This is a genomic window from Sphingobacterium bovisgrunnientis, assembly GCF_009829085.1.
Lineage (GTDB): Bacteria > Bacteroidota > Bacteroidia > Sphingobacteriales > Sphingobacteriaceae > Sphingobacterium > Sphingobacterium bovisgrunnientis.
Genome location: NZ_WUQY01000002.1, coordinates 173,015 through 230,685, shown reverse-complemented (window position 1 = coordinate 230,685; position 57,671 = coordinate 173,015). Strand labels below are relative to the sequence as shown.

Sequence of the window (57,671 nt, the reverse complement as noted above, 5' to 3'; positions counted from 1 at the left end):
TTTAAATAGAATAATATTTAGATACTATCTAAAAGGATGGAACATATTAATTATGTTCCATTTTTTTTATAAAAATATATTCAATAATATATTAAAAAAGGCTTTGCAACTGAATGCAAAGCCTTTTCATATTCTTAAATTTTATAGATTATCTAACTGGAGTAAATACCCAGTTGTCGTCAAATTTCATTGAACCATTAGCACCAGTTGCTAAATATCCTTTACCACCAATTGAATAGGTTACAGCACCATCTCTAGCGTTTTGCGGAAGAGCTTGGTGTTTACTTTCCCATTTTCTCGCAGCTGGATCATATTTCCATACTGTGTTCAATGAAGCATTCTTCTTTCCACCTACTACATATCCAAAATTACCAATTACAAATGCAGAAGCACCTTGGCGTGTTAAATCATACGTGTTGTCAGTATCCCTTAGAGGCGCTTCATCGCTCCATTTCGTACCATCAAATGAATAGAAGTCTTCAGGATATTGGTTGTTATCAAAACCACCACCTACATATGCTTTATTTCCAATAACAAATGCAAAAGCGTTTACACGTTTTTGTTTGAACTCTGATCCTACAGGTTCCCATTTGTCAGCTGCTGCATCATACTTCCAAAAATCTTTTAATGTTTTTTGAGTTTTAGTGGCACCTAACCCAACGTAAGCTTGGTTTCCTAATGTAAATGCAACAGCACCATAGCGTGCTTCAGCATTAGCTGGCAATGAAGCAATTTGAGTCCAAGTATTTGTTGAAGGATTATATTTATAAAAATCTTTCAATACTTCTGTTCCATCATAACCCAATCCTACATAACCGTGTTGACCAATAGCAAAACCTACTGCACCATTACGAGCAGCACCTGGGAAATCTGCAATACGTTTCCACACATTGTTTTCGAAAGACCATGCATCTTTCGTTCTTTCATTTGTTGTTAAAATACCAGTAGCTAAAAATCCTTTATTATCAATCTGAAATGAAGCAGCATTACTTCTTGGGTCACCATCGAAAGCAGATGCTCTAACCCATTCAGTAGGACCGTTGTCAGTAGTGTTATCGTTGTCTTCGTCTTTTTTACAAGAATTAAATGCTGAAAGTGTAAAAGCACAGGCTAAAACAATACATAGCCAATTTTTCTTATTCATAAATTATTTGAATTTAGTATATACAATGTTTAATTTAATCTTTGGTTTTCCATTTTCCGTTGCGATTTTAGCCGTATTGACAGTGCTAAATATGCTTGGAGATACAGTTGTTATTAATAAGTCAGTATCAATATATTGATTTGAATTTATATTCTTCAAATAATCAATTAAGTTAAATACATATTTTCCATTTTCACCCACATCATTTCCTGCGATATATCCTGCCTGTTGAATTGTAGTGCTAAATGGTGTTGGAACAAAATTTATTGGTAAACCATTTTTGTTAGTCACCATTAACATTAAGCTCGAAGGAGCGTAATAGGCACCATAATTTAAAGATTCTGTCTCAACAAATAATTCTGCCTTATTAACGCTTATGTTTTCATTACTCATAAACTCTTTAAGCGATGGCATTTTTATTTTTGTTACTAGACCAGAGCCAGATTGTATGTAAGCTTTTTTGTCCGTGTGCTCAAATGTTAATTCTCTATTATTAGCATTTAAATTAGCGAATGGCGTTCCCGATCGATCGAATTCAATGTTATTGAATTGAAAATTAGGAGAGCTATTTACAATAACTTTTTTACCTGTTACTTTAAATCCATCAGAACCAATGTATGAATAATTGATTTGAATATTCAATGTATCATTAAATCCAATCATTGCAGTATTGTTCTCACCTGGAACTATAACAATACCTTTTAAATAGCTTTGAAAAGCTTCTAGGTTATTAACATTAAAGTCGTTGGTGTTGATTTTATCAAAGATATCTTTACCAAAAGTGTCATCAATTCTTACACTTAGTGTATCCATTGAACGAACGTATGGTCTGAATGTTGTTGTGCCCAGTGCATTTGATTCGTAATTGAATTTCTTGTCTCCAAAAATAGTAGGTCCAGTTACATAAATTGGTGCATTATAGCTATCAATTGAGGTTAGGATGTTTTGAGTGACAATTTCTTGCGTTACTTTATGAATAGAAATTTGTTGATTTTGCGTAGTATCACCATAATAATATTTTGAAGCATTTGGCTTCAAAACAACATTTACGGAATCAAACACTGCATTCTCTGGAATATTATCGGTGTATGAATCAAGTGATAGCTTTAAGTATGAAGATGATTTTACCGATCCCAAATCATTGATATTAACCTTACCCACTAACACCGCTCCAGTAGCAGAGGCAGGCATATAGTTTAGCTGATAAGCAGATGTACTAACAGTGAAAGAGTCAATGAAAGTTACAGCAATGTTTTCGTCTATTTCATCTAGAGAAATACTAATCTCTTTATTACAACTACCCAAAAGAAGTAATGCAGAAAAGATAGACAGAAAATTAAAATATTTAAATTGTAAAAATTGACTCATATATATTAGTTGACATGCAAATGTAAGTATTACCTACTGTTAAATGTGTTATAATATGTTAAATATCTACGCTATATAGATACGAGGTGCAAATCTAATAATTTAATTTTGTTTTACTGATTCGAAAAACCATAAAAAGCACCTTTATAACACGTTAATATAAGTTAGTTTGCTACATTGTCATAAAGCTAAAATAGACATAAGAAGCTAATTAAAGTTTATATATTTATTTTAAAATTTACACTATGAAAGCTCTAATTATAGTCGATCTTCAAAATGATTTCTTACCAGGTGGTGCATTAGAAGTTTCCAATGGAGACGAAATAATTTCTATAATAAATAGAATAATTCCTAATTACGAACTCGTTGTAGCTACACAAGATTGGCATCCTGCTAATCACAAAAGTTTTGCTGATATGCACGCGGGACACCAAATATTTGATGTCATCGATTGGAATGGATACCCTCAAACGCTGTGGCCAAATCATTGTGTACAAGGAACTGAAGGTGCTGAATTGTCGAAATTGTTAGATACAAATTCAATTCAAGCAATATTTAGAAAAGGGTTAGATAAAAAAGTAGATAGCTATAGCGGTTTTTTTGATAACCAACGCATCAGAAATACTGGTTTGCATGGGTATTTGCAGGATAAAAAAGTTTCGGAAGTGCATATCTGCGGACTGGCGGCAGATTTTTGTGTTTACTTCACCGCGATGGATGCTTTAGATTTAGGATATAAGACTGCTATTATTTCAAAAGGAACAAAGGCTATCGATAAGGATGCTTATATGAAAAAGAAGGAAACGTTTTTACAAAAAGGAGGACTATTTATTTAAATATATTAGTAGTACCAAACTTTCTTAAATTGTATGTAAAAGATAACAGAAAATACCGATTCAAAGTGTTTGACGACACATCAGAAATGTTATTTTCCGTAACACGTCTACTAATATTTTGTGCTTTATTGAGTAAATCAAAACCTTTCAAGGTTATTTCACCATTGTTGTTTTTAAATAGTTTTTTCCCAATTGAAGCGTTCCATATCATAGTTTCGATATTCGGGTAATCCAATATTCCACCATTGTTTAAGTACATGAGATTACTCGTGAAAACTATATTTTTGATTGGTTCTATCGAAATATTATTACTAAATCGGTGATTTAGAACATGATAACGTGCTGTCTGTGTCATGATATTGGATGTCTCACGCCCATCAATATGGTAGGATAATCCGATAATATATCTCTTTGAAAATTTAGAATTCAACCCAACACTTTGTCCATATCCAAATGTCTTGTTTTTGATCGGTAAATCATTGATTTCAGCCAATTCGTTGTTTAGATATAACCTTGTATTTAGATTGATGTTAATTTTTAATTTCTCGATAGGAGCGCCGTAACTATTATTAAGTCGAACAGCGTATGCGCCATCCGTATTGATAGGTCGGATATACTGGCCACCTGCGCCAAGTCGAACATCTTCAAAAAGAAAAATACTACTATCTGTTTGTAATATGCTATTTATAATTTTGTCTTGAGTATATTCAAAGTTCACATTGGTCGTCAATGATCTACCTGTTTTTCTATTTACATCTTTGTATTGTAATCGAACGTTATGCGCGTATTCTTGATTTAAATTTGGATTACCATTGGTGATACGCAATTCATTTTGGTTATTGATGAAATCTTGTATTTGATTAATGGAAGGCGTATTGGTTTGCGTATTGTAATTGAATTCCAACTCCTTCGTTCGTGAAAACTTATATTTTGCGGATAGATCTGGGAGAAAGCTGTAAAAATCTGCTACAGTCTTCAGGTTAATAGGAACTATTCTATCGTTTTTGCGGACGCCATGCTGATATTGAAAGCCAACCTGAAATCTAATGGAATCTTTCAGTGCATAAATGTAAGACATTCCAGCGCTGTGGTAATTGAAATCATTACGAAATTCATTGGATAGACGATCTCTCAATTCTCCCGATTGACCTGTTTCTGCCAGAAAATCATACGTTTCCCGATTGGAATAAGAAGCATTATTTCGAAAATTATATTGCGCTTGTAATCTGCTGTATTGAGATATACTTTCTGTAAATGATATTCTGCTATTAACTCCTGACCCATACCCATTTGTCGAACTGGTGTTATTGTTTGTGTCAAGTCTGTTCAAAAGTGCATTTCTGTAATATTCGGTTACGGCTAGATTTAATGCATGAGCATCATTGGAATTTTTATTTGCGCTGGCATTGACTGATACTGTTCTGCCTTGTTTCTTAAATTTCAGCATATAGGTGAAAGATGCACCGTAACTCAAATTATTATTATCACCATTAGAAGATCGAACGGATTTATTAATTGGGCTTTCGCTTACATTGATCGTGTTAAAATCTGTGGCGCTCTCGCGTTTGCTATATGAATATCGAATATTTGGCGTGAAGTCAAGCCTATTGGTCGAATCGATTTGCCATTTTAATCTTCCGTTTAGCACATGTTCTGTGTTGTTTGCGTCTGATAATTGGTTTTGTGTTCTGAATTGATTGGCTTGCCCTTCGGATAAATACTGAATATTGGATAAGGAATTCGTTACCGTTGTAGATGAATTGAAATTATAATCTGAGCTCAATTCCATGTTGGTTTTTGGATAGACATTGCTGAAGGTAATTGCACCAGCGTAAGTATCTGATAGCCCTCGGTCGGTGTTATTATTGCCTCTTCTGGCTCCACCTCGACCTTGTTCTCCAAAATTGGTTTCATTTATATTATTTGCTAATAAATTAATCGCATATTTCTTGTCTTTATTGAAGCTGTTTGTTGAAGAATTGATAGAAAATTTATTGCTATTGCCTTTACTTACTGCAGATTTCCCAAAGAAGCCCACTTTTTTGTCGGGTTTGGTTACTATATTTATGACTTTATTTCTCTTTCCATCGTCAAATCCTGAAAATCTCGCTTGCTCAGATTTTTCATCTATGAGTTGGATTTTAGCAATGATATCAGCAGGGAGGGTTTTAAGAGCAATCTTAGGATCTGAACTAAAAAATTCTTTTCCATCGATGATTATCCGTGTTACTTGTTCTCCATGTGCTGTGACATTACCGTCTTCATCAATCAAAACACCTGGAATTTGTGACACGACCTCGTCTGCATCAGCAAATTCGCGTGCTACAAATTTGTTGGCATCGTATTCCATGGTATCTCCCTTTAAAATAACAGCAGGCGATGCACTAATTACTACTTCATCGATACCAATATTATCTGTTTCCAAGTGAATACGTATAGTTTCGTTTTTCGAAGAAGTGATTTGCAGCGGAGTTATTTTCTGTTGAAATCCCAATGCTTGAATACTAATTTTGTAGTTACCTGTTTTTAAGTTGTTAAACAGAAAATTGCCTAATTTATCGGAAGAGGTTGATTGAATTATTGAGTTTTGATTAATTGGAATTAGTTGCACAGTAGCTCCCATTATTGCCGTCGAATCTGCGCCATTCACGATACGTCCACTAATCTTTTGCTGCGCATAAGATGAATATGCGAGTGCTAATAACAAAAATATAAGCAGTTGTTTGATAAAGAGTTTCACTGTAGAAATTAGGTATATGATACAATATTAGTTTAAAGTCGTTAAACTTCAAATATTGTATCAAAATAGATATATTTGCTTGATTGTTCGTGTTTATATGAAAAGTTCCCTGTTAAGTAGAAAAGAGAAGATTTTGGAGGCGGCTTTAGTGTTGTTTGCCAAAAATGGTTATGCTGATACATCAACAAAAGAAATCGCAGCAAATGCTGGTGTTTCCGAGGCGCTTATTTTTAAACATTTTGGGAATAAGGATACCTTATTGGCGCATCTTATTAAATCGGGCTACCGTCGCGTATTACAACATCATCGCGGGATGATGACGTATAAAAGTGCAAAGGACTTTTTGAAAAATATGATTTTCTTACCTAGCAAATTAGTATCCGATGAGCCTATGTTTTGGAAATTGCAAGAGCGTCTATCGCATATCCCATTTTCAAAATCACAACATGAACAATTTATGAAGCCTGTACATTCCATTATTATTCGGGCTTTTAAAGAATTGGGCTACGCCAATCCCGAAATTGAGGCGCAGTATTTGCTATTGGTAATCGATATGTTGTGGAAAAAGGAGGCTTGCGGTGAAATCGAAAATTCCTTAGACTTAGCCTTGCTCTTAGAGCAAAAATATCAATTGATATAATGCGTTTTTGTGCGTTTTGCTGTAACAATTTTGCACAAACATTGAATTCTCGAAATATTATTATATTTTCGTGCATATATACTTATAAATAAAACATTATGCTGAAACCTATTTTAGCTTTTTCGCTAGCTCTTTTGACTTCATATGGAGCAATGGCGCAGAAAAGACCTGATTTTGTGAAATTTATCAATAGCGATCACAAATGGGTCGATTCAGTATTTAATAGTCTAACTCCAAAAGAACGTATTGGTCAATTGTTTTTAGTTCGTGCACACACGAATTTGGGTCAAAAATTTATTGATTCAGTTGGCACTGTCGTTAAAAATGAGCAGGTTGGAGGATTAGTTGTTTTTCAGGGTGGTCCTGTTCGTCACATAGACATGATTAACAATTACCAGAAAGTATCTAAAGTTCCTTTATTGGTTACCATTGATGGGGAATGGGGATTAGGAATGCGTTTACCGGATTCAACACAATCTTTTCCGTATCAAATGACTTTAGGCGCATTGCAAGATAACTCATTAATATATGATATGGGTCGTGATGCAGCTAAAGATTTTTTGCGTGTAGGTATTCATTTCAATTTTGCGCCAACGGTAGATATCAATAACAATCCTAAAAATCCTGTGATTGGATTTCGTTCATTCGGTGATAACAAGGAAAACGTAACTGTAAAATCTGCAGCTTACATGAAAGGTATGATTGACGGTGGCGTATTGGCATCTATCAAACATTTTCCAGGTCATGGCGATACAGACGTAGACTCACATTACGATCTACCAAAGCTTGGTTTTACACGTCAGCGTTTAGATGAATTGGAAATCTATCCTTTCAAAGAGTTAATTAAGCAAGGAGCATCAGCGGTAATGGTTGGTCACATGGACATTCCAGCACTGGACAATACACCAAATTTACCTTCTTCTATTTCTAAGAAAGTTGTTACAGATTTATTGAGAAATGAGTTAGGGTTCAAAGGATTAACTGTAACTGATGCGATGAATATGAAAGGTGTTACGAAGTTTTTTCCGAATGGAGAAGCAGATATTTTAGCTATTGAAGCTGGACATGATTTGTTAGAACTTTCAGAAAATAGTGCGCGTGCAATTGCTTTAGTTGTGAAATCAATTCAAAGTGGTCGATTGAAACAAGCGGATATTGATGCACGTGTTAAAAGAATTTTAGCTGCTAAATTGTGGTTAGGATTAGATAAATACGCACCAGCTAGTAGAGGTAGAGTTTTTGAAGATTTAAATAGACCAGAGACAAAGTCATTGATTCAACGTATGGCTGATGCTTCGGTTACGGTATTGAAATCTAATCGCCGTATCCAATCTTTCGATTCTAAAAAAGAAACTGTAGTAGTAAGTGTAGGTATCAATGAGGCACAAGACTTTGAAAAAGGTTTGGCTTCCAGATTGACAAATGTAAAAAACATTTACATTACGGGTAAAGAAACGGAGTCACAATTAGCAGATTTAGTAAAGGAAGTAAGAGGCCACGAGCAAATTATTTTGGCTATCCATGATAATAGATCACGTCCAAGACCTACGCTGGATTTTTCGGATGACGTGAAAACTTTCATTGACAAAATCGCTGGACGTCGTACTATCACGGTAATGTTGACAAACCCGTATGCGTTGACTTCTGTGAAAGTTGACCGCAGTGCATCTATTGTTATGGGGTATCAAAATGAAGCTTTCATGCAAAGAGCTGCAGTGAAAGTGGTTTTAAAAGACATTAAATCAAAAGGTAAATTGCCAGTAACAATAGGCAAAAACTTTACTTATGGTAAAGGTCTGTAATTAGCCCGGGATCATAAATATAATAGCCAAGTTGAAATATCAGCTTGGCTTTTTTTTGTCATTTATAATCCTAACTTTGCTTGAAATTATAATACAAAAATTCAGTTGATTATGGCATCAGAGCAAATTTCTGTTTTCGACATGTTCAAAATAGGTATAGGTCCTTCTAGTTCACATACCTTGGGACCTTGGCGTGCTGCACAGCGTTTTGTAAATAAGTTGGAGGAAGTGGGTGCTCTTGATCAAGTCGTGCAAATTACTGTTTTGTTGTATGGTTCTCTTGCGAAGACTGGAGTAGGTCACGGTACTGATATTGCTATCTTACTGGGTTTGAGCGGAGATGATCCTGTTACTTTTGACGTCAATCAGGTCTTACCAAAGGTGGAGCATATTAAATCCAGCAATTCACTGGTTATTGGTGGTAAGAAAACTATTACATTTAATTATACGGAGCAATTACTTTTTTTATTTGACCAGAGCTTACCTTTTCATCCCAATGCCGTTACTTTTCAAGCCTTTCTGAATAATGGAAAAGCTATTTCAGAAACATATTATTCTATTGGTGGCGGTTTCGTTGTGCAAGAAAATGATTCAGCATCGGTGTTGAGTGAGGTAGAATTACCTTTTCCTATAGATACAGCGCAGCAATTGATTAGTGCATGTATGCGCACAGGTCTGAAGATCTCGGAATTGGTCATGGAAAATGAATTGTCGTGGCGTCCAGAAGAGGAAACACGTAAAGGTATTCTAAATATTTTCCAAGTCATTAAAGAATGTATCTATAAAGGCTGTCATACCGAAGGGATATTGCCCGGAGGTTTGAATGTCGAAAGAAGAGCAGCGAAATTGAATAAGAGAATGCTAAAAGGTCGTACTTATTCGGATTACGATTCCTGGCTTGAAGCTATACGTGCTGGAGGTAAAGATTTTGGCTACATTTTAGATTGCGTCAGCTGCTTTGCATTGGCTGTTAATGAAGAAAATGCTTCTTTTGGTCGTGTGGTAACAGCGCCTACTAATGGTGCTTCTGGAGTAATTCCTGCGGTGTTGCAATATTTCGTTGCGTTCTATGATGCTTATGACGATAATAAGATCATTCAATTCATTGCGACAGCTTCCGAAATAGGTTCGATATTCAAAAAAGGTGCGACAATTTCCGCAGCAATGGGTGGTTGTCAGGCTGAAATTGGCGTTTCCTCAGCTATGGCCGCAGGTGCATTGACGGAATGTTTAGGCGGTTCCCAAAGACAAGTACTGATGGCTGCAGAAATAGCTATGGAGCATCATCTCGGATTAACTTGTGATCCAATCGGTGGGCTAGTGCAAGTTCCTTGTATTGAACGAAATACCATGGGTGCTATCAAAGCTATTACAGCCGCACAATTAGCTTTACAATCGAATCCTGATAAAGCAAAAGTAAGTTTGGATGCTGTTGTGAGTACCATGTGGGAAACTGCGCAGGATATGAATGTGAAATACAAAGAAACTGCAGATGGTGGATTAGCGGTCAAAGTTCCATTGAGCTTGCCTGAATGTTAATTTTGCACTCTTTAAAAAATTCAAGGCTCTTGTCTCATTTGGCAAGAGCTTTTTCTTTACCTTTGTTCCCGATATGAAATACTGCTCAATTGCTTCTGGATCTAACGGGAATTGCTACTATGTTGCTAAAGGAGACGATGCGGTATTAATTGATATTGGCATCAATACGAAGCATGTATTGATTCGCATGGAACGACTGGGGATCGACCCAAGCAGCATCAAAGCTATTTTCATCACGCATGAACATACCGACCATATACGCGGTCTATCTGTTTTTAGTAAGCGTTTTCAGATTCCAGTTTATCTTACAAAGGGAAGTTACGAGGGATCGAAGCTGCATATGCCTGAACATTTAATAAATTTCATTCAACCTAATGAACGCATGTCAATTGGTGAACTTACTGTTATCGGAATTCCTAAATATCATGACGCTAAAGAGCCTTGCAGTTTTGTGGTAACAGATGGAGCAGTGAATGTCAGTATTCTAACGGATTTGGGTAGGGGGTGTGACAATGTGAAGAATGTTATCCAACATTCGGATGTGTTATTGTTGGAAAGTAATTTTGATGAAGAAATGTTGCAAAATGGACGATATTCTTATTTTTTAAAAAATAGAATACGTAGCGGGTGGGGGCATATTTCTAACGCTTCAGCCTTAGAATTGCTTCTTGAAAATCGTTCTCCGCGATTGAAACATTTGATTTTAGGCCATCTTTCAGGACAAAATAATACAGTAGAATTAGTCGATTCTGTATTTAGACCACATTGTGAAGGTATACAGTTCTCTATAGCAACACGTACTGAAGAAACTCCAATTTATCAGATTTCTGAACATAAAGAAATCAAAGTAGCTTCAACATCGATTTATGTCCAAACTACTTTGACTTATAGTGAAACAGAGGTTTATACTAGTTCCATGTGAAAAAGGTCAGCAATATGATTCTTTAACTTTTCTTTCACTTCTACCATATCAAGCTTTTTCCCTAATTCTCGTTCCATGGAAGTGACGTCCTTATCATCAATTCCACAAGGAATAATATTTCCGAAATAATTCAAATCCGCATTCACATTAAAAGCAAAGCCATGCATGGTAACCCAGCGTGAGGCACGTACGCCCATCGCACAAATTTTGCGTGCTTTGTCGTTGTCTGCATCCAGCCAAACTCCCGTAAAACCTTCATAACGTCCAGATTGAATCCCATAATCTGCTAATGTTAAAATTATTGCTTCTTCCAAAGTTCGCAGATAAAGATGAATATCTGTGAAGAAATTGTCTAAATCCAAGATTGGATAACCTACAATTTGTCCAGGACCATGATACGTAATATCACCACCACGGTTAATTTTGTAGAATTTGGCTTCTTTTTCTTTTAATCCTTCTTCATCCAATAGTAAATATTCTTCATGACCACTTTTTCCTAAAGTATACACATGTGGATGCTCCGTAAAGATTAAATAATTCGGTGTCGGATTTTGTAAATTATTTGTTCTATTATCTTGCTTTATAGCTAAAGTTTCGGAAAATACCTTCTCTTGTCTATCCCACGCCTCTTGGTAATCCACCAATCCCCAATCTATAAATTGTACTTTTTTGTTCATTATTAATACAACAAATTATTATACGGATAACGTGCATTGTGCATTTTAGAGATTATCTCGTAAAGCTTTTCTTTAAATTCTTCGATGTTGGTTTTGTTCGTAGCAGATAAGAAAATCGCAGGATCCGAATTTTTAGCCATCCAAGAATTTCTAAAATCATCCAACGTCACTTTGATTTCCTCGCCGTTTTCGTCGACTTCGACAGCTGGTTTAAATGCATCTATCTTATTAAAAACAGTGATAGTAGGTTTATCTAGCGCATTAATGTCTTTCAACGTTTCGTTTACCGCTATAATATGATCTTCAAAGTTCGGATGTGAAATATCCACCACATGAATCAAAACATCAGCTTCACGCACTTCATCCAATGTCGATTTGAAAGATTCTACCAAATGATGCGGTAATTTGCGAATAAATCCAACAGTATCTGATAACAAGAATGGAAGATTATCAATTACTACTTTGCGTACAGTAGTATCCAATGTTGCAAAAAGTTTGTTTTCGATATAAACCTCAGCCTTTGAAATCATATTCAAAATGGTCGATTTTCCGACGTTAGTATAACCAACTAAGGCAACACGAATCATGTCGCCACGATTTTTGCGTTGCGTAGCGTTTTGCTTATCGATGGTTTTCAGTTTTTCTTTTAGCAAGGAAATCTTATCCAAAATGATACGTCTATCCGTCTCAATCTGTGATTCACCAGGACCACGCATACCGATACCACCACGCTGACGTTCCAAGTGGGTCCACATACGTGTTAATCTTGGGTATAAGTATTGCAACTGCGCTAATTCAACTTGCGTTTTTGCTTGTGCTGTCTGTGCGTGGCTCGCGAAAATATCCAAAATTAAACTCGAGCGGTCTAATATTTTACGTTTCAATTCACGCTCAATATTACGCAATTGCGAAGGTGTCAGTTCATCGTCAAAAATGACCATATCCACCTCTTCTGCTTCAGCATATTCCCTGATGTCTTCTAATTTTCCTGTTCCCACAAAAGTAGCATGTTCTGGTTTCTGCAATTTTTGCGTGAATACTTTTACAGTTTCCGCACCTGCAGTTTGAACCAAAAACTCCAATTCCGTCAAGTAATCTTGAGCCATTTGATCGGATACATCAGGCGTAATTACCGACACTAAAATAGCTGTTTCTTTCTTGGGTGCTGTATCTACTAATTTGAATCTTTTCGACATAAATATTTTTTAAACTGATATTAGAACAATGAACTCAAAATTACGCTCTTGTCCTAACATATGATAAACAAAGATAGTTTTTTAGATGGCAATAAATAAAAATGTAGACGCTAATCCTTGCCGTAATAAATCTTAGATATTAACAACTTAGTTGATAATATGTTTATCGAAATTTGGTAATTGCGTTACTCTAGCCCTTAAATCATCCGAAGCTGGAAGTTCAAATATCTCCAAGTGAAAGAATTTAATAGCAGCGAATATATGATCGAACAAATCCGCCATTACGCCTTCATAGTACAACCACTCTGTTCCTTGAGTAAAAGCATATACCTCCAGTGGTAATCCATGCTCCGTAGGCGCTAGATGACGCACCATCAGCGGATATTCTTTGTGAATATTCTTGTTATTCCTTAAATAAGCTTCGATATATGCTCTAAATAAACCGATATTCGTAATTCTGCGTCCATTTACTTTTACGCTTTCGTCTACGTCATGTAAGGCATTGTATCTTGCAATTTCTTCCTCTCGGGTACTTATAAAATCTCTTAGCAAATGAATTTTCTTTAGCTCTTCAATTTCATTGGAATTCAAATAGCGAATAGAAGATATCTTGATGAAAATAGCACGCTTAATTCTTCTACCACCTGACTGCTGCATACCCCGGTAATTTTTGAAGGAGTCGCTTAGTAAAGCGTGAGTAGGAAGTGTGACAATGGTTTTGTCGAAGTTTTGAACTTTCACATTATTCAAATTTATTTGAACAACACTGCCATCAGCACCATATTTTTGCATTTCAATCCAGTCCCCTACACGCACAGAATCATTCGCAGAAACTTGAATACTCGCCACGAAGCCCAAAATCGTGTCCTTGAAAACCAACATCAAAATAGCTGAAGCTGCACCTAAGGAAACCAAAAATGACCAGGGCGAATTGCCTGTAATGATTGAAAATGAAACAGTGAATACAACAAATATTAAGAAAATCTGAATAACCTGTAAATAACTATCAAGGGGTTTGTCAAAAAATGCTTTAGAGGTTTTTAATATGTCTCGAAGCGTTTTTAGTAAAGCATTTGAAAGTTTGTAAACAGCAACAACCACAATTATACCTAAAGATTTAATTAGAATCTCTCGAAACGAGTTAAAGCCGATAAATAAATGTGGTACAGTTTGCTGAGCTATGATGATTAATACTAAATGACTAAAATCATCTAAGACTTTATTATCCAGTAATTTATCATCCCAAATTGTCTTTGAACTACTGATGATTTTAATAAATAAAGTTTTAAGAACTTTTCTAAAAATAAAATCTGTAATGAGCAAAATAATGACAACGCTTACTAATAAAGTGATTGTAGTCAGTATGTGTGTTAATTTGTTCGTGCCACCAAGATAAATGAGTGTATTAAAAATTTCTTGGTATAAATCACTAATTTGCTCGGACGCAATATTCGATAAATCGGGGTTTTCCATAAGTAATGCAAATATACAGAAATACCTACTTTCGAATTGAAACACTAATGTCAGGAAATTTTATCCCAAGAAATACCTAGATTGCGCTGATTTAAGTAATTCAATAAAATCTGATTTTCTGAAAGAGATAGATTTGGATCAGTTTTAAAGATTTCGATGACAGAATTTCGGGCTTCTGCTAAGATTTTTTGATCTTTTGCCAAATCCGCAATTTTCATGTCCAGTACGCCTGATTGCTGTGTACCTGAAATATCACCTGGGCCTCGTAACTCTAAGTCCACTTCTGCAATTTCAAAGCCATCATTTGTGCGCACCATGGTTTCCAATCGTGTACGTCCTTCTTTACTCAACTTATTGCCCGACATGAGAATACAAAACGACTGTTCAGCGCCACGACCAACACGACCACGCAATTGGTGCAACTGTGATAAGCCAAATCTTTCGGAATTCTCTATGACCATCACAGAAGCATTCGGAACATTTACCCCAACTTCAATTACAGTTGTAGCTACCATGATCTGCGTTTCGCCTTTTACGAAGCGTTGCATTTCAAAATCTTTATCCTTCACTGGCATTTTGCCATGCACAATACTGATTTTAAATTGTGGCAGCGGAAATTCCTTTTGTAAGCTTTCTAAACCTGCTTCTAGATTCAATAAATCAAGCTTTTCACTTTCTTTTATCAACGGATAAACGATGTACACCTGTCTACCTTTGGCAATCTCTTCGCGCATAAACCCAAAAACACGCAGTCGCTGATTTTCGAAAAAATGAACAGTTTTAATTGGTTTACGACCCGCTGGCAATTCGTCAATAATAGAAATATCCAAATCCCCGTACAGCGTCATCGCCAAAGTTCGTGGAATCGGCGTGGCTGTCATCACCAACATATGTGGTGGAATCGTGTTTTTGCGCCATAATTTTGCGCGCTGTTCTACACCAAAACGATGCTGCTCATCGATCACCACAAAACCTATATTCTTGAATTTTACTTTATCTTCAATCAAGGCATGTGTTCCAATTAAAATATCTAATGTGCCTTCTTCCAGCTCTTGGTGGATTATTCGACGTTCTTTCGTAGTAGTGGAGCCGGTAAGCAATTTGATATTGCAAATATCCTCACCTAACAATTCCTTCAACCCATTGTAATGCTGTGTAGCTAGAATTTCTGTGGGTGCCATCATACAGGCTTGATAGCCGTTATCAATTGCAATCAACATACTCATCAGCGCGACAACAGTCTTTCCTGAACCAACATCCCCTTGCACCAAGCGATTCATTTGCGCACCTGTATTGGTGTCAATACGAATTTCTTTGACTACACGTTTCTGTGCATTTGTGAGTGGAAATGGTAATCTGGTATTGAAAAAAGTATTAAATTTTTCGCCGACTTTATCGAAACGATGGCCTTTATATTTTTGCGTATTTAGCTGTTTGTTGCGTAATAATCGAAGTTGAATAAAGAATAATTCTTCAAATTTCATTCGTCGAATAGCAGCATTCAAATCATCCACATTTTGTGGAAAATGAATGGAAAGTAAAGCTTTTGGATAGGGTAAAAGATTGTGTTTATCGACCAAATAGTCAGGCAATGTTTCTCTAAAACTTCTGTATGTAGTTTCAAGTGCCGTTTGTTGCAATCGTTGAATTCCCTTTGTGTCAAGATTGAATTTCTTCAATTTTTCTGTTGAAGAATAGACGGGCTGCATTGTCAGATTACCGATTTTCTTCTCTTGCGAATTGTACAATTCGATTTCGGGATGTGTAATGGAAATCTGACCATTAAATTCCGTTGGTTTTCCGTAGATAATATAAGCAGCCCCAACTTTTAAGCTTTTCTGTAAAAAAGTCACGCTTTGAAACCAAACCAATTCCATAGAGCCAGTGTCGTCTTTGAAAATGCCCACAAGTCGTTTTGCTTTTTTTTCACCAACTTCTTTCAGCTGAATCAATCGTCCTAAAACCTGAGCCCCAAACAAATCGGGATGCAGTTGACGAATCTTGTGGAATTTGGTGCGGTCAATATAGCGAAAAGGATAATATTGCAATAAATCGCCAATAGTAAATAGCTGCAACTCTTTTTTGAGTACATCGGCCTTTTGCGGACCTACACCTTTGAGGTATTCTATGGGAGTAATTAAAGATAAATCAGCCATTCCTAAGAATGGCTAAATTACAAAAAATATTATAGTGTGTTTTGTTGGATTTTATTCAAACTCTGCTATCGCTTTATTGTTTTCGCATTTTACTACGATTTTATCTGTAGTATCAAATTCTTTTTCCTTTCCTTCAGATCTTAATTTTCTTACAATAGCTTGATTATAAGTGTTTACTTTGTAATTAAAATTGGTATCTCCTTTTTTTAGAGCAATAGCTTCTACAGATTCTTCTGTCAACAATGTTATGCCCAGCCAATCATTTGGATTGTTGCATGAAGTGTTATCATAATGTTTTTTAATATCATCGTATAATTTTGCCATTTCAACTTGAAGCTCTTCTGAGTTTAGTTCTTGTAGATAAACTATTTTAGATTTTCCTTCTTTACAATCTATTCTTACAGGATAAAGATCTGCGCACAACATTGAGATAGTACTGTAATAACCTGATTCTTTTAATTTTTTATGATAGTACTCATATTCGTTTAATAGCTTATCGAATTTTGCGTCATCACTTTTGTGTACTAGTACATAAGAAGTACATGTGTACTCTTTTATGGGTTTAATTGAAATATTTGGCATATCAGCACACGTATACTTGTCAGAGAGACTTACTAATTTGTTGTAGGTTTCTGTAGTTTTCTGTTGCCAATATTCTTGTGTTTTTTCTTCTTTTTTGCAACTTAATATTGTGAATAATAGTACGGAAATTAATAGTTGTTTCATAATGGGCAGTTTATAATTCTAAAATAGAACGGATCGAAAATATATTCCGTTACAATTATAAATAGTGAGAGTCATTCCTAAAAATGGCTCTCACTAAATGATACTATTATAAATTGGGATTAGTTTAAGTTATTAATAATATTAACCAAGTTGGATTTTGAAGTAATATCTAGGTCGGATTCAGAGATATTAATTACACCATTGGCAACAATAGTTACTTTTTTGATTGCGTATATTAATGATCCATTGCTTTCAGAAGTGAAGATCACATGAAGATTTAGACCAACTGGGATGTAACCGTAATGCTCGCTAAAGTATTTCTCAACTGAATCATATGTATCCAAACGTGCTAAGACATTTCGCTCACCTTCATATGAAAGGTATACCGCGGCATTTGACATGTTATATTGTGCCGGAACAGTAACTTTGATTTGAGTTTTTGGTCTAGCGTCATTGTAGAAACGATCTACATTTGTCAAGCCAAATTCTGAAGCCCAAACATGGTAAGTTGCAGATTCTGTATTTACATTAATACCTGCTTCTTTACCTTGGCCTCCAGCATCACGCTTCACTTCATCCCAAGCAAGTTCTCCGTCTTCATCAATATTACCCCTCCAAAGTTTCATGTCTTGGTCTATTACACCAGTAAGTGCCGCTGGAATATCAACAAAGAATGGACATCCTGATCTTAATTTTTGATTTCCTTTAGTTACTCCAATATTAAATTGACCGCCAGTCACCAATGGTAATAATTCTCCGGTGCTATTTTTACCCATCAATGGTTTGTTTGTAGCAGCCATATTGCCGCGGTCATACATTTCTACAAAGGAAAGGTTCACATCACCAGACACCACATTTCCACTGTTGTCTCGTAGACAGTTAGGTGAGATTCTTATTTCTGTTCCTTTATCTGTTTCAAAAGTAATTCCATCTTCAGCTTTAAAAGATTTGGTGATTGTAATGTCTGCTAATGCATTTTTGCGAAGATCAGCGAAGCCTACAGCAGATGGGTTTGCCAGTAATGATACAGATTCTGTTTCATTTTTGCAGGAAGAGAATGTAATAGTTGCACAAGCTACAAGTGCAAATAATTTTGAGTTTAATTTCGTTTTCATACTATTGAATTTTAAATGTTTTACAATCAGTTTCAATAGTATATCAACAGGTTTATTTTTTTGTTACCAGGGAAGAAAAGATTTTTTTAGAAAAAGGAGAAAAAAATAAAAAAGCTGCTTTGGTATTGAAACAAAGCAGCTCTTCAGAAATGTATTTTTTGTTTATGCTTTCCAAGCAATTACAGAGATTTCTACATTTACATTTTTTGGTAATGTCTTCACCGCTACGCACTCACGCGCAGGTTGATTTGTTGTAAAGTATTGCGCATAAATTTCATTCACAGCAGCAAAATCACCCATATCGCTTAGAAAGATAGAAGCTTTCACCACATCTTCGAAAGCATATCCTGCTTCTGTTAGAATGGCTTGGATATTTTTAAACACTTGGTGTGTTTCGTCCTGAATTCCTGTATTAATTAATTCCATCGTTTCTGGAATCAAAGGAATCTGTCCGGATACGAATAATGTTTTATCTGCTTTTATGGCTTGATTGTAAGGGCCAATAGCTGCAGGCGCTTTGACTGTATTGATAATAACTTTTTGTGACATGATTATTTGTCTATAAATATTTTATAAATAATTCCGAGTAGAAATAAAATGATTGCAATCGCGTTGATAATATACATCACGCGAATGGAAGTTGGTTTTGTATTGTCCGCTTTTTTCATTTCTAAGACTATGATTTGTCTAAGTTACAATCCAACAGGTGTAAATACAAATTCCAAAAGCTTTTAGTATTATTGCAAAATTATGAAAAGCAAAATTGCATTAACCAATGGTATTATTTATACAGGTAATAATACTTTTATTAACAAAGCATTACTAATCGAGGACGAGAAGATATCAGCTATAGTAGAAGATGATGCTATTCCTGCCGATTATGAAAAAATTGATGTAGAAGGCAAAAATATCTGTTCTGGCTTGATTGACTTGCAAATATATGGTACTGGAGATCAGCTGTATTCAGCAGAATTAACAATCGAGTCTATACATCAAATTGAAAAATTGCTTTTAAGACAAGGTTGTACCTCATTTTACCTGACCTTAGCTACCAATACCATCGATCTTTTTAAAAAAGCTATTAAAGTTTATCAAACTGCTGAACCAAAAGTCTCTTTGGGATTGCATCTGGAAGGTCCGTTTCTTAATCCAAGTAAACGAGGGGCGCATCCAGCAGAGTTGATTAAAGAAGCTACATTGCCAATTTTGGAAGATCTTTTAGCTGATCATAATGGAGCTGTTCAGATGATGACTGTTGCGCCTGAGTTGATGCAAGATGAATGTATGGCATACCTGCAAGCAGAAAATATATTGTTAAGTGCAGGACACAGTAACGCAACTTTAGAAGAGGCAAAATTATCCTTTGATAAAGGAATAAAAACTGTTACACATCTTTGGAACGCCATGTCTCCACTTCACCACCGTAATGTCGGATTGCCAGGAGCGACGTATACACACTCGTTTGTTAACGCTTCTATAATTGTCGATGGAATTCATGTGGATTATGAAGCTGTAAAGATTAGTAAAGAAATGATGAAAGAACGTCTTTTCTTGATTACTGACGCAGTAGCGAAATGTGAGAAAGATATTTATCACCATATTTTGAACGGAGATCACTATGTTTTGCCAGATGGTACGCTTTCAGGTTCGGCGCTTACTATGCTTAAAGCAGTGCAAAATTGTGTTCAAAAAGTCAATATTCCGTTAGATGAAGCTTTAAGAATGGCTACATTATATCCGGCTAATTTAATTGATCGTCGAGATTTAGGACGTTTGGATGAAGGATCAGTAGCAAATGTGCTAGTATTTGATGCAGATTTCAATGTCGATGCGGTTTATTTCAAAGGTAAAGTAGTAGAATAATCTTTGAACGTAAAAAAAATATTGCCAATCGTACTTTTAACATATACAATGTCGAAAATAAAAGTATATACTGTAGTTTTGTGTCCTATGAGAATAAATGTATTTCGTACTATAGCATTTTTATGCCTTATTGTTGTTATTGCTGTATCTTGCAAATCCCGAAAATCGAAAGAATTGAAAGCTGCAACACATTCATCGGGAGTTGAAGTTGTAAAAGAAAAAAATCCAGTATTACCGCAAACTACTGCAACTTCAGTGGCTTCAGAACCAAGGAAAAAAGCAGAAGAACCTAAAAAAGAAGAAAAAATTAAAGTGCAATTACCTGAGGTTCCGCGCGAATTTCGTGCTGCATGGATTGCAACTGTTGCAAACATAAATTGGCCTTCAAAGCGTAATTTGACAACTGCTCAGCAAAAAGAAGAAGCTATTCATCTTTTGGATATATTAAAAAATAACAACTTCAATGCTGTTATTTTTCAAGTTCGTCCGTCATCGGATGCCTTATACGATAGTAAATTTGAACCTTGGTCTTACTTCTTGACGGGCGAAATTGGTAAGCGTCCCGAACCATATTATGATCCATTAGAATTTTGGGTGGAAGAAGCACACAAACGTGGCCTGGAATTGCATGTCTGGTTGAATCCATACCGTGCTCACCATACTAATGGTGGTCAAGTGACGTCTAAATCTATGGTGAATACGGCATCGGATTACATTGTTCGTTTAAAGAATGGTATGTATTGGTTTGATCCAGCGGACAAACGTACGCAAGATCATGCATCTCGTGTGGTGAATGATATCGTGACACGTTATGATATAGACGGCGTACATTTTGATGATTATTTCTACCCGTATGCAAGTTATAATGGTGGCGCAGATTTCCCAGATTCTAAAACTTGGAATGTTTACAAAGCTAATGGTGGCGAGTTGTCACGAGGAGATTGGAGAAGATCGCATGTGAATAACTTCATCGAACGTATTTATAAAGAAATTAAAGCCGAAAAACCATTTGTAAAATTTGGTTTAAGTCCATTCGGTATTTGGAAACCAGGTTATCCTGCTGGAGTAACAGGTTCTTCGCAATACGATGAATTGTATGCTGATGCAAAATTATGGTTAAACAAAGGGTGGATAGATTATTTTACACCACAATTGTATTGGCCAATCGAGCCTGCGAGACAAAGTTTTACAGCTTTATTGAAATGGTGGGAATCTGAAAATACTTTCCAAAGACATTTGTGGCCAGGTTTAAATACAGTAGAAGTTAAAGCTGCACACAAACCGACAGAAATCGTCAACCAAATCAACGCAACTCGTTCAATAGTTCCTAAAAGTCCTGGTGTAGTACATTGGAGCATCGCTGGATTGACAAAAAATGCAGAAATGTTGCCTACACTTAATAATGGACCTTATAAACAGAAATCCTTAGTACCAAAGTCTCCTTGGTTAAAAGCTAATCCTTTATTAGCTCCTACATTGTTAGTTACTCCTGAAATCGGAAAAGTATTTGCCAAGTGGCTACACCAACAACCAGAACAAGTGAGACATTTCATTGTATTTGCAAAATACGGTAGTGAGTGGGAATGGGATATTGTAGATAGCAATATTTCTGCTAAGGAATTTGCAAGTAATAGAAGCGGCGAAAAGCTATCAGCAGTTGCAGTTAAAGCTGTCGATCGATTAGGTAATGAAAGTGAATATGAAGTAAAGGAATTCTAAAATAGTAGAAATTTAATAAAAGGGTCAGAATGAAAATTCTGACCCTTTTGTGGTTGTACGCCTGGCATGGGCGATAACTCTAGAGTGTAAGTCCCGAACACGCCATTACAGTTGGAAGTTTTAGCCGAAGGCAAGGGTGTCCATCGTCAGGTGGAATCCTAAGGAAGCATTAGGTAAACTATCGGCTAGACGGAAAGAAACTACACAAAAGGACTAGGTTGCAACGTAAACTAATTTCCTATATGGTACACAACAATCCATACATGACAATACCTGATGAAATATAGAATGAACAAATTTGATAAGGCTTATGAACCTATCTATAAAAGAATAGTGGGGAAGCCGAAGGCTATGGGGGAAGGTAGCCATTTTATTGGGATAATTAAAAAGTAAAAGATAATGGATGGACAAACACAAGGAAAAATTATTGACATACAGCCAAAAGTTGGATGTTAAAAACAGTCCCTTTCAACGATTATCTTAATCATCTGGGATACTCATTTTTAAGGGTAGAATACAAGGGAGTTTGAGTTAAAATTTAATTAAGTGTCTAATACCAATCGGTAGGTACGCTGCTTTGGAAATTCGTACGGATTTATTTTTCGTTCTCCAATCCGAATTATATCCATGTGACACACTTATTTGTTACATAATATTTCGTGGGAAATTGATGTTTATGCGTTTTTGTTCTGATTTTTTTAAAAAAATTATTAAATCTGCATTTTTTTAATTAGACTTGTTTTAATAAATATTTTATAAAACTTATCTACCCAATATTATAACCTATAGGAATAATATATAAAACCACATTTCAGTACTCGTTATACTAATTTAAATGAATTAATCGAATGCCTTTTTATGCGGTATTATTGTTTCTGATTTTTTTGTTTATAAAATAGGATACTAATCAATTCACTATAATAAACTATCAAACATGAAAAGAAGATTACTTCTCACATTTTTCGGGGTAGCAGTATATGCATCCTGTTTGATGGCTCAACAAAAATCAATTTCTGGTAAAGTTACTTCTTCGACGGGAGATGCGATGAGTAACGTTACAGTTGTGGTTCAAGGAACCAATCGTTCTGTAGCAACCAATGCAGATGGATCTTTTACTATTCAAGCTGCGCCAGGGGAAAAATTGTTGTTTAGAGCCGTTGGCAGTAAAGAAACACTACAGACTGTAGGTAATGGAACAGTGTACAATGTGATTTTACAAAGTACAGAGGCCGCACTTGATGAAGTCTTAGTTACTGCGGAATTCGGAATGAAGCGCGTGGCAAGAGCCGTAGGTTCTTCCGTGCAACATATTGACGGAGAGACAATAAGTGAGTCTGGAAGGGAGAATTTTGTTTCTGCATTAGCTGGTCGTGTGCCGGGTCTAAATGTGACGTCTACTGGGGGTGCGCCAGGGTCATCGACTACTGTTGTGTTAAGAAATATCACGTCTATTTCGGGTAATAACCAACCTTTATACGTTGTAGATGGAGTTCCTATGAACAATTCATCGTTTGATCCAATAGGCATGGCGGGAGCGGGGGGTAGTACTTATTCCGTTAGGAACTTAGATTATTCCTCTAGAGGTAATGATTTTAATCCGGAGGATATCGAATCGATTACGGTATTGAAAGGAGCGGCAGCTGCAGCTTTATATGGTTCTGATGCCTCCAATGGAGCGATTATTATTACCACTAAAAAGGGTAAAGCAGGTAAAGGTTCTATTACCTATGGTAATTACTTTAAATGGGACGAGGCTTACGGGTATCCAGATATGCAAACAAAATATGCGAATGGAAACTATGGAACCACAAATTACTATAATACATCCCGATTTGGAGGGTTATATCCAGATGGTATGAAGTTATACGATAATATCGCATCAATATTGCAAACAGGCGCGCAACAAAGACATAATATTTCTATTGATGCTGGATCGGAAAAAGCAACTATACGTGGGGCATTCTCACAATTGAATCAAAAAGGCGTGCTAAAATCAACAGCCTATGATCGCACAAATCTTAGTTTGTCAGGTCAGGCAACCGTTACTCCTTACTTGAAGTTTGATGGTTCGATGCAATATACAAAAACAGGTAACGATAAAGTATTAAGAGGAACAGATGGTCCTTTGTATCGTGCGATGTTATGGCCAATAGTCGACGACATGAGTATTTATTATGCGCCAGATGGTAGTCATATGAAAAAGCCTGATTATTATGTTGATGAAGATTTATTGAACCCATTATTTGCAATGAATAAAAACAAGTTCTTTGATAAGTCAGATCGCTTTTTGAGTAATGTATCCATGAACTTCACTCCTATAGAAAATGCTTTCTTGAGAGCGCAGGTGGGCTGGGATGTAGGTATGCAAACTTTTGAAACATCTACACATCCATATTATGCGAATAAGAATGCAGGTGAAGGACAATTTAACCTTGTACAATCCAATTTCTCTGACCCTACAATTAATATATTAGCAGGATATAATAATAAATTCTTACAAGATAAATTATCGTTCTCTGGACAAGTTGGTTATCACCAATTGGAAAATAGGGTAACACGATCTGCTACATACGGTACGAAATTCATGGTTCCTGATTTTCAATCTATTAATAATACAGATCCGTTGTCACAGACAAGTTCACAACGTAATACAAGACGAAGAATCCAAGCATTATCAGCTCAGTTTGAGTTTGGTTACAATAATTTAGCTTTTATTACTTTACGTGGGCGTAATGATTGGTCTTCTACTTTGCCAGTCGCTAATAATCGATATTTCTATCCTGCTATTGAAGGATCATTCATCGTGTCAGATTTGAAATTTTTAAAAGATATTTCTTCTATCAACCAAATAAAGATACGTGGATCTCTTGCGCAGGTAGGTAAGGATGCAGGACCTTTAGAAATTGACCCTCAATTAGAATATAGTGATCAATCGGGTGGTGGATTTAAGTATGGTTTTACAGGGCCAAATCCAAAATTGCGACCAGAGATGACCACAGCTAAGGAAGCTGGTGTGGACTTTAGATTATTCAATAATAGATTAAACGGTAGTTTTACATACTTCACGACGCGCAATGCAGATCAGATAGTTAAAGGATTTCGTTTAAGCTATGCAACAGGATTCGTGTTGAACAATATGAATGTGGGTACATTCAAAACTTGGGGTTGGGAGGCACACTTAGATGGTGATATTATTAAGCAAGCTCAAGGGCTTACTTGGAATGTCGGTATTAATGCTTCTCAAGGTGATTCGGAAGTACTCTACTTACCAGAAAACGTGACGGAATATTACAATGCATATACTTGGAATTCAGGTAATATTCGTAATGGTATTATGGTTGGGAATCCAATCACAACACTTACAGGTTTAGCCTACGATAGAAATGAGCAGGGAGATGTTTTGATAAGTCCTAGTACAGGTTTGCCAATTACAAAGGCGACTTGGTCAGTAATTGGTAATCGTGAGCCTAAATTGAGATTTGGAGTGACCACGGCATTGAGCTATAAAGATTTTCGTCTATCTGGGTTATTTGCGGGTAGATTGGGAGCAACGGTAGTAAATGGTACTAAGCGTACAATGATGACGAATGGTACTAGTTGGGAATCAGTAAGCTTAAGAGAAAGTGGACCTGTTGTATTTAAAGGTGTATTACGTGACGGAAATGAGAATACAGATAATCCAACATTTAACACAATAGCTGTAGATTATAGAGCATATGGTGCGACTACTTTTGGTGGTGGCGATGAAGATTGGTTAGAGAAAGATGTTAATTACTTACGACTACAAGAGTTGAGATTATCGTATAGATTACCAAAATCTCTATTGGCAAAGGGCAAAGTGTTCTCTGCTATGGATGTCTATGCAGTAGGAAATGATTTGCTGACTTGGACGAACTATTCTGGGATTGATGCAGTAGGTAATACGGTTTCAGCTGCAGCTGGAGGAACTGGAGGAGAGGGGTATGATGTCTGGTCAATTCCTAATCCACGTGGTTTTTCTGTTGGATTTAGTTTAACATTAAATTAACCGGTTAGATTTAGAAATGATGAAAAAGAAATTTTTATATATGCTTTTGCCTCTGCTTGGTTTAGTAAGTGGATGTGAAAAGTATTTAGATGTAAATAAAAATATTGATGCACCTGATAAAGTAGAAGGGTATTTATATTTAGCGAATATCACACAACAATATCAGGGGTTATACTGGGATATTAGAGCATTAGGTCCAATGACCCAAATGATGGGAACTACTTCCTACACCTCATTTGCCAACCATTTCTATACATTGGCTTCAGATGCTGGGGGGGAAACATGGCGTATGGTTTACTGGAATCAAGGGATGAACCTTGAGAATATGATCAACCAGTCTATGGAAGCAGAAGATTGGACACTTGCTGGTATTGGCTACGCTATAAAAGCTTTTAGTTGGGATGCGTTGACAAAGATTCACGGTGAAGTACCCATGAAAGATGCTTTCGTGCCGGGGTTATTGTCGCACAACTATGATTATCAAGATGCTGTATACGAGCAAGTACGTGAATGGGCTAGAACATCTATTGAGTTGTTAGAAAGAGAAGATAACCACAATTACGGAACGAAAATCAGTAGCAATGATTTTATCTATAACGGAGATAAAGCTAAATGGATAAAGTTTGCCAACGCAGTAATTGTACGCAATCTTTCATCTTTGACTAATAAAAAAGATTTTACGACGAAATATGCACAAGAATTAATTGATGCGGCAAGTAAATCTTTTCAAAGTCCAGATGATGACGCTACAGTGAAGTTAACAGGTGGTTCACAAAGTGCACCTTATGCTAGTTATAACAATTTTTGGGGAACAGCACGTCCGAACCTAACATATTCTTATTTCCAACATGATTACGCTGTTCAAGTATTTACAGGTACAGTTCCTGATTATGACCCAGCCACAGGTGACAAAATTAGAGAAGGGGCAAACCCATATTATCCGTTTAAATTAGCGAGTAAGCAGATAATTACGGATACATTGGTAAATATTGGGGGGCATTATGACCCACGTGTTGCCGTTAAATTAGGGACAACTAGTAATAATACGTTCTTAAATTTGAACAACGCTGAAAACGTAAAATCTTATAAATATTATGGAGGTGCATTTACAAGTACTGTAGGGCCAATTGGTACCGCTCCATCATTTTATGGCAGAAACCTTGCATCTACCTTTACAGGAACAGTACATGATGGAATCGGAAGATGGATCTATCGTGATGATGCTCCTTATATCTTAACCACATATGCTGAAGTGCAATTCTGTTTAGCAGAAACTTATTGGAAGTTAGGGCGTAAAGCCGATGCATTTGAAGCTTTCAAAAAGGGAGTTAATGCCGATCTTGTAACAACTGCACGATATATTTATCCTGGTAAAGAAGGTAGTGCTACAGGTGGGGATAAAATTACTAAGGAATTATTTAATTCGTTGGCTGCAGAATATGCCAACGGACCATTCGTGAATGGATTAAATGATTTGACTCTGTCGCACATTATGATGCAGAAGTGGGTAGCGCTATATCCATGGGGAGCACCTGAGGCTTGGGTTGATATGCGTAAATACCATTATGATATAGAATATACTGGAGAATATCCAAGTAATGGTAATGGATGGGTGCAAGCGCAATTAGAACAAAAAGCTGATACTGATGTTGATAAAGTTTACAAAGGACTTTATTTGGCTCCTGCGCAAGTGCAAAACAGAAAAGGATCTTATGATATTCGTAACGAAGGATCTCCAAGCTATAGGTTAAGACCTCGTTACAATTCTGAGTATATGTGGAATCTACCGGCTCTTGAAAGCTTAAAACCTATAGCAGGTACTGCTGATAATTATCAAACTTCAATCCCTTGGTTTGCGTATCCAGGAGAGATGCCTAAATAGAATAAATAATTACGGAATAAAATCCGTTTACAAATTTGAAGAGATGAAAAAAATAAATAATATACTACTAGTCTTTCTAAGCATTTTTCTATTTGCGTCTTGTGAGAAAAATGTAGTGGAATATAAAGCTGATCCTCTTGAAGAAGAGAATACTACTTTATTTCAAATATATTATATGGTTCCTTTGGCAACAGGAGCTGCTAATAATATTAATAAAGTAGAATTAAATGGACAGCTGTTGACTAATGAAACAACACCACTTAACACTTATAACTTTATTCCTAGCGGCGCAGTTAGTAAATTTTTTACCACTAAATCAGGGAGTGTAAATTTAAAGTTACATAGAGGCCCGGTTACAAGTCTTACACTTGCTTATGATCAAATTTTTGATCTTCCAGCAGGAAGGTATAATTTGGTTATTCATGACTTTAGTAAGCCTCCTGTATTGATTCCACATCAACTACCTTTTCCGACGACCACAACGGAATTTACAGGTACAACCGCATGGGTGAAATTCTCAAACTTTTTGTATGAAACCGCAGGTATTCCGACAGATAAAAAATTGCAATACCAATGGCAATATACTGTGGATAATGCTACGGCTGAAAAAAGTGAATGGGCAAATGTTGGTAAGCCAGTTGCTTTTGGGGAATCTACCGGGTGGGAACCAGTTACTGTAAATAAAACTATTGAGATTTCAGCTGGTACAGCACGTATAGATTATAGAATACGAGTAATAGGAGCTGATGGATCTGACCAAGGAAGTTTAGTCGTTCGAAATTCGGCAGGTAATATGGTGAACTATTCGGATTGGTGGAATGCCCAAATTGGACGTATATATCATCATAATTTGGCAGGTTTCAGAGCAGCAACTCCAATTGCTTCAGTTAGAAACTTTACAGCTCAATAGGGGTAAATCAAGTATTGATCGGATTTGTTTTTTAATAAAATAATCTTGACACTTTAAAAGGAGAGTTCATGTAGTTGGACTCTCTTTTTTTATGTAATTATTTTTTTGGGATATTTGCTAACAGTAATTTACCAATATTATAGTTTGCTTGTATACTACTTTTTAGTTAAATAAAAGGTAAATTTAAACTTTAATACTAACGAAATGGAATGCGCGTATTATTGCAAAAAATATTATATAAAACGCTAACATTTTTATAATATTGCTTTGATTCTTGCATTTTTATTCAATTTTCATTCATAAATGCAAACTAACCGATATGTGCCTATGATTTAAAGTGAAACAACCTTATTTAAATAGCCTATTTAAAATAAATATATAATTCAAAAATCGTTAATTAATCAACTATCAAACTTATGAAAAGAAGATTACTTCTCACATTTTTCGGGGTAGCAGTTTATGCATCCTGTTTGATGGCTCAACAAAAGTCTATATCCGGAAAGGTTATTGGTCCTTCTGGAGAGGCGCTGAGCAATGTAACAGTAGAGGTTCAGGGTACGAATCGCACTGTCAAAACCAATCCAGATGGATCATTTACGATTCAGGCATCTCCTGGTGAAATCTTATTATTTAGATCTTTAGGAAGTACTGAATTAACTCAAGTAGTTGGAAATGGAAATTTGTATAATATCACATTAACAAATTCTGAAGAGGCATTAGAAGAGGTTGTAGTGACTGCTTTAGGAATTCGCAAAGAGAAGAAAGCGCTAGGTTATGCAGTGCAGGATCTCAAGGCTGACGAGCTTATGAAAAACAAAACTGCAAATATTGTTAATTCTTTGGCTGGTAAAGTAGCTGGTGTAAACGTGACACAGACTTCGGGTTCGGCAGGTGCAGGAGCACAGATTATTTTAAGAGGTGGTACATCCCTTGAACGTGATAACCAGCCATTATTTGTAGTAGATGGTGTCATCTATGACAACTCTACGGTTTTGGGAGGAAATAGTGGTTTTGATGGAGCTCAATCCGTCTCATCAACTAATAGCAATCGTATAATGGATGTTAATCCCGAAGATGTGGAAAGTATGTCTGTATTGAAAGGTCCGGCTGCGGCTGCACTTTATGGATCAAGAGCAGCAGCGGGGGCGATTATTATTACTACTAAAAAAGGTAAAGAGGGTAGAGCAGAGGTCGCATTTTCTTCTCGCGCTTCTACCAATTGGGTAAATCGCTTGCCGGAACAGCAAAGTAAATACAAAAGAGGTTACTACAATGCTGCAGGGGTTTTGGATGATTATACAATGCAATCCTGGGGAGAGAGTTTTGGTGCAAACGATGTGATGTATGATAATATAAAGAACTTTTTTAATACCTCCACAGTTTATGATAATACAGTAAGTTTGGCTGGAGGTAGTGCTAACACGACATTTTATGTTTCGGCATCTCGTTTTGACCAATCAGGTATTGTGCCCTCCACAGGATATGATAAAACTACGTTTAGATTTAATGGTGATCAAAAGTATGGTCGACTGACCTTAGGTACCAATGTGGCTTACTCTTTAGCAAATACAGATAAAACTTTAACGTCTGCAGGATTATATAATTCTGGTGGAACTGGTGCAATGAATTCTGTGTATCGTTGGTCTAGAAATGATGATATGACCAAATATCTAAATGAGGATGGTACTAAATATAGAATGTTTGGTGATAGACAAAAACTTGAGGATGACATTGAAAATCCATATTGGACAATTAACAAAAACTTATTGGACGATAGAACGGAGCGCTTCACTGCTAATTTGAATGCTAATATGAAGTTAGCTGATTGGTGGAATCTATCCTATCGTGTTGGGACAGATAGTTATTTGACTAGAAATAATACATTGGTTTCTCCAGGTGGTGCAGTAAGACCGCAGTGGCAAAACGGTATGATGTCCGCAAGCGACTATAGATTTAATTATTGGTCGTCTAATTTAATGTCCAATTTTGATAAGAAGGTTGGAGACTTTGATTTAGGTGCTTTGGTAGGTTTTTTCTCGGAGCAAACAAAAGTGAGCAATGAAAGAAGAGTAGGTTTTGATTTTGTAATAGATAATTTTTACAGCTTCGAAAATATTGTTGACGCCAATAAGAGGTTTAATTCTATTGAATCAAAAAGAAGATTATTTGGTCTTTACGGTGAATTAAGAGCAGGATATAAAAATATGTTATTCTTAAATGTAACAGGTCGTAATGATTGGACCTCTACATTACCTGTTGCGAATCGTTCTTACTTTTATCCATCTGTTGGTGGAAGCTTTGTGTTTTCTGAATTGACTAAAGATTTTTCTTGGTTGAACTATGGAAAACTACGAGCATCTTGGGCAAAAGTTGGTAAAGATGCATCACCATACTTAACAGCAACTACTTTGTGGCCTTCAAGAGAGTTTTTAGGTGGACTGGTTGGAACGGGTAACTTTTGGAATCGTGGTAATCCTGGTCTTAGACCTGAAACTACAACCTCATTTGAGGTCGGAGCTGAGTTAAGGTTCTTAAATAATCGCTTAGGAATTGATTACACATATTATACAAATAATTCATACGATCAAATTGTTTCTCCACGTATGGGGCAAACAACTGGATATATTTTGGTTTCTGTAAACGCCGGAGATATTTATAATAAAGGTATGGAACTAGCATTAACGGGTAAACCTGTTGTTGCTTCGGATTTTACTTGGGAGGCAACTATAAATATGGCTAAAAATAAGGGTACATTAGATAACTTAATAAAAGGTAATGAAATTTTATATGTTACTGATGTTCAGGTAGGAAATGCAAAGGCAGCTTCATTTAATGGTGGCGACTTTATGGCAATTTCTGGTTCTAGATGGACGCGTACTCCAGATGGAAAGGTGGTGCTCGATGCAAATACTGGCATGCCAACTAGTGATAATGCTACAACTTACCAAATTGGTAATAGAGAGCCAAAACTAACAGGTGGTTTTAACAATAGCTTGCAGTACAAAGATCTGAACTTTTCATTTTTATGGGATTTTAGAATCGGAGGAGATGTGTACAATGGTACAGATTATTTTATGACTGTCAATGGTATGAGTAAGCGTACTATGGATAGAGAAAGCCTAACAATAAACGGTGCGGTGCAAACCGGTACTGTGGATGGTGTAGCGACTTATGAAGACCGTAGTTTTACATTTGAGGCAGATCAATTTTACATGATCAGAAATGTAAACACAAGTGGTCGTAAGATAATACAAGACTATTATTCAGATTTCTATGTTAGAGAGAGTGCTAATTTCCAGACAAATACAAATTGGCTTCGTTTAAGAACGGTTTCTTTATCTTATGATTTCACTAAATATATCCTGAAGAATGCTTCACTTAATAGAGTTGTAAAAGGTCTTACAGCAACCGCTCAAGGTACAAACCTGTTGTTATTTACAAATTATAAAGGTATGGATCCAGAGGCTTCAGCGGCCGGTAGTGGTGTTGTTGGTTCTAGTTCGGTTGGTATTGATTTCAATGGTGTGCCAAGTACAGCTGGTTTTATGTTTGGTGTTAACTTAAAATTCTAATAAATCGCATTATGAAACGTTTTAACAAAATTATACTATTCGTCTCAGCTATCTTATTATTTAATAGCTGTAAAGAAAGTTGGTTGGATATTAATGTCGATCCTAGTAATCCAACTAACATTGTGGCGCCCATCCAAAATAGATTACCTTGGATGCAGCATCATTTACTTTATGCTCATGCAGCAGCTGGAGTTAGATCGGCCTTGATCACACAAAATTTGACTTTTATTAAAAATACATCGCAACAAAGTATGTCTGCAGGTTGGGATCCTATACAAGGTATGTCAACTACTCCTTACCAGTTTTTCTTCGTTGCGGTGGGTTCTAATATAGCTGATCTTGAGAAAGCTGCAGAAGCGCAAGGAGCGTTTCATTATCTTGGAGCGGCTAAAGTTATAAAAGCAATGGGATTCATGCTTATGGTAGATTGGTTGGGAGAAATTCCTTATACAGAGGCTTTAGGTGAAAATATTTCTCCAAAATTTGATGATGGAAAGACAATTTTCGAAGGTTGTATAAGAGATATTGACCAAGCAATCTCGTATTTTGAAATGACACAAACAGCAGGAGCTCCAGCATTGAGCGCAGGCGATAGTTGGAATGGTGGTGATGTAGATAAATGGAAACGATTAGCAAATGGACTAAAAGCAAGATGGTTAAATAATCTATCAAAAAAATCTATCTACAATCCCGATGAAATATTAGCTCTATTAGACAAAGCACCAATTAATAATGCAAGCAGTACAGTTGTAAATCACGTGGATGTTGTTGAACCTGTAGGTGATGTTTTGTTTGGTGACCCTCTAAAAGCTTCGGTAATGTTTTCTAATATGGGTATGAATACAAACTTTAGAATTACTAAGTGGTATGAGGATATTTTAACTAATACGTCTAATCCAAGTGTTGAAGATCCTAGAGCAGATAAAATGATTCCTTGGGCCCAGTTTGGGAGCGGAAGTATTCAGAATAAAATATTCAAACGTTCAAAGGGCGTAGACATGTCATCTGATATACGGATGAATGCAGGTCCTATTACGCCATCTTTTAACAATAGTGCGTCCGTATTAACGTTGAACGCAGGAACTGCTGCTGAACGCAAAATAGCCCCTTATGCTAACTATATAGCAGGAACAAACAGCGCTCGTTATGGCGATACATTATATGTTTCCACAAAAAGTAATTCTATTGGTTACAATAAAGCAGCTAATGACCAATATGTTTGGGCTGATGGTAGCTCTGCGGGCACAAGTATATTTAATGCAAGACCAGATGCGCCTACCTTTGTGATGACTTATGCAGAAATGTGCTTTATTAAGGCTGAGATTTATTTTAAGAAAGGCAATAATACTATGGCCTTTGAGGCGTATAAAGCGGGTATCAAAGCACATATTGATATGATGAATGCAAAACTGAATCAATACGGATCTGTTAACCCTAGCAAATCCCCAATGAGTGCTGCTTCAATCACTAATTTTCTTGAGAATGGTATTGGTACAGCAGGAAATTTGACGTTAAGTAAGATTATGACGCAAAAGTATATTGCACTATCTTATTCACATCAGAACTGGAATGATATGAGAAGGAATAATTATAATCCATCAATATATAATGGATGGAAAGTTCCTTACGAATATACGGTTACCGCGTCGGCACAAAATAAAATTCCACAGGGAAAATATTTTCGACGAGTAATGCAGGTGAATCACGAGTTTAATTATAATGCTGAAAATGTTAAGGCTTCTCATCCTCGAGCTTTAAATGATGATATCTGGTCTCAGCCTGTATGGTGGGATATTGAAGAATAATAAATCCAAAATTTTAAATCTATTAGCCTCCAGTTTTTGGAGGCTTTTTTATTCTGAAAACGTTTGTGTAACATAAAAATTACTAAATAGTGTTTTTAGTACACTATATCCCTGACGTTTTTTATAAAAATAGTTGTTTTAATCAGGTTTTTTAACATTAATTTACACTTAATGATTTGTTATTGTTGCCTTAACAACTATCGTTTTTATGCGTTTTGTTGGTGGATGTCTCACACATAAATGAATTAAACTATAGATATCTTGCTTTTTTATGCGTTTTTGTTGTATTTTTATACCTATCAATCATCTATTATAAATTATTAAAGAATTAGTGTAATTAAAATGATAAAGACCAATATTCTGATTTCATTTACCTTATTATGTCTTATAATAGTGAGCTGCGGTATCTGCAACTCATCTAAAAAAAATAAGAAAAGCACAGCTGCTTCTAGTAGAGAATACGTTACTAATAAAATCATCCCTGGAGCTGATCAGGTGTCTAATTACCTGTCCTTTTTAAAAGGAAAGAAAGTGGGGCTTATGGGCAATCAAACGACTATTGTCGGTGATCGAAAGGAACATTTAGTTGATGTACTGCTTAGAGAAGGTGTTGATTTGAAGTTTGGTTTTGCTCCTGAGCACGGCTTTAGAGGTACTATAGAACGTGGCGAGAAAGTAGATAATGATAAAGACTCAAAAACAGGTCTACCCTTATATACATTATATGGAGGTAACGAAAAACAAGATTCAATCGTACAGTCTATTGATGTAATGATATTTGATTTGCAAGATGTAGGTGCGCGTTTTTATACATATATCACATCTTTGCATCGTGTAATGGAGTTGTGTGCTAAACACAATAAAGAATTAATCGTATTGGATCGTCCTAATCCTTGTGGTGATCAAGTAGATGGGCCAGTGCGCAAAGATGATAAATTCAAATCCAATGTTTCTTACCATAAAATCGCTATGGTGCATGGTCTAACTGTTGGTGAATTGGCCAAAATGATCAATGGCGAAAAATGGTTAGAAAACGGGCGTCAATGTAAATTGACTGTAATCCCAGTTGAAAACTGGGATCATTCTAAAATGTATGAATTACCTGTAATTCCTTCTCCGTCATTACCTAATCATCTTTCGGTTAGACTTTACGCATCATTATGCCTTTTTGAAGGTACTGAGATTTCCGTAGGACGTGGAACTGATTGGCCATTCCAAGTAGTTGGATATGATAATCCAGTTTATGGTAATTTCTCATATAATCCAGGTGAGAAGGAAGGGATGGTAAAACATGTTGAGGGTAAAGGTCAAACCATGTACGGATTGGATTTACGTGAAGTGGACGCTGATAAGCAAAAATTTACACTAAAATATATTCTTGATTTTTATCAAAAAATGCCAGATAAGACAAAATTCTTTACTCGTGCTGAATTCTTTGACAAATTAGCTGGAACGGATGAATTGCGTAAACAAATTTTAGCTGGGAAAACAGAAAAAGAAATTCGCGCATCTTGGGCGAAAGAATTAGCTGATTATAAGAAAATGCGTAAGAAGTATTTGTTATACAAAGACTTTGAATAAGCTTTTTATTTAAAACAAAATAATTATGGTAGTTATGCCAAATAGCAAATGCAAATGCCATAAAATTATGATAATTCCATTTATTTAATATGCTATATATGAGAAATACATTACTATTCTCAATGGCGCTAGGATTAACTTTGTCTGCCCATGCGAATAGCGCAAAGGTAGCTAATAACGCGAATCTTAGTGCTGCTACTTCCTATTTAAATAATAGGTTGGTTCAAAATTCTGTGCAAGGAACAGTTTCTGATGCGAGTGGTCCTCTTCCAGGAGTTACTGTCTCAGTTGTAGGTATTCCTGGTTCAACAAGTACCAATGCAAATGGTAAGTTTACGATAAACGCACCATTAGGTTCTACTTTGAGGTTCTCAAGTATTGGTTATGTTAGTCAAGATGTTAAAGTAACATCTAATACCGTTAATATTACGCTTTTGGAAGAAGATAACTCTTTGGAAGAGGTTGTAGTGGTTGGATATGGTACACAAAAGAAAGAGCATTTAACTGGAGCTGTATCTTCAATAAATGTAAGCGAAGTTATGGGATCTCGTCCTGTACCAGATGCTGGTAGGGGTATGCAAGGTACGATACCAGGATTATCCGTTACGCTTCCAACGGGCGAAGTTGGATCTGATCCAGTAATGAAAATCCGTGGTCAAATAGCTTCTATTGCTGGATCAAGTAATCCACTAATTTTAGTTGACAACGTAGAAATTCCAAGTATAAATCTTGTAAACCCTAATGACATTGAATCGATATCCGTATTAAAAGATGCTGCTTCATCATCTATTTATGGAGCAAAAGCTGCTTTTGGTGTTATTTTAATTACTACAAAGAAAGGATCTAAGACGGATTCTCATAATGTCTCATATTCCAATAACCTATCTCTTCAATCTCCAATGAAACCTATTGATATTGCAGGAATTGATGGGTTAGAGTATACACTAGAAGCACATGAAAATCAGCAGCAACCTGGTCCTGCAGGAGGGTTTTGGCGTGTAAATCGTGAAAGCTTAGAACGTATTAAGGAGTGGCAACAAAAATTTGGCGGTGTTGTTGGTGATTATGATCCGGTTTTATATGGTCGTGACTGGTACTTTGATGGAGTAGATAAGTTTGGTCTTAGATTATATGATCCAGCTAAAGTTATGATAAAAGATAATGCTTTTTCTCATTTACACAATTTGGGGTTAAGTGGAAAGTCTGGTAACACTAATTATAACTTAGGTGTAGGTTATTTAGGGCAGCAAGGTATGATGAGGCCTGCTCAACATGATGATTTTACTAGATATAATGCTACATTGAGCTTATCTACTAAAGTTAATGACTTTTTAACCTTAAGAGGAGGAGCTATGTATTCGGATGGTACAAAGCGTTATCCTAATTCAGCAACGGGATTTGGCTCGGATCCTTGGTTATATTTATACCGTTGGTCTAGATTGTTCCCAATAGCAGCACAAGAACATGGTACCGATGTAAGAGACCCTTATTTTGATACAAAAAATGCTCATACAGCCTACAAAACAGACCGTTATACCAATTTGAATTTAGGTACTACTATTGATATCATGAAAGGCTGGGATTTAAAGGCTGACTACGCATATAGTACCGAAAATGATTCAGATAGATCTTCTATGCCATCTTTCCGAGGTGCTTGGCATTGGTATGCTCCTGTTGCATGGAATGAAAATGGTTCACAAGTATATGTAGATGAAAATGGTATTCCTACCGATAATGGAGGTGTTCCGGGATATCGTTTCCCAGTAGAAACATATATTACGAAAGAGCAATCAAATATTTATAAGCGTTCACTAAATTCTAAACGACATACATTCAATGCATTCACTACCTATGGTAAAACATTTAATGAAGACCATGATGTGAAATTAATGTTAGGAACTAACGTTGTCGCGTATAAGTGGAACGATACTTGGGCCAGAAGAACTAACTTAATTAATGAAGAAAACCCTCAATTTAATTTTGCGACAGGAATTGAAACAAATGGAGCAAATGAAAATTGGGATTCGCAAGTAGGTTTCTTTGGTCGCGCTAATTATGTTTACAAAGGAAAATACTTAGTAGAAGGTAATTTGCGATATGATGGAACATCTAAATTCCCTCCTCATTTGAAATGGAGATGGTACCCATCTGTTTCTGCTGGTTGGGTAATATCTAATGAAGGCTTCATGGAAAATATTTCAGATGTATTATCATTTGCTAAAATTCGCGGTTCTTGGGGTAATATAGGTGATCAATCTGTATCCAACTCTTTATATGTTCCTACTATGGCTATTGGTAAAAATAATTGGTTAAATGGTTCAGGTCAACAGTTCTTCCAATTAGGTACTCCTGGAGCAGTCTCAACTGCAATTACGTGGCAAGATATAGAACACTCAAACATAGGAGCAGATTTACGATTCTTTAATAAGTTGGGTGTAACATTAGAGTATTTTCAAAGAAATACAAATAACATGATAATACCTGGCGAGTCATTGCCAAACACTTTCGGTGCCAGTGCACCTCAAGGCAATTTTGGAACTTTGCAAACTAAGGGTTGGGAGATAAATCTGGACTTCAGCCATACATTTGATAATGGTCTAAAATTAACAGCAAATGCTAATTTAGCAGATGCAATTTCTAAAATTACTAAAGGTGCTGATTGGAATACTCCATGGGAGAACCGTTTACTAAGTAACGCATATTCTACTGGCAGAACCTATGGTGATATTTTTGGTTATGTTACCGATCGCCTATATCAAGCAGATGATTTTGTCTATGATGCAAATGGAAATCACGTTGTAACCACTATAATTCATGAAGGTGCTACAAGGCAAACCAACCAGTTAGTTGGCGATAACCCAATCTATCAAACACAACTTCAAACAGGTACAGCATCTTGGGGATATATTTCTCCGGGTGATGTTAAATTTGTTGACGTTAATGGAGATGGATACATAACAAATGGTAAGAACACAAATGGAGATGCTGGAGATAGAGTGAAAATCGGAAATTCAACGCCTCGCTACGAATATGGTTTCCGTTTAGGAGCGGACTATAAAGGTTTTGATATGTCTGTGTTTTTACAAGGTGTCGGACAACGAGAAATTTGGGGTGCTGGCCAATTGGCAATTCCTGGTTTCCATGTAAAGGATGGTGCTATGCCACAAACATTTGCTGGTGATTTTTGGAAAAAAGATCGTACAGATGCATTTTATCCACGTGCTTGGAACTTGAATGGTGAGGCTAGTGGTCAAACTATGGTGCCACAATCACGATACCTATTAGATATGTCTTATTTTAAAATTAAGAATATCACTTTTGGTTATGGATTGCAAGGAGATGTACTACGTAAAGCAAAATTAAAAAATGCGCGTATTTACGTGTCATTAGAAAACTTCTTTGTTTTTGATAATTTAAGAGGATTGCCGATCGACCCAGAAGCGGTGTCAGGAACTGGAGGACCGTTGACCGAAGGTACTACTACAAATTACAATTTAGGTAGAACAGGTTCTGGAACACCGACTTTCAAATCTGCTTCTTTAGGTATTCAAATTGGTTTTTAATTAGTTAACAAGGGAAATTATGAAAATTAAATATAGCATAGCTCTTCTAACAGCTACCCTGATGTTTTCAAGTTGCGAGAAGTTCTTAGATAGGCCGCAACTAACATCTGCAAATGATGACAATGCGTGGACGACAGAAGAAAACGTACGTCTTTATGCAAATAAATATTATACTGATTTTTTTGAAGGATATGGTTCAGGATTTTCTTTAGGAAGCTCCTACTTATTATCCTTCAGCGATGATGTTGTGAGACAGGGTAACCAAGCTGAATTTACTTTAGCTGTACCTAATAGTGGAATTTGGTCATACACAAACATTCGCTCCATTAACATTATGTTGGATCGTGTTGAAACTCGCATGTCAACGATATTAACACCTGAGGCATATAATCACTGGATTGGGATTGGAAGATTCTTCCGCGCAATGGCCTATTCTGATCTAGTCCTTGCGTATGGGGATGTTCCTTATTATGACAAACCTGTAAGTGATACTGATTTCGACGCATTATTCAAAAACCGTACTCCGAGAAATGAAGTAATGGATGCAGTTTATGAAGATTTAAAATTTGCTTTAGAAAATGTACGTTTGAGCGATGGTGTACAATCTGTAAACCGTTATGTAGTAGCAGGTTTTATTTCTCGAATTGCTTTATCAGAAGGCTCGTGGCAAAAATATTATTATGAAAATAATGATCAAGCTAAAAAGTTCTTTGAACTAGCTCTTGAAGCTGGAGAACTAGTGATTTCTAGTTCTAAATATGATATAGTCACGGATTATAGATCCCAGTTTACTTCAGAGAATCTCACTGGAAATAAGGATATGATTCTTTATAGAGAATATAATGAATCTATTAATGTAAAGCATGCATTATTATCTACCCATAATTTAGCCGATAATGTGACATATGGACCCTCATCGGACTTAATTAAGTCTTTTATTTGCGTGGATGGTTCTGTGTGGCAAAATTCATCTGAAACTAATGCTAATAATTTTGTAACATCACAATTATTCAAAACAAGAGATTCTAGATTTGAAGCGGTGTTTCATGAAAAACCAACTGCAAGAAATAGAGGTTCTTTCCTGTATATTACGAAGTTCCTTCCTCGTGATGTTGAAGCACGTGTAGCTGCAGGTGGTGCTGCGGGTACAGCGTTTACAGGTGCTAATAATACTACGGACGCCCCTGTATTAAGATATGCAGAAGTTTTATTAAATTGGATAGAAGCCAAAGCTGAATTATCAACTTTGGGTGAAGCCGCAGTGGATCAATCAGATATCGATCGTTCAATTAATAAAATTCGTAACAGACCATTAGCTGCTGAAGCTATACAAAAAGGAGTTAAGAAAACAGCACCTATGACTTTAGGTATGTTACCTTCTGATCCAGAAAGAGACGTTACTATTTCTCCGCTTATGTGGGAGATTCGTAGAGAACGTCGTATGGAGATGACATTCGAGTTTAATCGCTTAGCAGATTTGAAACGTTGGAAAAAACTAGATTATATGGATACCGATGCTAACCCTGATTTATTAGCAGGAGGTTGGGTTGATTTCCCAAATCAAATTCCTGGAGAAATTAAATCAGGTATTTCAGTAGTTAAGCTTAATGGACAAATCGAAGTTTTTAATCCAGACAATCCAGAAAGTGCAGCAAAAATGGTTGGATTCTACCGTTATAGTTTGAATCGTTCAAGACAACAATTCTTAGGCTTAGGTAATGTTAATCCATATTTATCGCCTATTGGAAGAAACCAAATCAATGAGTATCAGTCTCGTGGTTATGTATTATCACAAACAGAAGGGTGGGCTCAAAATTAATTTTGAATTCATTATATATTAATCATACATATATGAAAATTACAAAGCATACTATTGGTAGATTATTGCTTGCCTTTATCAGCATAGCTTCATTTATATCATGTACGGAGGATTTCCCAGGAAATGTAGAATCAGATAAATATACAGATTTGAAATCTATACGTATAGTAAATGCTGGTGCATCTGGTCAGGAAATTCTAGAAGGTCAAATTAATCAGAATACTAAATCAATTACATTTCCAAGGATCGATACTTTGTCCGATTTTGAAAATATCAAATTCGAAGCCATTACTTCTGAAGGCTCAAAACTTGAAAAAGAAATTTTTGAAATTCCTTATCAAAGCGGAGATACACAAAGGGAAATCATTTTGAAAGTAACAAATTTACCTCGTTTTAAAGAATATAAGGCCATAATTCGATTTAAAGTACCAGTTTATGGCGCTAATTTAGATGCACCGTCATACTATGACTATTCTTCTAATGCATTAGGAAATCCGATTTACCCTTCTTTAGCAACGGCTAATACGAGAGGTACAGGTTTTGATGGAAATCATGTTCTGATCATAGAAAGAGGGGGTGCTGGTGTTCATTTATTAGAAGTTAATAAACTTAAAAGTAATGTAATAGAACGTATCCCATTAAATATGGAAGGAGTTACTGGTGGTACTTTAACTGTAAATATGGGGGCTCAAGCTCATGGTCACTCTTATGTTGCGAATCTTTCTGGCGCTCATGCATCTCCATTGAAATTATACCATTGGTCTGATCCTTCAAAAGCTCCAGATGTTGTTGCAAATATCAACGTTGCTAGTTTAGCTGGTGCAGCTGTTCGTCACGGTGATACATTTTCCATCAACATTGATAAAAATGGTAATGGATATGCGTACTTTATGGCTTCTTCTCAGATAATTCGTTTGAAAATAACAAATTTTAAGGAAGGTTCTGAACCCACAGTTATTACTTCACGAATTAATTATGAGCAGTGGGGACATTATTCTCAAATAGGAACAACTGAATCTTATATTATTTCAGGACACTCTCAGCCTTTCTCATTAGTGAATAATGGAGCATCTGCTTCTTATACTATGAAAGTAGAATCTTTACCGAAAAGTTTAACGGATATTAAAATATTTACATTTAATGGTACGAGATACTTATTAGGTATTACTGTCCCTAGAGGTGCGCCTAATGGAACTTCAGCGACAATGTACCTTTATAATATTAATAGAGGTAGTAACATTGTTGATGCGCTGACTGCTTTAGAACAAACGGCTATTGACGGGAAAGTGGCACCTCATATATTTTCATTCGAAGTAGGCACAACCGTAAATATTTCACCTGGAACTCAAGCTGGATATCATATTATAAAAGATGCTTCAGGTAAAGATGAAAAGTTAATGCTATATGGAGCAACTTCTCAAGGAGGTTTCGCTATCATTGAGTTTGGTGTAGCTGTTGCTGAAGATTAATTTTTAAAGTAGACAATTATAAAGGACATCTAAAACTTATCCCTAATAAGAATTAGATGTCCTTTCATTATTTTAACCGTTATAAATTTTACTTTCCAAATGAAAATAATTTCAAATTATTTATTATTACTTTGTAGTGTAATATTATTATTTACTTCCTGTAGCAAGGAATCAGATGGTCCTAGTGTTTCTCCTCAGCCTACACCTGATCCCCCCTCCTCAGAATTAAAATTCCCACGTAAAGAAATTCGTGCTGCTTGGATGGCTACCGTTTGGGGAATAGATTGGCCTACTTCTAAAGAGATGGCTGTGCAGAAAAAGCAATATACTGATCTATTGGATAGATTAAAACAATTGAAGTTCAATACCGTTTTTGTACAGGTTCGCGGTATGGGCGATGCATTTTACAATTCTCCATATGAGCCATGGAGTGGTAATATCACAGGAACTCGCGGCAAGGACCCTGGATATGATGTGTTAAAATTTATGTTGGATGAAGCACATGCACGCGGCATTGAATTTCATGCATGGATAAATCCATATCGTATTGCTACACGTGCAGGCAGTAATACATCTTATCCTGCATTACATAGTTCTATTCAACAAAGTTGGGTAGTAGATCACGAAAAGATTCAGATTTACAATCCTGCTTTGCCAGAGGTAAGACAGCGTCTATCGGATATCGTGAAGGATCTTGTTACAAAATACGATGTTGATGGGTTACACATGGATGATTATTTTTATCCAGATCCTTCTAGCGCAGGTACCATGAAATCAGATGATGAAGACTTTAATAGATTAAAAGGTAATTTTACGGATAAAAATGCTTGGAGACGTGATAATGTCGATAAAGCTATTGAGTTAATATATAATACTATTAAAACACATAAGCCGTCAGTTGTATTTTCTATTTCTCCAGCAGCTAGTAGAAGCTATAATTATAATACCTTATATGCAGACTTACCTAAATGGACCCAAGCGGGATGGGTGGATATTTTAATCCCTCAATTATATCAAGAGATAGGTAATTCCTCTAATCCCTTCGAACGTAATTTAGCTGATTGGACGCAGTTTAGAGGTAAATCTAAAGTGGTTATTGGTCACGGGTATTATAAGTTTGGAGCAAATGACGGTGGTGCAAAATTTCAAAATGTACAAGAGCTGGAGAATCAATTTAACCTGGTTAGAAATAACAGGTATACTGTAGGTTCTGCTATATATTCCTCCAGAGATATACTTGCGAATAGAATTGGAATCACAGACAAACTAGCTGAACTATACGCCAAAGATGTTTTGATGCCTTTTGCAGGTCGCGAAGTAGCTACTGCTCCAGTTGTTCCAAGTAATCTAAAGTTAACAGGCAGCGAGTTAAACTGGGTTGGCTCAGGTAATAATATTCGTTTTGCTGTTTATTATTTCAGTAGCCTTACTGTAGAGGGTGAGTTAGTTGGTGTTACTACTGCTAATAAAATTAATGTTACTAAAAATGGTCATTATGCTGTAACTGCATTGAACGAAGATCACGTAGAAAGTAAACCCTCAAATACAGTAGAGAAGAAATAAATAATAAATACCAATAAGGGTATCTTTAGATGCCCTTTAATTATACTTATGAAAAAAATATTTTTAGCACTCACTTTCAGTTTATGTCTTTCGGCAGTATTAGCTCAGTCCGCATTTAAATTTGCACAAATCACAGATACGCACATCGGAGGTCATTCTGGTGAAGAGGATTTGCGTCGAACGGTAGAAGATCTTAATAGTCAGACTGATATTGACTTTGTAATACTTTCAGGCGATGTCACTGAATTTGGTTCGGATGAGGAGTTGAAATTAGCCAAAAGGATATTGGATGGACTTAAATTGCCCCTGTATATCGTGCCAGGAAATCATGATAGCAATTGGTCAGAAAGTGGTGCGAATTCTTTTCGTAAAGTATTTGGTGGAGAAACTTTCTTTTTTGAACATAAAGGTTTTCAGTTTTTAGGTACAACCTCTGGACCTAATATGCGCATGAGTCCAGGTCAGATTCCACGTGAAAATTTAGTGTGGATAGACAGTGTTTTTAAGGCACATCCAAATAAAGAGATACCTATGATTTCAATTAATCATTATCCATTAGATTCTTCGCTAAACAATTGGTACGAATTGGTGGATCGTTTGCAAACAAGAAATATTCAATTTGCATTATGCGGTCATGGACATAGTAACAAGCTGTACGATTGGGATGGAATTCCGGGCGTGATGAGTCGTTCAAATCTTCGTGCTAAAGCAGAAGTAGGTGGTTATAATATCATTACGCTGACGAAGGATTCTGTTTTCTTTCAAGAACGAAATCCATCAGTTTCTACACAAAACGCTTGGTTGAAGTTTCCATTAAAAAAACTAACATTCGACGGCAACTACAAACGTCCTGATTTCTCCGTGAATGAAACGACTAAAGCAAAAGTAGCTTGGGAATATATTAATGATGGTGATTTGGGGGCTGGATTTAGTTCCGATGGCAAATTAGCCTTCACAGCCAATACCATTGGAGAATTATACGCATTGGATATCAAAACAGGACTAAGAAAATGGGTATTTCAAACTGGTGGTAAAATTTATTCTACTCCAGCAGTAGCAAATGGTATTGTCATGGTTGGATCTTCGGATAATTTTATCTACGCTGTAAATAGTAAAACAGGGAAAGAAATTTGGAAAGTACAAGCTGATCATGCGGTATTAGGATCACCGAATATTTACAAAGGAAAAGTTTATATCGGGGCTTCGGATGGTATTTTCAGATGTATTGATTTGAAATCTGGTAAAGTCGTGTGGACATACGATCAGGTCAAAAACTATGTGTCTACATTACCTACCATTGCAGATGGAAAAGTGATATTTGGTTCTTGGGGTAATGGGTTTTATGCGTTGGATGTCAATACAGGTAGGTTGGTCTGGGAATGGAATAATGGTCATACCAACAGAATGTTTTCGGCAGCAGCTTGTTATCCAGTGGTCGCTAATAATCGTGTGTTTATCGTTGCACCAGATCGTTTTATGTCAGCGTTAGATCTCAAAACAGGTAAAGTAATTTGGAGAGAAAAGAAGGATGAATACCGTGTTCGCGAATCAATGGGTCTATCCTTTGATGAAAAATACGTATACGCAAAGACTATGGATGGTGAATTAATAGGAATTCCAGTAACTGCTAATCATATGGATGTGAGCTGGAAATCAAAGCTAAAATTACCATATGAGTTAACACCTTCGGCTATTTATAGCAATAAGGATTTGGTTGTGGTACCGAATAATTCTGGATTAGTATCTGCAGTACATCCGAAATCTGGTGAAGTGCTTTGGCAATATAAAATTACCAATGGCATGGTGAATCCGACTTTGGTAACCAAAAAATATATAATTGCAAGTACAATGGACGGTAAGATCGTCAAACTAACTTACTAGTTATAGTAACCAGTCATGAAAAGAATAATATCTTTAATCCTTCAACTTTGTATAGTTTCCTTGACTTTTGCGCAGCAGCAGCAGTCGTGGATTCGGATAAATCAACTTGGCTATTTGCCAGAAAGTACTAAAGTGTTGGTTTGGGTTTCCAAAACGGATACTAGAATTAAATCTTTCGAAGTCATTGATTCCAAAACAAATGAATCTATTTACAAAGGTAAAGTCAATAAAATCTTTGCAAAATATGGTCCTTTTGATCAAGGTGCAAGATTGGATATTTCAGCAGTAAAAAAATCGGGTACATATATCGTCAAAACGAATGACGGTACTTCTTCACCTGTGATTAAAATAAATAAAGATGTATATAAAGGTACTGCGGATTTTGCGTTGCGGTATATGCGTCAACAGCGCACATTATTCAACCCTTATTTAAAAGACAGTTGTCATACGCACGATGGCTTCACGATGTATGCTTCCTCAGTTGGTTTACCTGATAGCACGCATATTGACGCTGGAGGTGGCTGGCACGATGCGTCCGATTATTTGCAATATTCCACTACTTCAGCGAATGCTACTTTTCATTTGTTAGCAGCATATCGCGATTTTCCGCAGGTATTTTCAGACGAAAAACAAGCAAATGGCTTGGATGGCAAAAATGGAATTGCGGATGTATTGGATGAAGCAAAATGGGGATTAGATTGGTTGTTAAAAATGCACCCTAAACCAAATATGATGTTCAATCAAATAGCCGATGATCGAGATCATTCTGGATACAGGTTGCCAGGCTTGGATTCTTTATATGGAAGAGGTCATGAGCGTCCAGTATATTTTATCGATGGCAAGCCACAGCAACGTGGCAAGTTCATGAATAATACCACAGGCACCAGCTCTACTGCCGCAAAATTCACTAGTGCATTCTCATTGGGGTATCACTTGTTAAAAAAAACGCACAAAGATTATGCAGAAAAACTGAAGGAAAAAGCCAAAAAAGCATATGATTATGCGCATATCAAACCCGGTGTAACACAAACTGTCTCTGTTAAATCACCTTATATCTATGCCGAAGACAATTGGGTGGACGATATGGAATTAGCGGAAGCAATGATGTATTCTTTGGGTAAAGACAAATCTAATCTTACGAAAGGCTTAAGTTATGCTCGTCAAGAGCCTGTTACACCTTGGATGATTCGAGACACGGCAAATCATTACCAATATTATCCATTTATCAATTTGGGTCATTATGAATTGGCTAAAGTGATGGAAGGCAGGCAGAAGGAGGAGGTTTTGAAGTATTACAAAGATGGGATAGATTACGTGTGGAATAGAGCCAAAGAGAATATGTTTTACCGCGGTGTGCCGTATATCTGGTGTAGCAATAATTTAACCACTTCTTTTGTTATACAAGCTTATTGGTACAAACAATTAACTGGAGATATACAATATAGTGAGTTGGAGCAAGCAAATTTTGATTGGCTCTTTGGTGTGAATCCTTGGGGAACGAGTATGGTTGTTGGTTTACCAGCAGATGGTGACACACCGGTATATCCACACTCTTCGTTTACCTATTTGCACAATATGCCTATTGATGGCGGTTTAGTAGATGGACCAGTTTATGCAAGAACATACAATAATCTTATTGGAATTCAGTTATTAAAACCAGATGATTATGCTGATTTCCAAAGTGATTTAGTAGTATATCACGATGATTTTGGAGATTATAGTACGAACGAGCCGACAATGGATGGAACAGCATCGTTGATTTATCTGCTCTCAGCAAAAGAAGCTGAGAGTAAAAAAAAAAGATAACAGATAAATATGGAGCAGTAATACGTGGTAATCCAGCGAAAAGAAATGTTAGCTTAGTTTTTACTGGTGACGAATTTCGTGATGGATTACCTCATATAAGCCAAGTACTGGAAAAGAAAAATGTAAAAGGAGCTTTTTTTGTTACAGGAAAGTTTTTAGAAGATAATAAATCTGCCAAGCTACTTTCAAATCTGTCTAAGAAGGGACATCTTGTAGGACCACATTCGGATCAACATTTATTATACGCACCTTGGGAAAACCGTGATAGCCTGTTGGTAACTAAAAGTGAATTTGTAGACGATCTCGAAAAAAATGTACAGTGTTTAGAAAAAAATGGTATTAAAAGAGGAGATATTTTTATTCCGCCTTATGAGTGGTACAATAAAAAAATAGTAGATTGGTCAGCAGAAAGAGAGTTTGAAGTGTATAATTTTACACCAGGTTTGCGTACTCCTGCCGATTATACCTACCCACAAATGGGTACACGATATATGTCTTCCGAGAAGATTTTGAACCAATTATATGAATATGAAAGGGCAAACGGACTAAATGGCTATATTATTTTAGTACATTTAGGTACAGATGCACGCCGTGTGGACAAATTATATTGGAGACTGGAACAAATCATAGATGAATTGCGCTCAAAAAAATATAATTTCGTATCGCTTGAAAATTTATAACTGCGTTTTTTTGCGTGTTTTGTAAAAAAGTCGCATATTTACGATATTAAAATAAAATTAAGATTTCGATTTAGATGGTTAATACAACAGAGAAGGATTCGAATTACCAGGATCTGGACAAAATGTCTGTCCTTGAGTTACTTACAAATATAAATAAAGAAGATAAAACAGTTCCTATGGCTGTAGAGCGTTCAATCCCACAGATTGAGGCTTTAGTTGAGGTAGCTGTTGCGGGAATGAAAAAGGGTGGTCGAATCTTTTATATAGGTGCAGGTACGAGCGGTCGTTTGGGTATTTTAGATGCGTCGGAATGTCCACCGACATATGGTGTGCCATTTGATTGGGTAATCGGTCTTATAGCAGGTGGTGACACAGCTATCCGCAAAGCAGTAGAGTTTGCAGAGGATGATATGGAGCAAGCTTGGAAAGATTTAGATGAATATGTCATCACAGAAAATGATATTATTATAGGTATTGCTGCTTCTGGTACTACACCATATGTGATTGGTGGTTTGCAAGAGGCAAATAAACGTGGCATAGCTACAGGTTGTGTGGTATGTAATGGTGGTTCGCCGATTGCGGCTATCGCAAAATATCCTGTAGAAGTAATTGTGGGTCCTGAATTTGTAACAGGTTCTACACGTATGAAATCAGGTACAGCACAAAAATTAGTGTTGAATATGATCAGTACGTCGGTGATGATCCAATTGGGACGTGTGAAAGGGAACAAAATGGTAGACATGCAATTGTCAAATCATAAATTAGTAGGACGTGGTGTACGCATGGTGATGGCTGAAACAGGTGCAGAAGAAACTTTAGCAACAGAATTGTTGGAAAAATTCGGAAATGTGCGTCAAGCGATCGAAGCATTTAATCAAAAACAATACTAAAATCAACTAAACAATGTCACCTATAATATTATTATCGTTTTTAGTAGTTTATTTTGGGATTCTTCTCGCAGTAGCGCATTTTACATCAAAAGATTCTTCAGATAATTCAACCTTTTTCGTAGCTAACCGTAATTCCAAATGGTATTTGGTTGCTTTTGGAATGATTGGTACTGCACTATCAGGTGTTACATTTATTTCTGTTCCAGGAGATATTGGTAATGCACCAGCTGGTCTAGCAGCGAATAATTTTAGTTATTTCCAATTCGTTTTGGGAAATGCAATAGGCTTTATCATTATTGCTTATGTACTTTTGCCTTTATATTACCGTATGAATCTAACTTCCATCTATACCTATTTGGAAGAAAGATTAGGGTATAAAAGTTACAAGTCTGGTGCAATGATCTTTTTAGTATCACGTACTATCGGATCTGCATTTCGCCTTTATTTGGTAGCAATCGTATTGCAACGTTATATTTTTGATGCTTGGAATATTCCTTTTATCGTAACGGTAGCGGGCTGTTTGTTGTTAATTTGGCTATATACCAACAAAGGGGGGTTAAAAACTATTATTATCACAGATACACTTCAGACTACATTCTTAGTGCTTGCTGTAATTTTGTCAATCTATTTTATGGCAGATGGTCTTGGTATTACAGTAGTAGAAGCATTTGAAAAAGTAAAAGATAGTTCTTATTCTAAAGTCTTTGTTTGGGAAAATCTTTTAGGTGATACAAGACACTTTTGGAAACATATTATTGGTGGTGCTTTTGTTACAATTGCAATGACTGGTCTTGACCAAGATTTGATGCAAAAGAACTTAAGTATGAAAACAATTGGTGAAGCGCAAAAGAATATGATGACTTTCACATCCATTTTTGTGGTTATCAATGTGTTCTTCTTGTGTGTTGGAGCTTTGTTGTATTTCTACGCTGAAGCAAATGGTATCAATGTGAAAGATTTGGGTAAGTCGGATTATTTGTACCCAGAGATTGCGTTGAAACATTTAGGATTGTTGCCAGGAATCGTATTTATGATGGGATTGACGGCTGCAACTTTTGCGACAACGGATTCTGCTTTGACTGCACTGACGACATCATACTGCGTGGATTTCTTAGGTTTCAATAAAAAGGAAAATCCAAATGATCCTAAATTGGTGAAGCAAAGAAACATTGTACACATGGCATTCTCTATTGTGATGTTGCTTGTGATTTTGTTATTCCATGTGATCAATGATGACTCGGTAGTATCAGCAATTTTCAAAATTGCGGGTTACACCTATGGGCCATTATTGGGTTTATTTGCCTTCGGTATTTTGACAAAACGTCAAGTGAATGACCATCTTGTACCATATATCTGCGTGTTGGCACCGATTCTTATTTGGTTAATGACCTTATATGTATTGCCACATACTACATACAAAATTGGTTTCGAATTGATCGTTTACAACGGATTAATTACGTTCATATTATTGTGGTTTACTTCTCCAGGAAGAGCTTCAGATAAGCAATTGTCGGCTAAATAATAAAGCCTATAAGTGATTTGTGTGTGCAAAAAATTAACACTAAGTTTGAGTATTAGTTTTTTGTACACATGTATCATTTAATAGACGACACGGTTTCCTTTATTCGTCAACGCATTGGCGATTTCACTCCCGAATTTGGTATTATATTAGGTACAAGCTTAGGAAAGCTTGTCAATGAAATCGAAGTACACTATCAATTAATGTACTCAAACATTCCTAATTTCCCTATTTCCACTGTTGAATTTCATTCCGGCAAGTTAATATTCGGTACCCTAAATGGTCGAAAAGTAGTGGCTATGCAAGGTCGTCTGCATTTCTATGAAGGGTACAATATGCAGGAAATTACATTCCCAGTACGGGTAATGAAAGATCTTGGCATACAAAAGCTTTTCGTTTCCAATGCTTCGGGTTCGCTAAATCCAGATATCAAAAAGGGCGATATTGGAATTATAGATGATCATATCAATCTGTTGCCAGATAATCCTTTACGTGGTCCAAACGACGAACAATATGGGAATCGTTTTCCGGATATGAGTGCGCCATACGATAAGACTATGCAGCAGCAGGCTATTGAAATTGCGCAGCGAGTAGGGGTAAAAGCGCACCGTGTAGTGTATGTCTCTACCCCAGGGCCTAATTTAGAGACGAGAGCTGAATACCGCTATATGCGGATTATAGGTGGTGATATAGTTGGGATGAGTACAGTTCCCGAAGTGATTGTTGCAAATCATATGCATTTACCTGTTTTCGCAATTTCCGTAGTTACAGATGAAGGTTTTCATGCAGATTTGAAGCCTGTTTCTTTGCAAGAAATTGTAAAAGTTGCTGCTGAAATAGAACCCAAAATGACGCAGGTGTTAAAAGAGTTAATTGCACTACAATAACATCTAAATTTCTTTATTTTTGCCAAGTATATATTGAGTAGTTGATGAGTAGTTATTTTGTACGCAGCTTATTAAGTTTAATTTTCCTTTTCACATTGACATTGGCATTACAAGCGCAAGTGAATGATGAATTCAGTTCGGCATTAGATTCAGCTAGAGCCAAAGAGGATAACAAAAAGGATTCGGTAGTTTTTACAGCGAAATATATTCGTTTTGCCACATTAGCGATGTTGAAAAATGCGACCCAAACCCAGCAAATAGACACTACACATTACAATTTCCAATATTATAATCAACAAAATTTGCCTTGGAATCCAAGTATCCATTTAGGATCTTATGGTTTAGCAACTCGTGATTTATTATTTCAACCAACGAAAAAAATAGGTTTTCAGCCTGGTTTTCATGCATTAGAGCGTTATTTATTAACTTCTGACTCTGTATTGTACTATCGGGCAAGAGCTAGATATTCAGAATTATATGCTGTAGGTTTTTTTTTCCAAGACCAAGTATTTAAGGTGAAATTAGCTCAAAATATTCGACCAAATTGGAATATAGGTGTTGATTATCATGCCACCAATACGGAGGGGTATTTTTTTAATCAAGATTATTCAGATCGAAAGGGTGCGGTCCATACATGGTATGAGTCGCCAAGTAAAAGGTATAATTTGCTCGCAAATATGACTTTTAACAAGCTTGATGCACCTGAGAATGGTTCGGTTGTTAATGATACTCTATTTCGGGATAAAAACTTAAACTCATGGTTTTCAGCGCGAACACGTTTGAATGGTCAAAGACAAACTAGGCCATATAATAAATGGAATGACAACAGCTTCTTTTTGCGTCAATCATATTTTTTAGGGCGATTGGATACGGTCAATAATGGGTTGCCAGAAATGGAAATACATCCAACTAATGCCATTGCGCATAATACACATATTCGACAACAGCGATTTGTGTTTTACAAAAATGAAGATGATACGTTTAGTGCTTTTCCATTTGGCAATTTTAAGGAAGTACATGATACAACCAAAGTAACTACCATTTCTAATGAATTCACCTATGCTTTTTATTTACGGCCAAAAAGTGTTTTGAAAAATGAAGCTAAATTGAATCTGGGATTTCAAAATGATTTGATATGGTTGGCGGACAGTCTTTCTTCTAATTTTTACCAGAACTCCTCCGTTAAAGGTGATGCAAGTTATAAATTCTCTGATCGTATTAATTTTAATGTTGGGGTAAATCAGATTGTCTTGGGACATAATTTTGGCGATTACCTTTATGAAGCAAAAGCAGACATTTTGATTGGGGAGAATGTGGGTAAGATTTCATTGGGGGCATATTCACAAAATAAATCTCCTGAGATGGTATTTAATCGTATGAATTATACATACCACCAATGGAATAATGATTTGGATAAGACTAAAACTCAGAATTTATCATTTGCATATACCAATCCTAAGTTGGGATTTAAAGGTAGAGTGGAATATTTCTTGATTGATAATTATACCTATTTTAAAGAAATAGATAATCCAAATGAAGACGGTAGATTGGATAAAGTGATTGAAGCTGCGCAATATGGAAAATTGAACTTTTTAAAAGCTACTGTAGAACAGAACTTTAAATTTGGTAAATTCCATTTGGATAATCGTGTTGTTTATCAAAAATCCGATGCAATGGATGTGATAGCGACACCTGAATTATATACTTGGCATAGCTTCTATTTTGATTCGAGATGGTTTGATGTGTTGAATATTCGAATTGGTACTGATATTCGATTTAATACACCTTTTGTCACTCCATCTTATTCGATTAATACTGGACAGTTTTATAATACAAATACCAGCTTAGAGTTTTCAACTTATCCAATAGTTGATTTTTGGGCGACTATGAATATTAAGCGTGTAAATCTTTTTATTAGTAACAATTTTACGAATCAATATTTGTATCCAAAGGGATACTATTCTGTACGTCGTTATCCAATGAATCCAGCCAACTTTAGATTTGGTGCATCTTGGAAATTTTATGACTAAAAACTATCTGTCTTTTTATTAGGAATTTACAGTATTTGATAGTAAAAAAGTTTAAAAAACATTTTGAAACTTAAAAATTAGGGCTATATTTGCACACGCAATCGGGATAAGGTTGTGGAGTTCTGATAAAGAAAAACAAAAATGTTTGGAGGCTTAGCTCAGCTGGTTCAGAGCATCTGCCTTACAAGCAGAGGGTCACTGGTTCGAATCCAGTAGCCTCCACCAAACATTCTAAGGAGAATTAGCTCAGCTGGTTCAGAGCATCTGCCTTACAAGCAGAGGGTCACTGGTTCGAATCCAGTATTCTCCACCATCCATACGGAGGCTTAGCTCAGCTGGTTCAGAGCATCTGCCTTACAAGCAGAGGGTCACTGGTTCGAATCCAGTAGCCTCCACTCTACAAATGAAAGCATCAAGAGATTGATGCTTTTTGCTGTTATAACCTAATTTTTAAATATACACTTTTTATAAACTAAATTCTTCTGTATTGGACACGTATTATGTGTGCGTGCGATAATACTGATTTGAACACCCGATAGCGTGGATATTTTATCTGTAAGGTAAACTTCTAATAATTTTACTATCCCTCAGTAATTCAGATTAGCAGATAGATAACTCATCACACTTTTCATTTTGAGTATGTTTTACCATATTTATCTTTGTGTATAAAAGAACATATCTTATAGCTTGAACTTTTGTTTTCTATATCCTTAAGATGTGTTTTAAAGCTGAAATATTTTTTGTTTTTAGTTTACAAACTATCGATTGCACTTAGTTGTCACTTCTTTGAATTCGTAAATTTTTCTTGTTTTTAAAATATAGTTAACTATAGTGATAGGTTATTAGTAGCTTGAATTATTTACTACTAACTTATATAAACTATGAAAAAAAAATACCTATTCAAAGGAATAATTCCTATTGGATTTTTAGGAATTTTTACCAGTAGTGGGATATTTGCCGCTCCCCTACATCTATCTGCCGCGACGAATTTGCGTATTATTATTCAAAACGAAATTTCTGGAAAAGTTGTAGATGCGCAGGGCAATCCTATTCCTAGTGTCACTATCTCAAGTTCAGATGGCAAATCCACAAGTACATCAGTTAGTGGAGAATTTAAAATTCTAGCCAAAGTAGGAGATGTGTTGACACTTAAAAGTGTAGGCTTTCAGACGCAGCAATATACGATTAGGAACGCATCAGCAAACATTATACAATTGGTAGAAGATGTTGGTAATTTGGAAGAAGTTGTTATTGTAGGTTACGGAAGACAACGAAAGGGAAATCTAACGGGTGCGATATCTTCTGTCAATGCAGATCAGCTAAAAAATATTTCCCCATCCAATTTGTCTAATACTTTGGCTGGACGTGCGCCAGGTGTCAACGTTACCAATACTTCTGGTATGGCTGGAGCATCTTCCAGCTTACGTATTCGTGGTAGCTTTGCCGAGCCGCTATATGTTATTGATGGTATCGTTAGAGATAAAGCTGCATTCGATGCTTTGGAAGCAAATGAAGTTGATCAAATGAGTTTTTTGAAAGATGCAGCAACTGCTGCTGTATATGGAACACGCGCTGGTAATGGTGTAGTGGTCGTAACTACTAAGAAAGGAACGATTCAAGCGCCTGTCTTTAATGTACAAAGTAATTATACTTTAGGTGCACCAACACAAACATTGCTGGCGGATATTACCACGGCTGCTGATGAATTGACATATCAAAATCGTGTATCTCAGTTTTTATGGGAACGTGGTGATCGATCAACACCTTGGGTGGCACCTAACACGCAAAAAGAATTTGATTATTTTAAAGATAAGGTATATAGCGTCAATGATATGATTTGGCGTAATCCTTTTAGCCATAGACAATCCATTTCTTTGACCGGTGGTGGAGATAGAATAACTTATTACAATTTGTTAAGTTATAGAAAAGAGAATGGATCGTACAAATCATTAGAACATGAAAAGTTCAATTTGAGGAGTAATGTTAGTGCACGTGTGACTGATGATTTCAGTATTGATGTAAATATTGCAGCAAATCAAACTAACTCAAAACGTTTTTATTGGCCGTTTAGCACATCTGCTGCAGATGACGATTTTGATGTTTCAGATTTTTATCGTGTGACATTCAATTGGCCAAAAATGTATCCATTTTATCTAAATGCTGATGGATCACCAAGTAGCACGCCAACTGAATATCCGGTGCAAACACCTATGGGCAGCTGGCAGGCCTGGAACGTGATTGATCAAGTGATTGGAAATCGTTACATAGACCGTAAAGTACGTCAAGTGAATCCGATAATGACCTTAAATTATAAACTTGATAAGTTAGTAGAAGGTTTGTCTACGAAAGTAGTAGGAAGTTATGTGGCTGATGATTATATGCGTAAGAGATTCATGACATTCCAAAAGAACTATACATTTACGTCTTTGGATGCCAGTGACAATAGATTTATTCCTGCACCCCCTACTGAAGATAAAATCAATATTTTTACATTTAGTCAAGCCCAGCCTTTCTTAGATTATACACCACAGCGAGAGTGGCAATACCAATTAAACTGGTTTTTAAACTATAATCGCACATTCAACAAACATTCAATTGATGCCATGTTAGTTTATGAGCAATATAAATTTGGCGGCACATACGTTAACTCAAGAGCAGAGAATCCAATAGTAAGCTTAGATCAAATGTATATTTATCCTACAGATCGTAATTTCAGATCTACTAATGCAAGCGAATCTGTAGATGCACGTCGTGGTGTTATTGGTCGTGCCAATTATAACTATTCAGATAAATATATTGCAGAATTCTCATTCCGCTATGATGGTTCACCGTTATTTCCTGGTGACAAGCGTTGGGGCTTTTTCCCTTCCATGTCTGCAGCATGGCGTATTTCAGAAGAAAGCTTTTTCGAAAGTGCTAAAGGCTCATTTAATGACTTGAAGCTAAGAGCATCGTTCGGTACTACGGGTAATGATTTAAATGTCGGCGCGGTGAAGATTGCACAATTCTTATATCAGGAAAACTATGCGCCTTCAGGAGGATATATTTTTGGAGACCGCTACTACAATGGTGTAACTTATGGTTCTAATCCTACGCAAAATCTTACATGGACAACTTCAAAAAGTTATAACCTAGGTCTAGACTTTGCAATGGCAAATAATCGTCTTTCTGGTAATATTGATGTTTTCAAAAGAGATGAGACAGATATTTTGGGTGGTAGAAATTTGATCGTTCCAGATAATTACGGTCGCACATTAGCGCCTGAAAATTATGCTGCTCGAAGTTATAAAGGTGGTGAATTTACGTTGGGATGGAATGATCGTGCAGGAGAATTTTCTTATGGTATAACAGCCAACATGGGTTATGCAGTCGATCAATGGAATATTTATGATGAAGAACCTTCATATGAATCAGGAAGAGAGCAGAATTTTAGATCAAGAATAGGTCGACCAGAGAACAGAATTATTGGTTTGGAAGCAGTAGATATAGTAAGAACGCAGGCTCAATTGGATGATCTTATTGGCAAAGGCTTTAAAACGTATGGTCGTGATCCTTACTTAGGAATGATTTTGTATAAAGATGTTAAAGGTGCTAATTATTCAGGTGGTCCTGACGGAAAAATCGATGATAATGATATGATGTTGTTATCAGAGAATAATACTCCGCGAATTAATTATGGATTAGGGTTAAATGCAAGTTGGAAAGGTTTATCTATTTCAGCTTTATTACAAGGTGTAATGGCTTACGATAGAATTATAAGTAATCAAGAAGGTGCAGGTATGCGTCAGCATGGTGGTTCATTCCGTCCATATTACCCAATATGGGCTGGTGATGTGTGGACTCCAGAAAATCCAAATGCTCAATATCCTCG

General features: G+C 36.2%; 37 protein-coding genes and 3 tRNA genes (2 of these 40 running past the window's edge). 29 read left to right on the top strand and 11 right to left on the bottom strand.

Features of this window, described 5'->3' with window-relative positions; genetic code table 11:
* Positions 1–9, top strand: partial view of a glutamate--tRNA ligase gene (gene gltX / locus GOQ16_RS02220; protein WP_160067467.1) — the 3' end only. 1,512 nt of this gene lie to the left of the window's left edge; 9 of the gene's 1,521 nt are visible here — the last part of the coding sequence; its start codon lies off the left edge, out of view; it ends in the stop codon at positions 7–9.
* A 139-nt stretch (positions 10–148) separates the two neighbouring features.
* Here the strand turns inward: gltX and GOQ16_RS02215 are convergent, their stop codons facing one another.
* Together GOQ16_RS02215 and GOQ16_RS02210 are read right to left on the bottom strand one after the other, a co-directional pair.
* On the bottom strand, positions 149–1,144 hold the full coding sequence (locus GOQ16_RS02215; RefSeq protein ID WP_160067465.1) for a Kelch repeat-containing protein: 996 nt from the start codon (positions 1,142–1,144) through the stop codon (positions 149–151).
* Positions 1,145–1,147: 3 nt separating this feature from the next.
* Positions 1,148–2,512: a DUF4270 family protein gene (locus tag GOQ16_RS02210; protein WP_160067463.1), complete on the bottom strand. Its 1,365-nt coding sequence runs from the start codon at positions 2,510–2,512 to the stop codon at positions 1,148–1,150.
* A gap of 245 nt (positions 2,513–2,757) precedes the next feature.
* On the opposite strand from GOQ16_RS02210, the gene pncA reads away from it, so the two are divergent.
* Positions 2,758–3,348 (top strand): bifunctional nicotinamidase/pyrazinamidase, encoded by a 591-nt coding sequence (gene pncA, locus GOQ16_RS02205; RefSeq protein ID WP_160067461.1) that lies wholly within the window; start codon positions 2,758–2,760, stop codon positions 3,346–3,348.
* Here the strand turns inward: pncA and GOQ16_RS02200 are convergent.
* Positions 3,341–6,055, bottom strand: coding sequence for an outer membrane beta-barrel protein (locus tag GOQ16_RS02200; RefSeq protein WP_160067459.1), 2,715 nt, complete (start codon positions 6,053–6,055; stop codon positions 3,341–3,343). The genes pncA and GOQ16_RS02200 overlap by 8 nt on opposite strands.
* Before the next feature lie 130 nt (positions 6,056–6,185).
* On the opposite strand from GOQ16_RS02200, the gene GOQ16_RS02195 reads away from it, so the two are divergent.
* The 4 genes from GOQ16_RS02195 to GOQ16_RS02180 all read left to right on the top strand — a co-directional run bounded on the left by GOQ16_RS02195 (position 6,186) and on the right by GOQ16_RS02180 (position 10,991).
* On the top strand, positions 6,186–6,728 hold the full coding sequence (locus tag GOQ16_RS02195; RefSeq protein ID WP_160067457.1) for a TetR/AcrR family transcriptional regulator: 543 nt from the start codon (positions 6,186–6,188) through the stop codon (positions 6,726–6,728).
* 98 nt (positions 6,729–6,826) lie between these two features.
* Complete coding sequence (locus GOQ16_RS02190; protein ID WP_160067455.1) at positions 6,827–8,530, top strand: glycoside hydrolase family 3 protein; 1,704 nt, start codon at positions 6,827–6,829, stop codon at positions 8,528–8,530.
* Positions 8,531–8,641: 111 nt separating this feature from the next.
* Positions 8,642–10,069 carry an L-serine ammonia-lyase gene (locus tag GOQ16_RS02185; protein ID WP_160067453.1) on the top strand — a complete coding sequence of 476 codons (1,428 nt, stop codon included), beginning with the start codon at positions 8,642–8,644 and terminating at the stop codon, positions 10,067–10,069.
* Positions 10,070–10,142: 73 nt separating this feature from the next.
* Positions 10,143–10,991, top strand: coding sequence for an MBL fold metallo-hydrolase (locus GOQ16_RS02180; RefSeq protein ID WP_160067451.1), 849 nt, complete (start codon positions 10,143–10,145; stop codon positions 10,989–10,991).
* Here GOQ16_RS02180 and lipB read toward each other — a convergent pair.
* The 8 genes from lipB to GOQ16_RS18080 all read right to left on the bottom strand — a co-directional run bounded on the left by lipB (position 10,973) and on the right by GOQ16_RS18080 (position 19,002).
* Positions 10,973–11,668, bottom strand: coding sequence for a lipoyl(octanoyl) transferase LipB (gene lipB, locus GOQ16_RS02175; RefSeq protein WP_149912751.1), 696 nt, complete (start codon positions 11,666–11,668; stop codon positions 10,973–10,975). The two genes, GOQ16_RS02180 and lipB, sit on opposite strands and share 19 nt — an antisense overlap.
* Positions 11,669–11,670: 2 nt before the next feature.
* Entirely contained in the window at positions 11,671–12,864 is a 1,194-nt protein-coding gene (gene hflX, locus GOQ16_RS02170) for a GTPase HflX (protein ID WP_149912752.1), read from the bottom strand.
* A gap of 147 nt (positions 12,865–13,011) precedes the next feature.
* Positions 13,012–14,337 carry a mechanosensitive ion channel family protein gene (locus tag GOQ16_RS02165; RefSeq protein WP_160067449.1) on the bottom strand — a complete coding sequence of 442 codons (1,326 nt, stop codon included), beginning with the start codon at positions 14,335–14,337 and terminating at the stop codon, positions 13,012–13,014.
* 50 nt (positions 14,338–14,387) lie between these two features.
* Positions 14,388–16,493, bottom strand: coding sequence for an ATP-dependent DNA helicase RecG (recG, locus tag GOQ16_RS02160; protein WP_160067447.1), 2,106 nt, complete (start codon positions 16,491–16,493; stop codon positions 14,388–14,390).
* A gap of 51 nt (positions 16,494–16,544) precedes the next feature.
* Positions 16,545–17,219 (bottom strand): hypothetical protein, encoded by a 675-nt coding sequence (locus GOQ16_RS02155; RefSeq protein WP_160067445.1) that lies wholly within the window; start codon positions 17,217–17,219, stop codon positions 16,545–16,547.
* A 119-nt stretch (positions 17,220–17,338) separates the two neighbouring features.
* The gene (locus tag GOQ16_RS02150; protein WP_160067443.1) at positions 17,339–18,334 is read right to left on the bottom strand and encodes a hypothetical protein; all 996 of its coding nucleotides are present in this window, start codon (positions 18,332–18,334) and stop codon (positions 17,339–17,341) included.
* A 162-nt stretch (positions 18,335–18,496) separates the two neighbouring features.
* Positions 18,497–18,883 carry a RidA family protein gene (locus GOQ16_RS02145; RefSeq protein ID WP_160067441.1) on the bottom strand — a complete coding sequence of 129 codons (387 nt, stop codon included), beginning with the start codon at positions 18,881–18,883 and terminating at the stop codon, positions 18,497–18,499.
* A gap of 2 nt (positions 18,884–18,885) precedes the next feature.
* The gene (locus tag GOQ16_RS18080) at positions 18,886–19,002 is read right to left on the bottom strand and encodes a DUF6728 family protein (RefSeq protein ID WP_317131674.1); all 117 of its coding nucleotides are present in this window, start codon (positions 19,000–19,002) and stop codon (positions 18,886–18,888) included.
* 82 nt (positions 19,003–19,084) lie between these two features.
* Here GOQ16_RS18080 and nagA point away from each other — a divergent pair, with 82 nt between their 5' ends.
* From nagA to GOQ16_RS02035, 23 genes are all read left to right on the top strand, one after another.
* A complete protein-coding gene (gene nagA / locus GOQ16_RS02140; protein WP_160067439.1) occupies positions 19,085–20,197 on the top strand; it encodes an N-acetylglucosamine-6-phosphate deacetylase in 1,113 nt (370 codons plus the stop codon).
* A gap of 87 nt (positions 20,198–20,284) precedes the next feature.
* A complete protein-coding gene (locus tag GOQ16_RS02135) occupies positions 20,285–21,916 on the top strand; it encodes a glycoside hydrolase family 10-like protein (RefSeq protein ID WP_160067437.1) in 1,632 nt (543 codons plus the stop codon).
* Between the two features lie 934 nt (positions 21,917–22,850).
* Positions 22,851–25,943: a SusC/RagA family TonB-linked outer membrane protein gene (locus GOQ16_RS02130; RefSeq protein ID WP_204987406.1), complete on the top strand. Its 3,093-nt coding sequence runs from the start codon at positions 22,851–22,853 to the stop codon at positions 25,941–25,943.
* A 16-nt stretch (positions 25,944–25,959) separates the two neighbouring features.
* Positions 25,960–27,825: a SusD/RagB family nutrient-binding outer membrane lipoprotein gene (locus GOQ16_RS02125; protein ID WP_204987405.1), complete on the top strand. Its 1,866-nt coding sequence runs from the start codon at positions 25,960–25,962 to the stop codon at positions 27,823–27,825.
* A gap of 43 nt (positions 27,826–27,868) precedes the next feature.
* Positions 27,869–28,735 (top strand): hypothetical protein, encoded by an 867-nt coding sequence (locus GOQ16_RS02120; RefSeq protein WP_160067435.1) that lies wholly within the window; start codon positions 27,869–27,871, stop codon positions 28,733–28,735.
* 416 nt (positions 28,736–29,151) lie between these two features.
* A complete protein-coding gene (locus GOQ16_RS02115) occupies positions 29,152–32,307 on the top strand; it encodes a SusC/RagA family TonB-linked outer membrane protein (protein ID WP_160067433.1) in 3,156 nt (1,051 codons plus the stop codon).
* A gap of 11 nt (positions 32,308–32,318) precedes the next feature.
* Positions 32,319–34,112, top strand: coding sequence for a SusD/RagB family nutrient-binding outer membrane lipoprotein (locus GOQ16_RS02110; protein ID WP_160067431.1), 1,794 nt, complete (start codon positions 32,319–32,321; stop codon positions 34,110–34,112).
* A gap of 342 nt (positions 34,113–34,454) precedes the next feature.
* Positions 34,455–35,693, top strand: coding sequence for an exo-beta-N-acetylmuramidase NamZ family protein (locus GOQ16_RS02105; protein WP_160067429.1), 1,239 nt, complete (start codon positions 34,455–34,457; stop codon positions 35,691–35,693).
* A 98-nt stretch (positions 35,694–35,791) separates the two neighbouring features.
* On the top strand, positions 35,792–39,256 hold the full coding sequence (locus GOQ16_RS02100) for a SusC/RagA family TonB-linked outer membrane protein (protein WP_160067427.1): 3,465 nt from the start codon (positions 35,792–35,794) through the stop codon (positions 39,254–39,256).
* 19 nt (positions 39,257–39,275) lie between these two features.
* Positions 39,276–41,075, top strand: coding sequence for a RagB/SusD family nutrient uptake outer membrane protein (locus GOQ16_RS02095; protein WP_160067425.1), 1,800 nt, complete (start codon positions 39,276–39,278; stop codon positions 41,073–41,075).
* 32 nt (positions 41,076–41,107) lie between these two features.
* Positions 41,108–42,544 carry a DUF4623 domain-containing protein gene (locus GOQ16_RS02090; protein ID WP_160067423.1) on the top strand — a complete coding sequence of 479 codons (1,437 nt, stop codon included), beginning with the start codon at positions 41,108–41,110 and terminating at the stop codon, positions 42,542–42,544.
* 99 nt (positions 42,545–42,643) lie between these two features.
* The gene (locus GOQ16_RS02085; RefSeq protein WP_160067421.1) at positions 42,644–44,107 is read left to right on the top strand and encodes a glycoside hydrolase family 10-like protein; all 1,464 of its coding nucleotides are present in this window, start codon (positions 42,644–42,646) and stop codon (positions 44,105–44,107) included.
* Positions 44,108–44,155: 48 nt separating this feature from the next.
* Positions 44,156–45,988 (top strand): outer membrane protein assembly factor BamB family protein, encoded by a 1,833-nt coding sequence (locus GOQ16_RS02080; RefSeq protein ID WP_160067419.1) that lies wholly within the window; start codon positions 44,156–44,158, stop codon positions 45,986–45,988.
* Between the two features lie 15 nt (positions 45,989–46,003).
* Entirely contained in the window at positions 46,004–47,794 is a 1,791-nt protein-coding gene (locus tag GOQ16_RS02075) for a glycoside hydrolase family 9 protein (protein WP_240140945.1), read from the top strand.
* Complete coding sequence (locus GOQ16_RS17830; protein ID WP_317163797.1) at positions 47,791–48,474, top strand: polysaccharide deacetylase family protein; 684 nt, start codon at positions 47,791–47,793, stop codon at positions 48,472–48,474. The genes GOQ16_RS02075 and GOQ16_RS17830 overlap by 4 nt, the downstream gene beginning before the upstream one ends.
* 74 nt (positions 48,475–48,548) lie before the next feature.
* Positions 48,549–49,364: an N-acetylmuramic acid 6-phosphate etherase gene (gene murQ / locus GOQ16_RS02070; RefSeq protein WP_160067417.1), complete on the top strand. Its 816-nt coding sequence runs from the start codon at positions 48,549–48,551 to the stop codon at positions 49,362–49,364.
* A gap of 13 nt (positions 49,365–49,377) precedes the next feature.
* Positions 49,378–50,886 (top strand): sodium:solute symporter, encoded by a 1,509-nt coding sequence (locus tag GOQ16_RS02065; RefSeq protein ID WP_160067415.1) that lies wholly within the window; start codon positions 49,378–49,380, stop codon positions 50,884–50,886.
* A gap of 68 nt (positions 50,887–50,954) precedes the next feature.
* Positions 50,955–51,770 carry a purine-nucleoside phosphorylase gene (locus GOQ16_RS02060; RefSeq protein ID WP_160067413.1) on the top strand — a complete coding sequence of 272 codons (816 nt, stop codon included), beginning with the start codon at positions 50,955–50,957 and terminating at the stop codon, positions 51,768–51,770.
* A gap of 44 nt (positions 51,771–51,814) precedes the next feature.
* Positions 51,815–53,800: a putative porin gene (locus GOQ16_RS02055; RefSeq protein WP_160067411.1), complete on the top strand. Its 1,986-nt coding sequence runs from the start codon at positions 51,815–51,817 to the stop codon at positions 53,798–53,800.
* A gap of 147 nt (positions 53,801–53,947) precedes the next feature.
* A tRNA-Val gene (locus GOQ16_RS02050) sits at positions 53,948–54,025 on the top strand.
* 10 nt (positions 54,026–54,035) lie between these two features.
* Positions 54,036–54,113: transfer RNA gene (locus GOQ16_RS02045), tRNA-Val, on the top strand.
* Positions 54,114–54,120: 7 nt separating this feature from the next.
* Positions 54,121–54,195: transfer RNA gene (locus tag GOQ16_RS02040), tRNA-Val, on the top strand.
* A gap of 486 nt (positions 54,196–54,681) precedes the next feature.
* Positions 54,682–57,671 carry the 5' portion of a SusC/RagA family TonB-linked outer membrane protein gene (locus tag GOQ16_RS02035; RefSeq protein WP_160067409.1) on the top strand. Its footprint extends 277 nt past the window's final position, so the window shows 2,990 of its 3,267 coding nt (coding positions 1–2,990); the start codon lies at positions 54,682–54,684; its stop codon lies beyond the right edge, outside the window.

Coding starts and splice junctions, on each gene's coding strand:
- GOQ16_RS02105 (WP_160067429.1), top strand. CDS start 34,455: ATGATAAAGACCAATATTCTGATTTCATTTACCTTATTATGTCTTATA.
- GOQ16_RS02085 (WP_160067421.1), top strand. CDS start 42,644: ATGAAAATAATTTCAAATTATTTATTATTACTTTGTAGTGTAATATTA.
- GOQ16_RS02055 (WP_160067411.1), top strand. CDS start 51,815: ATGAGTAGTTATTTTGTACGCAGCTTATTAAGTTTAATTTTCCTTTTC.
- nagA (WP_160067439.1), top strand. CDS start 19,085: ATGAAAAGCAAAATTGCATTAACCAATGGTATTATTTATACAGGTAAT.
- lipB (WP_149912751.1), bottom strand. CDS start 11,668: ATGAACAAAAAAGTACAATTTATAGATTGGGGATTGGTGGATTACCAA.
- GOQ16_RS02095 (WP_160067425.1), top strand. CDS start 39,276: ATGAAAATTAAATATAGCATAGCTCTTCTAACAGCTACCCTGATGTTT.
- recG (WP_160067447.1), bottom strand. CDS start 16,493: ATGGCTGATTTATCTTTAATTACTCCCATAGAATACCTCAAAGGTGTA.
- GOQ16_RS02110 (WP_160067431.1), top strand. CDS start 32,319: ATGAAACGTTTTAACAAAATTATACTATTCGTCTCAGCTATCTTATTA.
- hflX (WP_149912752.1), bottom strand. CDS start 12,864: ATGTCGAAAAGATTCAAATTAGTAGATACAGCACCCAAGAAAGAAACA.
- GOQ16_RS02125 (WP_204987405.1), top strand. CDS start 25,960: ATGATGAAAAAGAAATTTTTATATATGCTTTTGCCTCTGCTTGGTTTA.
- GOQ16_RS02065 (WP_160067415.1), top strand. CDS start 49,378: ATGTCACCTATAATATTATTATCGTTTTTAGTAGTTTATTTTGGGATT.
- GOQ16_RS02210 (WP_160067463.1), bottom strand. CDS start 2,512: ATGAGTCAATTTTTACAATTTAAATATTTTAATTTTCTGTCTATCTTT.
- GOQ16_RS02135 (WP_160067437.1), top strand. CDS start 20,285: ATGAGAATAAATGTATTTCGTACTATAGCATTTTTATGCCTTATTGTT.
- murQ (WP_160067417.1), top strand. CDS start 48,549: ATGGTTAATACAACAGAGAAGGATTCGAATTACCAGGATCTGGACAAA.
- GOQ16_RS02060 (WP_160067413.1), top strand. CDS start 50,955: ATGTATCATTTAATAGACGACACGGTTTCCTTTATTCGTCAACGCATT.
- GOQ16_RS02075 (WP_240140945.1), top strand. CDS start 46,004: ATGAAAAGAATAATATCTTTAATCCTTCAACTTTGTATAGTTTCCTTG.
- GOQ16_RS02215 (WP_160067465.1), bottom strand. CDS start 1,144: ATGAATAAGAAAAATTGGCTATGTATTGTTTTAGCCTGTGCTTTTACA.
- GOQ16_RS02195 (WP_160067457.1), top strand. CDS start 6,186: ATGAAAAGTTCCCTGTTAAGTAGAAAAGAGAAGATTTTGGAGGCGGCT.
- GOQ16_RS02165 (WP_160067449.1), bottom strand. CDS start 14,337: ATGGAAAACCCCGATTTATCGAATATTGCGTCCGAGCAAATTAGTGAT.
- GOQ16_RS02185 (WP_160067453.1), top strand. CDS start 8,642: ATGGCATCAGAGCAAATTTCTGTTTTCGACATGTTCAAAATAGGTATA.
- GOQ16_RS18080 (WP_317131674.1), bottom strand. CDS start 19,002: ATGAAAAAAGCGGACAATACAAAACCAACTTCCATTCGCGTGATGTAT.
- GOQ16_RS02115 (WP_160067433.1), top strand. CDS start 29,152: ATGAAAAGAAGATTACTTCTCACATTTTTCGGGGTAGCAGTTTATGCA.
- GOQ16_RS02080 (WP_160067419.1), top strand. CDS start 44,156: ATGAAAAAAATATTTTTAGCACTCACTTTCAGTTTATGTCTTTCGGCA.
- GOQ16_RS02150 (WP_160067443.1), bottom strand. CDS start 18,334: ATGAAAACGAAATTAAACTCAAAATTATTTGCACTTGTAGCTTGTGCA.
- GOQ16_RS02130 (WP_204987406.1), top strand. CDS start 22,851: ATGAAAAGAAGATTACTTCTCACATTTTTCGGGGTAGCAGTATATGCA.
- GOQ16_RS02190 (WP_160067455.1), top strand. CDS start 6,827: ATGCTGAAACCTATTTTAGCTTTTTCGCTAGCTCTTTTGACTTCATAT.
- GOQ16_RS02090 (WP_160067423.1), top strand. CDS start 41,108: ATGAAAATTACAAAGCATACTATTGGTAGATTATTGCTTGCCTTTATC.
- GOQ16_RS02180 (WP_160067451.1), top strand. CDS start 10,143: ATGAAATACTGCTCAATTGCTTCTGGATCTAACGGGAATTGCTACTAT.
- GOQ16_RS02120 (WP_160067435.1), top strand. CDS start 27,869: ATGAAAAAAATAAATAATATACTACTAGTCTTTCTAAGCATTTTTCTA.
- GOQ16_RS02145 (WP_160067441.1), bottom strand. CDS start 18,883: ATGTCACAAAAAGTTATTATCAATACAGTCAAAGCGCCTGCAGCTATT.
- GOQ16_RS02155 (WP_160067445.1), bottom strand. CDS start 17,219: ATGAAACAACTATTAATTTCCGTACTATTATTCACAATATTAAGTTGC.
- GOQ16_RS02100 (WP_160067427.1), top strand. CDS start 35,792: ATGAGAAATACATTACTATTCTCAATGGCGCTAGGATTAACTTTGTCT.
- pncA (WP_160067461.1), top strand. CDS start 2,758: ATGAAAGCTCTAATTATAGTCGATCTTCAAAATGATTTCTTACCAGGT.